General features: G+C 64.4%; 58 protein-coding genes (1 of these 58 running past the window's edge). 33 read left to right on the top strand and 25 right to left on the bottom strand.

The features are described 5' to 3' along the window. Positions 1–1,115, bottom strand: the 5' portion of a protein-coding gene (locus PCLY_RS00545; RefSeq protein WP_061237288.1) for an aminotransferase-like domain-containing protein. The gene continues 340 nt to the left of window position 1, outside the view; only the first 1,115 of its 1,455 coding nucleotides appear in the window; it begins with the start codon at positions 1,113–1,115; its stop codon lies off the left edge, out of view. A gap of 182 nt (positions 1,116–1,297) precedes the next feature. Here PCLY_RS00545 and PCLY_RS00550 point away from each other — a divergent pair, with 182 nt between their 5' ends. Continuing rightward, the gene (locus PCLY_RS00550) at positions 1,298–1,522 is read left to right on the top strand and encodes a DUF1127 domain-containing protein (RefSeq protein WP_061237290.1); all 225 of its coding nucleotides are present in this window, start codon (positions 1,298–1,300) and stop codon (positions 1,520–1,522) included. Positions 1,523–1,586: 64 nt separating this feature from the next. Here PCLY_RS00550 and PCLY_RS00555 read toward each other — a convergent pair whose 3' ends face one another. Beyond that, a complete protein-coding gene (locus PCLY_RS00555) occupies positions 1,587–2,900 on the bottom strand; it encodes an NAD(P)/FAD-dependent oxidoreductase (protein WP_061237292.1) in 1,314 nt (437 codons plus the stop codon). A gap of 250 nt (positions 2,901–3,150) precedes the next feature. Here PCLY_RS00555 and PCLY_RS00560 point away from each other — a divergent pair, with 250 nt between their 5' ends. Further along, complete coding sequence (locus tag PCLY_RS00560; RefSeq protein ID WP_061237294.1) at positions 3,151–3,504, top strand: YkgJ family cysteine cluster protein; 354 nt, start codon at positions 3,151–3,153, stop codon at positions 3,502–3,504. Between the two features lie 16 nt (positions 3,505–3,520). On the opposite strand, the gene dadR is transcribed toward PCLY_RS00560, so the two are convergent. Then, positions 3,521–4,009, bottom strand: coding sequence for a transcriptional regulator DadR (dadR, locus tag PCLY_RS00565; protein WP_013713454.1), 489 nt, complete (start codon positions 4,007–4,009; stop codon positions 3,521–3,523). Positions 4,010–4,165: 156 nt separating this feature from the next. Here dadR and dadA point away from each other — a divergent pair, with 156 nt between their 5' ends. The 7 genes from dadA (at position 4,166) to PCLY_RS00600 (ending at position 11,251) form a co-directional block, all read left to right on the top strand. Further along, on the top strand, positions 4,166–5,464 hold the full coding sequence (gene dadA / locus PCLY_RS00570) for a D-amino acid dehydrogenase (RefSeq protein ID WP_061237296.1): 1,299 nt from the start codon (positions 4,166–4,168) through the stop codon (positions 5,462–5,464). 39 nt (positions 5,465–5,503) lie between these two features. Continuing rightward, positions 5,504–5,851 (top strand): RidA family protein, encoded by a 348-nt coding sequence (locus PCLY_RS00575; RefSeq protein ID WP_013713456.1) that lies wholly within the window; start codon positions 5,504–5,506, stop codon positions 5,849–5,851. 171 nt (positions 5,852–6,022) lie between these two features. Further along, positions 6,023–7,096 carry an alanine racemase gene (gene alr, locus PCLY_RS00580; protein ID WP_061237298.1) on the top strand — a complete coding sequence of 358 codons (1,074 nt, stop codon included), beginning with the start codon at positions 6,023–6,025 and terminating at the stop codon, positions 7,094–7,096. 103 nt (positions 7,097–7,199) lie between these two features. Beyond that, positions 7,200–7,748 (top strand): cupin domain-containing protein, encoded by a 549-nt coding sequence (locus tag PCLY_RS00585; protein ID WP_061237300.1) that lies wholly within the window; start codon positions 7,200–7,202, stop codon positions 7,746–7,748. A gap of 144 nt (positions 7,749–7,892) precedes the next feature. Further along, positions 7,893–8,432 (top strand): sterol desaturase family protein, encoded by a 540-nt coding sequence (locus PCLY_RS00590; RefSeq protein WP_061237302.1) that lies wholly within the window; start codon positions 7,893–7,895, stop codon positions 8,430–8,432. Positions 8,433–8,569: 137 nt separating this feature from the next. Next, a complete protein-coding gene (locus PCLY_RS00595; RefSeq protein ID WP_061237303.1) occupies positions 8,570–8,992 on the top strand; it encodes a c-type cytochrome in 423 nt (140 codons plus the stop codon). A gap of 126 nt (positions 8,993–9,118) precedes the next feature. After that, positions 9,119–11,251 carry an acetyl-CoA hydrolase/transferase C-terminal domain-containing protein gene (locus PCLY_RS00600; RefSeq protein WP_061237305.1) on the top strand — a complete coding sequence of 711 codons (2,133 nt, stop codon included), beginning with the start codon at positions 9,119–9,121 and terminating at the stop codon, positions 11,249–11,251. A gap of 13 nt (positions 11,252–11,264) precedes the next feature. Here PCLY_RS00600 and PCLY_RS00605 read toward each other — a convergent pair whose 3' ends face one another. The 3 genes from PCLY_RS00605 to rep form a co-directional block, all read right to left on the bottom strand. Continuing rightward, positions 11,265–11,837, bottom strand: coding sequence for a xanthine phosphoribosyltransferase (locus tag PCLY_RS00605; protein ID WP_061237307.1), 573 nt, complete (start codon positions 11,835–11,837; stop codon positions 11,265–11,267). 144 nt (positions 11,838–11,981) lie between these two features. Further along, positions 11,982–12,464, bottom strand: a complete 483-nt coding sequence (locus tag PCLY_RS00610) for a UPF0158 family protein (protein ID WP_061237309.1) — start codon at positions 12,462–12,464, stop codon at positions 11,982–11,984. Positions 12,465–12,590: 126 nt separating this feature from the next. After that, entirely contained in the window at positions 12,591–14,600 is a 2,010-nt protein-coding gene (rep, locus tag PCLY_RS00615) for a DNA helicase Rep (RefSeq protein ID WP_061237310.1), read from the bottom strand. Between the two features lie 270 nt (positions 14,601–14,870). On the opposite strand from rep, the gene PCLY_RS00620 reads away from it, so the two are divergent. Further along, positions 14,871–16,550: a putative bifunctional diguanylate cyclase/phosphodiesterase gene (locus tag PCLY_RS00620; protein WP_156458538.1), complete on the top strand. Its 1,680-nt coding sequence runs from the start codon at positions 14,871–14,873 to the stop codon at positions 16,548–16,550. A gap of 20 nt (positions 16,551–16,570) precedes the next feature. On the opposite strand, the gene PCLY_RS00625 is transcribed toward PCLY_RS00620, so the two are convergent. After that, the gene (locus PCLY_RS00625; RefSeq protein ID WP_061237312.1) at positions 16,571–17,956 is read right to left on the bottom strand and encodes a NorM family multidrug efflux MATE transporter; all 1,386 of its coding nucleotides are present in this window, start codon (positions 17,954–17,956) and stop codon (positions 16,571–16,573) included. Between the two features lie 139 nt (positions 17,957–18,095). On the opposite strand from PCLY_RS00625, the gene PCLY_RS00630 reads away from it, so the two are divergent. Both PCLY_RS00630 and PCLY_RS00635 read left to right on the top strand, forming a co-directional pair. After that, entirely contained in the window at positions 18,096–19,010 is a 915-nt protein-coding gene (locus tag PCLY_RS00630; protein ID WP_061237313.1) for a LysR substrate-binding domain-containing protein, read from the top strand. A gap of 162 nt (positions 19,011–19,172) precedes the next feature. After that, positions 19,173–21,149, top strand: a complete 1,977-nt coding sequence (locus PCLY_RS00635; RefSeq protein WP_061237314.1) for a methyl-accepting chemotaxis protein — start codon at positions 19,173–19,175, stop codon at positions 21,147–21,149. 1 nt (position 21,150) lies between these two features. Here the strand turns inward: PCLY_RS00635 and PCLY_RS00640 are convergent, their stop codons facing one another. Together PCLY_RS00640 and PCLY_RS00645 are read right to left on the bottom strand one after the other, a co-directional pair. Then, the gene (locus tag PCLY_RS00640; RefSeq protein ID WP_061237315.1) at positions 21,151–22,644 is read right to left on the bottom strand and encodes a YifB family Mg chelatase-like AAA ATPase; all 1,494 of its coding nucleotides are present in this window, start codon (positions 22,642–22,644) and stop codon (positions 21,151–21,153) included. Between the two features lie 102 nt (positions 22,645–22,746). Beyond that, positions 22,747–23,007: an accessory factor UbiK family protein gene (locus tag PCLY_RS00645; protein WP_037052746.1), complete on the bottom strand. Its 261-nt coding sequence runs from the start codon at positions 23,005–23,007 to the stop codon at positions 22,747–22,749. A gap of 409 nt (positions 23,008–23,416) precedes the next feature. Here PCLY_RS00645 and glnK point away from each other — a divergent pair, with 409 nt between their 5' ends. The 4 genes from glnK to sutA all read left to right on the top strand — a co-directional run bounded on the left by glnK (position 23,417) and on the right by sutA (position 26,263). Beyond that, positions 23,417–23,755: a P-II family nitrogen regulator gene (gene glnK / locus PCLY_RS00650; protein WP_003096476.1), complete on the top strand. Its 339-nt coding sequence runs from the start codon at positions 23,417–23,419 to the stop codon at positions 23,753–23,755. 332 nt (positions 23,756–24,087) lie between these two features. Further along, entirely contained in the window at positions 24,088–25,338 is a 1,251-nt protein-coding gene (locus tag PCLY_RS00655; RefSeq protein ID WP_061237316.1) for an ammonium transporter, read from the top strand. Between the two features lie 98 nt (positions 25,339–25,436). Beyond that, complete coding sequence (locus tag PCLY_RS00660) at positions 25,437–25,862, top strand: secondary thiamine-phosphate synthase enzyme YjbQ (protein WP_061237317.1); 426 nt, start codon at positions 25,437–25,439, stop codon at positions 25,860–25,862. 77 nt (positions 25,863–25,939) lie between these two features. Then, the gene (gene sutA, locus PCLY_RS00665) at positions 25,940–26,263 is read left to right on the top strand and encodes a transcriptional regulator SutA (RefSeq protein WP_061237318.1); all 324 of its coding nucleotides are present in this window, start codon (positions 25,940–25,942) and stop codon (positions 26,261–26,263) included. 190 nt (positions 26,264–26,453) lie between these two features. On the opposite strand, the gene PCLY_RS00670 is transcribed toward sutA, so the two are convergent. From PCLY_RS00670 to lptM, 6 genes are read right to left on the bottom strand one after another with little or no spacing between them, the layout of a single operon-like run. Next, the gene (locus PCLY_RS00670; protein ID WP_061237319.1) at positions 26,454–27,155 is read right to left on the bottom strand and encodes an HAD family hydrolase; all 702 of its coding nucleotides are present in this window, start codon (positions 27,153–27,155) and stop codon (positions 26,454–26,456) included. After that, complete coding sequence (xerC, locus tag PCLY_RS00675; RefSeq protein ID WP_061237320.1) at positions 27,152–28,054, bottom strand: tyrosine recombinase XerC; 903 nt, start codon at positions 28,052–28,054, stop codon at positions 27,152–27,154. Before xerC ends, PCLY_RS00670 begins: the two co-directional genes overlap by 4 nt. A gap of 57 nt (positions 28,055–28,111) precedes the next feature. After that, complete coding sequence (locus PCLY_RS00680; protein ID WP_061237321.1) at positions 28,112–28,810, bottom strand: DUF484 family protein; 699 nt, start codon at positions 28,808–28,810, stop codon at positions 28,112–28,114. Beyond that, positions 28,807–29,637 (bottom strand): diaminopimelate epimerase, encoded by an 831-nt coding sequence (gene dapF, locus PCLY_RS00685; RefSeq protein WP_061237322.1) that lies wholly within the window; start codon positions 29,635–29,637, stop codon positions 28,807–28,809. Before dapF ends, PCLY_RS00680 begins: the two co-directional genes overlap by 4 nt. 10 nt (positions 29,638–29,647) lie before the next feature. After that, entirely contained in the window at positions 29,648–30,895 is a 1,248-nt protein-coding gene (gene lysA, locus PCLY_RS00690) for a diaminopimelate decarboxylase (RefSeq protein WP_061237323.1), read from the bottom strand. Between the two features lie 13 nt (positions 30,896–30,908). Then, the gene (gene lptM, locus PCLY_RS00695) at positions 30,909–31,034 is read right to left on the bottom strand and encodes an LPS translocon maturation chaperone LptM (RefSeq protein WP_017361215.1); all 126 of its coding nucleotides are present in this window, start codon (positions 31,032–31,034) and stop codon (positions 30,909–30,911) included. 170 nt (positions 31,035–31,204) lie between these two features. On the opposite strand from lptM, the gene PCLY_RS00700 reads away from it, so the two are divergent. The 5 genes from PCLY_RS00700 to PCLY_RS00720 all read left to right on the top strand — a co-directional run bounded on the left by PCLY_RS00700 (position 31,205) and on the right by PCLY_RS00720 (position 34,215). Further along, positions 31,205–32,242, top strand: a complete 1,038-nt coding sequence (locus tag PCLY_RS00700) for an AraC family transcriptional regulator (RefSeq protein ID WP_061237324.1) — start codon at positions 31,205–31,207, stop codon at positions 32,240–32,242. 70 nt (positions 32,243–32,312) lie between these two features. Beyond that, complete coding sequence (gene cyaY, locus PCLY_RS00705; RefSeq protein ID WP_061237325.1) at positions 32,313–32,645, top strand: iron donor protein CyaY; 333 nt, start codon at positions 32,313–32,315, stop codon at positions 32,643–32,645. Then, complete coding sequence (locus tag PCLY_RS00710) at positions 32,635–32,832, top strand: DUF1289 domain-containing protein (RefSeq protein ID WP_061237326.1); 198 nt, start codon at positions 32,635–32,637, stop codon at positions 32,830–32,832. Before cyaY ends, PCLY_RS00710 begins: the two co-directional genes overlap by 11 nt. Positions 32,833–32,949: 117 nt before the next feature. Continuing rightward, the gene (rnk, locus tag PCLY_RS00715) at positions 32,950–33,357 is read left to right on the top strand and encodes a nucleoside diphosphate kinase regulator (protein ID WP_061237327.1); all 408 of its coding nucleotides are present in this window, start codon (positions 32,950–32,952) and stop codon (positions 33,355–33,357) included. Positions 33,358–33,414: 57 nt separating this feature from the next. Next, a complete protein-coding gene (locus PCLY_RS00720) occupies positions 33,415–34,215 on the top strand; it encodes a lipase family protein (RefSeq protein ID WP_061237328.1) in 801 nt (266 codons plus the stop codon). Here PCLY_RS00720 and PCLY_RS00725 read toward each other — a convergent pair. The 8 genes from PCLY_RS00725 to argH all read right to left on the bottom strand — a co-directional run bounded on the left by PCLY_RS00725 (position 34,212) and on the right by argH (position 41,647). Continuing rightward, positions 34,212–37,070 (bottom strand): class I adenylate cyclase, encoded by a 2,859-nt coding sequence (locus PCLY_RS00725; RefSeq protein ID WP_061237329.1) that lies wholly within the window; start codon positions 37,068–37,070, stop codon positions 34,212–34,214. The two genes, PCLY_RS00720 and PCLY_RS00725, sit on opposite strands and share 4 nt — an antisense overlap. 118 nt (positions 37,071–37,188) lie before the next feature. Next, the gene (locus PCLY_RS00730) at positions 37,189–37,443 is read right to left on the bottom strand and encodes a TIGR02647 family protein (RefSeq protein WP_061237330.1); all 255 of its coding nucleotides are present in this window, start codon (positions 37,441–37,443) and stop codon (positions 37,189–37,191) included. Continuing rightward, positions 37,440–38,258: a substrate-binding periplasmic protein gene (locus PCLY_RS00735; protein WP_061237331.1), complete on the bottom strand. Its 819-nt coding sequence runs from the start codon at positions 38,256–38,258 to the stop codon at positions 37,440–37,442. The genes PCLY_RS00730 and PCLY_RS00735 overlap by 4 nt, the downstream gene beginning before the upstream one ends. An 86-nt stretch (positions 38,259–38,344) precedes the next feature. Next, on the bottom strand, positions 38,345–38,620 hold the full coding sequence (locus tag PCLY_RS00740; protein WP_061237332.1) for a hypothetical protein: 276 nt from the start codon (positions 38,618–38,620) through the stop codon (positions 38,345–38,347). A gap of 27 nt (positions 38,621–38,647) precedes the next feature. After that, complete coding sequence (locus tag PCLY_RS00745) at positions 38,648–39,400, bottom strand: endo alpha-1,4 polygalactosaminidase (protein ID WP_231740081.1); 753 nt, start codon at positions 39,398–39,400, stop codon at positions 38,648–38,650. 67 nt (positions 39,401–39,467) lie between these two features. After that, positions 39,468–39,953: a GNAT family N-acetyltransferase gene (locus PCLY_RS00750; protein WP_061237333.1), complete on the bottom strand. Its 486-nt coding sequence runs from the start codon at positions 39,951–39,953 to the stop codon at positions 39,468–39,470. A 19-nt stretch (positions 39,954–39,972) separates the two neighbouring features. Next, positions 39,973–40,215 carry a hypothetical protein gene (locus PCLY_RS00755; RefSeq protein ID WP_061237334.1) on the bottom strand — a complete coding sequence of 81 codons (243 nt, stop codon included), beginning with the start codon at positions 40,213–40,215 and terminating at the stop codon, positions 39,973–39,975. Between the two features lie 37 nt (positions 40,216–40,252). Further along, complete coding sequence (argH, locus tag PCLY_RS00760; RefSeq protein WP_061237335.1) at positions 40,253–41,647, bottom strand: argininosuccinate lyase; 1,395 nt, start codon at positions 41,645–41,647, stop codon at positions 40,253–40,255. Between the two features lie 385 nt (positions 41,648–42,032). On the opposite strand from argH, the gene PCLY_RS00765 reads away from it, so the two are divergent. From PCLY_RS00765 to PCLY_RS00800, 8 genes are all read left to right on the top strand, one after another. Then, entirely contained in the window at positions 42,033–43,115 is a 1,083-nt protein-coding gene (locus tag PCLY_RS00765) for a sensor histidine kinase (protein WP_061237336.1), read from the top strand. Then, complete coding sequence (locus PCLY_RS00770) at positions 43,112–43,858, top strand: LytR/AlgR family response regulator transcription factor (protein ID WP_013713492.1); 747 nt, start codon at positions 43,112–43,114, stop codon at positions 43,856–43,858. The genes PCLY_RS00765 and PCLY_RS00770 overlap by 4 nt, the downstream gene beginning before the upstream one ends. A 133-nt stretch (positions 43,859–43,991) precedes the next feature. Further along, positions 43,992–44,930: a hydroxymethylbilane synthase gene (gene hemC / locus PCLY_RS00775; protein WP_061237337.1), complete on the top strand. Its 939-nt coding sequence runs from the start codon at positions 43,992–43,994 to the stop codon at positions 44,928–44,930. Beyond that, the gene (locus PCLY_RS00780) at positions 44,927–45,697 is read left to right on the top strand and encodes a uroporphyrinogen-III synthase (RefSeq protein ID WP_061237338.1); all 771 of its coding nucleotides are present in this window, start codon (positions 44,927–44,929) and stop codon (positions 45,695–45,697) included. Before hemC ends, PCLY_RS00780 begins: the two co-directional genes overlap by 4 nt. A 12-nt stretch (positions 45,698–45,709) precedes the next feature. Further along, the gene (locus PCLY_RS00785) at positions 45,710–46,849 is read left to right on the top strand and encodes a uroporphyrinogen-III C-methyltransferase (RefSeq protein ID WP_061237339.1); all 1,140 of its coding nucleotides are present in this window, start codon (positions 45,710–45,712) and stop codon (positions 46,847–46,849) included. After that, on the top strand, positions 46,846–48,093 hold the full coding sequence (locus PCLY_RS00790) for a heme biosynthesis HemY N-terminal domain-containing protein (protein WP_061237340.1): 1,248 nt from the start codon (positions 46,846–46,848) through the stop codon (positions 48,091–48,093). The genes PCLY_RS00785 and PCLY_RS00790 overlap by 4 nt, the downstream gene beginning before the upstream one ends. Positions 48,094–48,244: 151 nt before the next feature. Beyond that, positions 48,245–48,736, top strand: a complete 492-nt coding sequence (locus PCLY_RS00795; RefSeq protein WP_061237341.1) for a disulfide bond formation protein B — start codon at positions 48,245–48,247, stop codon at positions 48,734–48,736. A 310-nt stretch (positions 48,737–49,046) separates the two neighbouring features. Continuing rightward, on the top strand, positions 49,047–49,520 hold the full coding sequence (locus tag PCLY_RS00800) for an Rsd/AlgQ family anti-sigma factor (protein ID WP_061237342.1): 474 nt from the start codon (positions 49,047–49,049) through the stop codon (positions 49,518–49,520). A 58-nt stretch (positions 49,521–49,578) separates the two neighbouring features. Here PCLY_RS00800 and PCLY_RS00805 read toward each other — a convergent pair whose 3' ends face one another. Then, a complete protein-coding gene (locus PCLY_RS00805) occupies positions 49,579–50,226 on the bottom strand; it encodes an FKBP-type peptidyl-prolyl cis-trans isomerase (protein ID WP_061237343.1) in 648 nt (215 codons plus the stop codon). Between the two features lie 136 nt (positions 50,227–50,362). Between PCLY_RS00805 and PCLY_RS00810 the strand changes: the two genes are divergently transcribed. Next, the gene (locus PCLY_RS00810; RefSeq protein ID WP_061237344.1) at positions 50,363–51,307 is read left to right on the top strand and encodes an AlgP family protein; all 945 of its coding nucleotides are present in this window, start codon (positions 50,363–50,365) and stop codon (positions 51,305–51,307) included. Here the strand turns inward: PCLY_RS00810 and PCLY_RS00815 are convergent. Continuing rightward, positions 51,304–51,747, bottom strand: a complete 444-nt coding sequence (locus PCLY_RS00815) for a TIGR02444 family protein (RefSeq protein WP_061237345.1) — start codon at positions 51,745–51,747, stop codon at positions 51,304–51,306. The two genes, PCLY_RS00810 and PCLY_RS00815, sit on opposite strands and share 4 nt — an antisense overlap. 38 nt (positions 51,748–51,785) lie before the next feature. Here PCLY_RS00815 and PCLY_RS00820 point away from each other — a divergent pair, with 38 nt between their 5' ends. The 3 genes from PCLY_RS00820 to PCLY_RS00830 all read left to right on the top strand — a co-directional run bounded on the left by PCLY_RS00820 (position 51,786) and on the right by PCLY_RS00830 (position 54,945). Continuing rightward, the gene (locus PCLY_RS00820) at positions 51,786–53,699 is read left to right on the top strand and encodes an ATP-binding cassette domain-containing protein (protein ID WP_061237346.1); all 1,914 of its coding nucleotides are present in this window, start codon (positions 51,786–51,788) and stop codon (positions 53,697–53,699) included. After that, positions 53,699–54,238, top strand: a complete 540-nt coding sequence (locus tag PCLY_RS00825) for a mechanosensitive ion channel family protein (RefSeq protein WP_061237347.1) — start codon at positions 53,699–53,701, stop codon at positions 54,236–54,238. The genes PCLY_RS00820 and PCLY_RS00825 overlap by 1 nt, the downstream gene beginning before the upstream one ends. A gap of 74 nt (positions 54,239–54,312) precedes the next feature. Then, on the top strand, positions 54,313–54,945 hold the full coding sequence (locus PCLY_RS00830) for a LysE family transporter (RefSeq protein WP_061237348.1): 633 nt from the start codon (positions 54,313–54,315) through the stop codon (positions 54,943–54,945). Positions 54,946–54,983: the final 38 nt, after the last annotated feature.

The raw sequence follows: 54,983 nt of genomic DNA on the forward strand, positions 1-54,983 counted from the left end.
TACTGCGCGCGCATTCGCCGCAGGTGCGGTTCGTAGTGCCCGTCCTTGAGGTACTCGGCGATGGCCAGCTGCGGCAGTTGCGCGGTGCTGCCGGTGCCCAGGTACTTCATGTGCACCACCTGCTCCAGATAACGCCCGGGGGCGATCCAGCCGACCCGCAGGCCCGGCGCCAGAGTCTTGGAGAACGAGCTGCAGAACAGCACGCGGCCGTCCTCATCGAAGGACTTGATGCTGCGCGGGCGCGGGTAACTGTAGGCGAGGTCGGCGTAGACATCGTCCTCGATGATGGCCACGTCGAAGCGCTGCGCCAGAGCCACCAGTGCGCGCTTGTTGGCGTCGGGCATGATGTAGCCGAGCGGATTGTTGCAGTTCGGGGTGAGCTGGATGGCCTTGATCGGCCACTGTTCCAGGGCCATTTCCAGGGCGTCGAGGTTGATCCCGGTGAGTGGATCGGTGGGCAGTTCCAGGGCCTTCATGCCGAAGCCCTTGAGCGCCTGCATCACGCCATGGAAGCTCGGCGAGTCGACCGCGACGATATCGCCGGGCTGGCAAATGGCACGTACCGCGGCCGACAGCGCCTCGTGACAGCCGGTGGTGATCACCAGGTCCTCGGCGGCCAGCCGGCAGCCAGAGTCGAGCATCAGCCGGGCGATCTGCTCGCGCAGGCGGATATCGCCACGAATACCGCCGTAGGTGAGCACGTCCGGATCCTGCCGGCGCGCCTGACGCGACAGGTTGCGCAGCAGCGGTTTCAGCGTTGGGCCGCCTATGTCCGGGCGACCGCGACCCAGCTGCAGTATGTCGTGCTGCGGTGAGCTGCTGATCAGCTCCAGCACGTGGTCCCACTGCGATACCTCGACCGGCCGCTGCGCTGCCCGGCTGATCTGCGGCAGTGCGGGCATCTGTCGCCCCAGCGGTACGAAGTAGCCGGACTTCGGCCGTGGCGAGGCCAGGCCCATGTCCTCCAGATGGCGGTAGGCCTGCTGCACCGTGCTGAGGCTGACGCCATGCTCCTGGCTGAGGCTGCGTACCGACGGTAGGCGGTCGCCAGGGCGGTACAGCCCCTGCTCGATGCGGGTGCCGAGCAGCTCGGCCAGGTTCAGATAGAGCGTCATGACAGTCGTCCGGTTGGCGTGGGGTATGTGAGCTTGGACCAGTACAGATCAGTGCGAAAATTCCCATTCAGGGAAAAAAAGCGAAATCTGTATGGGGTTAATAAGAGTTTTTTGGATCTGTCATGGCTTTTCTGCTGACGGCATTCTGATCTCCCATGACAGAAGGCTAGGGGAGCGCAAAGATGACTGGGTTCAGCAAGACAGATTTTGCCGCAGCGGGTGAGCTTGTACGGGGCGCGACAGGGCAGGGCGAAGCTCGCTACTTCGGGCGCGACTGGCCGGCCTTCTGGCGGCGCCTGAACACCCGCCGTGTGCTGCTCAAGCTCAACGACCAGCAACTGCGCGACATCGGCCTCAGCCGCGCGCAGGCCGAGCGCGAGGCGAACCTGCCGTTCTGGAAGTTGTAGCCCGGAAGCAAGCCGGGTTGCGTCGCTGCATCGCCTGCGTAGGAGCGGCTTCAGCCGCGAATCCCTACAGCAGCTCTTTCAGCCGGTGCCAGGCCATGCCCAGCGCCAGCAGTGGCGAGCGCAGGTGCTTGCCGCCAGGGAAGGTCATGTGCGGCACCTGAGCGAACAGCTCGAAACCGCTGCTTTCCTGGCCGGCGATGGCCTCGGCGAGCAGCTTGCCGGCCAGGTGCGTGGCGTTGACGCCGTGGCCGGCATACGCCTGGGCGTGGAACACGTTGGGCTGCTCCTTGAGTCGGCCGATCTGCGGCAGGCGGTTGGCGCCGATGCCGATCATGCCGCCCCACTGGTAGTCGATGCGCACGTCGGCCAGCTGCGGGAAGACCTTGAGCATCTTCGGTCTCATGTAGCCGGCGATATCGGCCGGATCACGCCCGGAATAGTGGCAGGCGCCGCCGAACAGCAGGCGCCGGTCGGCGGAGAGGCGGTAGTAGTCCACCGTCACGCGCTGGTCGCACAGCGCCATGTTCTGCGGGATCAGTTGGCGCGCCTGCGCTTCGGAGAGCTGTTCGGTAGCGATGACGTAGCTGCCGGCCGGGAGCACCTTGCCGCTGAGGGTCGGGTTGAGGCCACTGATATAGGCGTTGCAGGCCAGCACCAGGTACTTGGCGCGCACCTGGCCATTGGCGGTGTGCACGCGCACCTCGCTGCCGTAGTCGATGCGGGTCACCGCTGACTCTTCGAACAGCTGTACGCCCAGCGACTGGGCGGCGGCGGCTTCACCGAGCGCCAGGTTGAGTGGGTGCAGGTGGCCCGAGCCCATGTCGATCATGGCGCCGTGATAGTTGTCTGAGCCGACCACCTCATGAATGCGCTCCTTCGGCAGCATGCGCAGCTCGTGACGATAGCCGAGGCTCTCCAGCTCGGCCTTGTCTTCGGCGAAGCCCTCCAGATGCGCCGGCTTGTTGGCCAGGTCGCAGTAGCCCCAGGTCAGGTCGCAGTCGATCTGAAAGCGCTCGACGCGCTCGCGCACGATCTCCACTGCCTCCAGGCCCATCAGCTTGAACTGGCGCACGCCGTCCTTGCCCACCACCGATTCGAACTGCTCGACATCATGGCCGACGCCGCGAATCAGTTGCCCACCGTTGCGGCCGCTGGCGCCCCAGCCGATCTGGCGTGCTTCCAGCAGCGCCACCGACAGGCCTTTCTGGGCCAGCTCGATGGCCGTGTTCAGGCCGCTGAAACCGCCACCGACGATGCACACGTCCACCTGCAGCTCACCACCCAGGGGTGGGTAGGCCTGCTGGCGGTTGACGCTGGCGGCGTAGTAGGAGGCGGCATGCTGCGGGCTGTGGACGGGCTGTTGAACGCGGGCGTTCATGTGCGAAATCCTGATTTCGTTGTGTGGAAAATTCAACGCAGGATAAGCGCGTGATCCGTCCGACGCCAAGAGACAAGGAGAAAAAAGCCTGCTGCGACTGCTTGTGCATGTGGCCTGCCGGCGCTGAAACACCTCCCACATGCAGCGCCACGGCATTGTGGGAGGAGCTTTAGCCGCGACCAGACAGATCGCATTGCATTCGGGCCTGCGTGGCGCAGTAAACTGCCGCCTTCGCCTCAGGACGACACCGATGAGTTGCACCGACCGCAAGATCGACTACCTGCGCCGGCAGATTCCGCGCTTCGACTGCATACCTGGCTGTCACGACTGCTGCGGGCCGGTTACGGCGTCGTCCGAGGAGCTGGCGCGCCTGCCGGTCAAGAGCGATGCCGAACATGATGCGGCGCTCGCCGAGTACAACTGCGTACACCTGGGGCCCAATGGCTGCGAGGTCTATGACCAGCGTCCGCTGATCTGCCGCCTGTTCGGCACTACGCCAAAGCTGCCCTGCCCGCATGGCCGTGGACCTGAGCAGCCCATCGAGCCGGCAGTGGAGCGTCAGGTGCACCGCCTGATCGCCAGCACGCGCCAGCGGCTGGTGTAAACGCCCCGCCTAGCGCTCACTCCGGCACCGGCAGCGCCAGGCTCTCCTTCACCTCTTCCATGACGATATAGCTCTTCGATTCGCGCACGTGCGGCAGCTTGAGCAGGATGTCGCCGAGCAGCTTGCGGTAGCTGGCCATCTCGTTGATGCGCGCCTTCACCAGGTAGTCGAAGTCGCCGGACACGAGGTGGCATTCCAGCACGTGCGGCAGCTTGAGCACGGCGCGGCGGAATTCCTCGAAGGTGTCGCCGGACTTGTAGTCCAGGCTGATTTCGACGAACACCAGCAGGTTGGCCTTGAGGTGCTGCGGGTTGAGGCGGGCGTGGTAGCCCATGATGATGCCCTCGCGCTCCAGGCGGCGTACGCGCTCGGTGCAAGGCGTGGTCGACAGCCCTACGCGCTCGCCCAGCTCGGTGAAGCTGATGCGCCCGTCCTCCTGCAGGATGCGGAGGATGTTGCGGTCGATCTTGTCCAGTTCACGACGGCTTTGATGCTGGGTTCTCATGGTGAATCCGCCTCTGTAAAACGGCTTTTTGCCAAGAATTCTCGCCAAATATAGCCGTGTATATGGTGAAAAGCACTGCACGGCTCTTCCTATACTGCGCCCATCGACAACAATGGCCTGTAACGCACGTGCCTTGGGCGCGGCGGGGAGAAAAACATGCGTGTTCTGGTTCTCGGCAGCGGTGTAATTGGTACCGCCAGTGCTTACTACCTCGCCCGTCAGGGTTTCGAGGTGGTGGTGGTCGACCGTCAGAACGGCCCGGCGTTGGAAACCAGCTTCGCCAACGCCGGCCAGGTGTCTCCCGGCTATGCCTCGCCCTGGGCCGCTCCGGGCGTGCCGCTGAAGGCCATCAAGTGGTTGCTGCAGAAACACGCCCCGCTGGCGATCAAGGCCACCGGTGACGTCGACCAGTACCTGTGGATGGCGCAGATGCTGCGCAACTGCACCGCCAGCCGCTATGCGATCAACAAAGAGCGCATGGTGCGCCTGTCCGAGTACAGCCGCGACTGCCTCGACGAGCTGCGTGCCGAGACCGGCATCGCCTATGAAGGCCGCCAGCTCGGCACCACCCAGTTGTTCCGCACCCAGGCCCAGGTCGATGCCGCCGCCAAGGACATCGCCGTGCTGGAAGCCTCCGGCGTGCCGTTCGAGCTGCTCGACCGCGACGGCATCGCCCGCGTCGAACCGGCCCTGGCTGGCGTCAAACACAAGCTGGCCGGCGCCCTGCGTCTGCCCAACGACCAGACTGGCGACTGCCAGATGTTCACCACCAAGCTGGCGGACATGGCCAAGGCGCTGGGCGTCGAATTCCGTTTCGGCCAGAACATCCAACGTCTGGACGCCGTGGGCGACCGTATCAATGGCGTGTGGATCGATGGCAAGCTGGAAACCGCCGACCGCTACGTGCTGGCTCTCGGCAGCTACAGCCCGCAACTGCTCAAGCCGCTGGGCGTGCGCGCTCCGGTCTATCCGCTCAAGGGCTATTCGCTGACCGTGCCGATCGTCAACGCCGAGATGGCGCCGAACTCCACCATTCTCGACGAGACCTACAAGGTTGCCATCACCCGTTTCGATGGCCGCATCCGTGTCGGTGGCATGGCCGAGATCGCCGGTTTCGACCTGTCGCTCAACCCGCGTCGTCGCGAGACCCTGGAGATGATCACCGCCGACCTCTACCCGGAGGGCGGCGACCTGCAGCGCGCCGATTTCTGGACCGGTCTGCGTCCGGCCACGCCCGATGGCACGCCGATCGTCGGCGCCACCGCGTACCGCAACCTGTTCCTCAATACCGGTCACGGCACCCTGGGCTGGACCATGGCCTGCGGCTCCGGTCGCCTGCTTGCCGACCTGATGGCCAACAAGCGCCCGCAGATCAGCGCCGACGGCCTGGATATCTCGCGTTATTCGCGCACGGCGCGTGAAGTGCAGGGCGCACCGCAGCCGCTGCGCACCTGATAGCCTTCGCGCTTTCGCAATCCAAGGAGCTTTACCCTTATGTCGATCCAGCGCCTGCATGTGGCCAAACGCTACAGCGAAGTGGTGATCCACAACGGCACCATCTACCTCGCCGGCCAACTGGCCGATGACTTCGACGGCGACATTCGCGAGCAGACCCGCCAGACCCTGGCCAACATCGACAAGATGCTGGCCGAAGGTGGCAGCGACAAGAGCAAGATCCTCTCGCTGACCATCTTCCTCAAGGACATGGCCGACTATGACGGCCTCAACGCCGAGTACGACGCCTGGGTTGCCGACGGTCATGCGCCGGCCCGTGCCTGCGTCGAGGCGAAGATGTACAAGCCCGAAGTGCTGGTGGAAATGTGTGTGGTGGCTGCCGTCTGAGGCGGCCATCGCCTCTATTTGTGTTGGCTTTTCACCCGGCTCCCCCGCCGGGTTTTTTTTGAGTGACGACGTACCTGCATGTAGCCCGGATGCAATCCGCGAGCCTCTGCCGGAATGGCCCCGGATTACATCCGGGCTACCCAAAAATGAACGATTGAGAAATAGCGAACCATGCGTCCTGCCCGTGCCCTGATTGACCTCGATGCCCTGCGTCATAACTACCGCCTGGCCCGCGAAATGAGCGGCGCTCGCGCCCTCGCCGTGGTCAAGGCCGATGCCTACGGGCATGGCGCGGTGCGCTGTGCGCAGGCACTCGAAGCCGAGGCCGACGGTTTTGCCGTGGCCTGCATCGAAGAGGCGCTGGCGTTGCGCGAGGCGGGGATTCGCGCACCGATCCTGCTGCTCGAAGGTTTCTTCGAGGCCGACGAGCTGACGCTGATCGACCAGCATGACCTGTGGTGCGTGATTCATGCGCAGTGGCAGATCGAAGCCGTCGAGCAGGCCCGGCTGAGCAAGCCGCTGACCCTCTGGCTCAAGCTCGACAGCGGCATGCATCGCGTCGGCCTGCATCCGGCCGACTACCAGGGCGCCTATCGGCGCCTGCTGGCCAGCGGCAAGGTCAGCAAGATCGTGTTGATGAGCCACTTCGCCCGTGCCGACGAGCCCGAATGTGAACGGACGGCCGAGCAACTGGCGCTGTTCCAGCAGGCGCGCGAAGGTCTGAGCGCCGAGGTCAGCTTGCGCAATTCGCCGGCCGTGCTCGGCTGGCCGCAGGTGCCAAGCGACTGGGTGCGCCCTGGCATCATGTTGTACGGTGCCACGCCGTTCGAGCAGGCTCAGGAGCAGGCCGCGCGTCTGCAGCCGGTAATGACTCTGGAATCGAAGGTCATCAGCGTGCGTGAACTGCCGGCCGGTGAGCCGGTGGGCTACGGGGCGCGTTTCGTGTCCGAGCGGCCGACCCGTGTCGGTGTGGTTGCCATGGGCTATGCCGACGGTTATCCGCGCCACGCGCCGACCGGCACCCCGGTGCTGGTCGACGGCCAGTTGACCCGTCTGATCGGCCGGGTATCGATGGACATGCTCACCGTCGATCTGACCGATCTGCCGCACGCCGGCCTCGGCAGCCATGTCGAATTGTGGGGCAAGCGGGTGCTGGCCAGCGAAGTGGCCATGGCGGCCGGCAGCATTCCCTATCAGATTTTCTGCAACCTGCGGCGAGTGCCGCTGCTCTATTTCGGGGGCTGAGCTTGCCGTGTAGGTGAAGGGTGAACGCAAGTGTTGTAAATTCCGAACGCTATGCCATGATACGGACACTTTTCCGTCTCATGTCCCAAGGGGGATTCCAGCATTGGACGTCGGCGTTCGACTGCAATCGATTCGTAAGCTCAAAGGTCTATCCCAGCGTGAACTCGCCAAACGTGCGGGGGTCACCAACAGCACCATTTCCATGATCGAGAAAAACAGCGTGAGCCCCTCGATCAGTTCGCTGAAAAAGGTGCTCGGCGGTATTCCCATGTCGCTGGTGGAATTCTTCTCGCTCGACATGGAGCAGGAAAACCAGATTCAGGTGGTCTATCGGGCCTCCGAGCTGACCGATATCTGCAGTGGCGCCATCACCATGAAGCTGATCGGCAAAGCTCACCCGAGCCGCGCCATCTCCTTCCTCGATGAGACCTACCCGGCGGGTAGCGACACCGGCGACGAAATGTATGCCCACGAGGGCGAGGAAGCCGGCATGCTGGTCGAAGGCAAGCTGGAGCTGACCGTCGGCAACGAGGTGTTCGTCCTCGAACCGGGCGACAGCTACTATTTCGAAAGCAGCAAGCCGCATCGCTTCCGCAACCCGTTCGATGTGCCGGCGCGGCTGATCAGCGCCACCACTCCGGCGAACTTTTAAGCACTGCAAGCCCCTTCCCTGGCGGTGGGGGCTTTCGCCGATTCGCCAACTCGTCGAGCGTCAGCCTGCTGTCAGGGCGCTAGACTGGCGCGCTTTCTCAATGGATTAGCCCGGTTTCGTCCGGCATGGCAAGGAGCCTGCAGCATGGCAGCCAGCAACAAGTGGTTGATGTCGTCGTTCGCCTATTACCTGGATTTCTTCACCGTCCCGCTGCTGTTCGTGGGTGCTTTGCTGTTGGGGCCGGTGTTGCTCTGGCAGATCGCGGCCGGGGTGCTGATCTGGAGTTTCGTCGAATATGCCATGCATCGTTTTCTGTTCCACGCGCTGTACCGGCGTGAGCATTGGACGCATCACCTCGACGTCCTGGCCCTGATCGGCATATCCAGCTGGAAGACCACGGCGACCTTCATCGTGCTGCTCGTCCTGTTCCAGGTACTGAACCTGACTTCCCTGATCGCGGGGGTCATGCTTGGCTATCTGGCCTACATCTCGCTGCATTACGTCATGCATCGCCCCCAGCACCCTCTCTACCGGCTCATGCCCGGTTTGGTGAGCAACCATGATCTGCACCATCAGCGCGGTGTGGAAAAGAATTTCGGCGTTTCCTCTCCGCTCTGGGATCATGTTTTCGGGACCTACGTGCGGGTGCGAAACGACGCGCTCACGGAAGGCGTGAAGAGCTGAGCGGGCTACGCTGTTATCGTTGGCGCAAATAACCCTGCGACAATCTGGGTTGTTTCGGCCAGGCCCGCTTGCCGTTATACTGTCGCCCGCTCGCGAACCGTGGCCGCGGGCGTGACTAGCCACGAAGAGGGTGTACCGTGAATCTGATGAAGAAAATGCTGGCAGTACCGGCTGCCGTATTGGCCCTGTGGGCAGTGACTGCTCAGGCCACGACCGATGAAGCCATCGCCGAGCGCCTCAAGCCGGTCGGTGAAGTGTGCATCATGGGCGAAGAGTGCAAGGGCGTGGAAACCGTCGCTGCAGCCGCCAGTGGTGGTGCACGTAGCGCTGATGACATCATCGCCAAGCACTGCAACGCCTGTCATGGCTCTGGCGTGCTGGGCGCACCGAAGATCGGTGACACCGCTGCCTGGAAAGATCGTGCCGACCACCAGGGCGGCCTCGACGGCATCCTGGCCAAGGCCATCTCCGGCATCAACGCCATGCCGCCGAAAGGCACCTGCGCGGATTGCTCGGAAGACGAACTGCGTGAAGCGATCAAGAAGATGTCCGGTCTGTAAGACTCGCCTCTTCCCTGAAAAAACCGCCCTCCGGGCGGTTTTTTCGTTTTCGCCAGAGGCATGCAACCATGCCGGCGGCTATACAGTCCAAGCAGCATTCGCCATGGATGCCGCGAGGAGCGCCAGATGCCGCACGCCTGTACCCTCGAACAAGCCGTCGACCGCGTATTGAGCGAAATCGACGGGCCGATTCATCTGGGCCTGCCACTGGGCCTGGGCAAGCCCAATCGATGGGTCAACGCGCTCTATGCCCGAGTGCGGGAAACGCCCGAGCGCCAGATGACCATCTACACCGCGCTGTGCCTGGCACGTCCACGCGCCGACCAGGACTTGCAGCAGCGCTTTCTCGAGCCTTTCGTCGAGCGGGTCTACGCGGATTACCCCGAGCTGGATTTTCTCGCTGATCTGCACGCAGACAAGCTGCCGGCTAACGTGCGCGTCGAACAGTTCTTCTTTCAGCCGGGTAGCCTGCTCGAGTGCGAGCCGGCGCAGCAGGACTACATCAGCAGCAACTACAGCCACGTCGCGCGTGACCTCAATGCCAAGGGGCTGAATCTGGTCGCCCAGCTGGTCGCCGTCGACGCTGCGCAACCCGAACATTTCAGCCTGAGCTGCAACCCCGACGTCACCCTCGACCTGCTGCCGCTGCTGGAGCGCCGTCGTGCAGCCGGTGAAACCGTGCTCAGCGTCGCCCAGGTGCACAGCGACCTGCCGTACATGGCTGGAGACGCCAGTGTGCCGCGCGACACCTTCGATATTCATATCGTCGAGGACGAGAGCAGCAGGCTGTTCTCCACGCCGAACCTGCCGGTGACCCTGCAGGATCACTGCATCGGCCTGCTCGCCAGCAGCCTGGTGCGTGACGGCGGCACCCTGCAGATCGGCATCGGCGCGATGGGCGATGCATTGGCCTCGGCCCTGCTGGCCAGGCAGGACGACAATGGTCGCTACCGTGCACTTGTGCAGGCGCTGTGTGCGGAGGAGTGGTCTGGGGAAATTGCCGCCAATGGCGGCCTGGCGCCCCTTGAACGGGGGCTGTATGGCTGCAGCGAAATGTTCGTCAACGGCCTGCTGGTGCTGGCCGAGGCCGGCCTGGTGCGCCGCCGGGTCTACCCGGATCTGCTTCTGCAGCGCCTGGCCTTTAGCGGGGCGCTGGATGAGCAGGGCCGGCCACATAGCGTGCAGGCCCTGCTGGATGCCGGGCTGGCCGCGCAGCTGCAGCCGAGTAACCTGGCCTGGCTGTGCGACAGCGGTCTGCTACGCGGCGATCTGCGACTGCAGGCGGGTGAGTTGCACCTGCCCGACGGTAGCCGAGTCGCGGCTGATCTGCGCGATCCGCGAACGCAGGCGCGCCTGAGCGACCATCTGGGCGCTGCCGAGGGTGGCGTGGTGCTGCACGGTGGCTTCTTTCTTGGCCCGCAAAGCTTCTACCAGCGCCTGCGTGAACTGGACGAGGCCCAGCGTCAGCGCTTCGCCATGACCGGCATTCGCTACATCAACGAGCTGTACGGTCAGGAAGAACTCAAGCGCCTGCAGCGCCGCGATGCGCGCTTTATCAACACAGTGTTCACCATGACCCTGCTCGGTGCAGGTGTGGCTGACCAGTTGGAAGACGGCCGCGTGCTCAGTGGCGTCGGCGGGCAATACAACTTCGTCGCTCAGGCCCATGCGCTGGAGGATGCGCGCTCGATCCTGCTGCTGCGCAGCTGGCGCGAGTCGGCTGGCGAGGTGAACTCGAACATCGTCTGGGAGTATGGCCATGTCACCATCCCTCGGCACCTGCGTGACATCGTGGTTACCGAGTACGGCATTGCCGATCTGCGCGGCAAGACCGACGCCCAGGTGATCGAGGCGCTGCTCAAGATCAGCGATTCACGTTTCCAGGGCGAGCTGATCGAGCAGGCGCAGCAGGCCGGCAAGCTGCCCATGGACTTTCGACTCGACGAGCGCTTCGGCAACAACTTGCCCGAGCGGCTGCAAGCGCTGCGCGCGGAGCATTCATCGCTGTTCGGCGAATACCCGCTGGGCAGCGATTTCAGTGCGGTGGAGCAGGACCTGCTGCGGGCGTTGAGCTGGCTCAAGAGCAAGCTGCGCCTGAGCGAGGTGCTGGAGCTGGGCAAGGCCGCGCTCGATGCGCCGGAGCCGGCAGCCTATCCCGAACACTTGCGGCGCATGAGTCTGGAAGCGCCGGACGGTGCGCGTGAGGCCCTGTACCAGCGCCTGCTGCTGGCTGGTCTGCAGGCCAGCACCTCGTCCTAGGGCGCGGCAGCGCTCAATCGAGGAAGCGTACCTGACCGTTCTCCAGCGCCGCGACACGGGCCAGTGACTCGACGCGGTAGCCTTCGCTCTGCAGCAGGTTGCGGCCGTCCTGAAAGGACTTCTCGATGACGATGCCGATACCGGCGATTTCGGCGCCGGCCTGCTGGATCAGGTCGATCAGCGCTTTGGCGGCATGGCCGTTGGCGAGGAAGTCGTCGATCACCAGTACACGGTCCGCTGCGCTCAGGTGGCGGGCAGAGATGGCGATGGTGCTTTCGGTCTGCTTGGTGAAGGAGAAAACCTTGGAGATCAGCAGGTCGTCCTTGAGCGTCAGCGACTGGAACTTGCGCGCGAAGATCACCGGGATGCCCAGTTCGAGGCCGGCCATCACCGCCGGGGCAATGCCCGAGGCCTCGATGGTGACGATCTTGGTGATGCCCTGGCCGGCGAAACGCTGGGCGAACTCGTGGCCGATCTCCTGCATCAGGCGGGGATCGATCTGGTGGTTGAGAAAGGCATCCACCTTGAGTACATGCTCGGACAGCACGATGCCTTCGCTGCGTATCTTTTGTTTCAACGACTCCACGGCCGATCCTCTGGGTTGAGCAGAAAAGCTGCCGATTTTCGCTCAAAATGCCCTGCATTGTGTAGTGATACCTGAGGCGGGCCGACGATTGCAGCTGTCTGACCGGTCAGACAGGTTGTCTGGTCTGGCCACGCCGGCATGTGTCTAAGCGCTCTTGGTCAGGCGCCGCAGGATGTCTTTGGGAATGCCCCGTGTGTCGAGCGGCAGCTTGTCCGGCGCCGGCTCCAGGCCCAGTTCGTACAGCCAGTTGAGCGTGTATTCGCGCAGCTGCTTGAGCGCATAGGCCTGCCACTGTTCACGAATTGCCGGCAAGGACTCGATCTCGTAGTCGAACGCACGCAGCGGCCTGCGCCCGGTCAGCGCGGCGCTGAGCAGCGGGTGCGCATGCACATCGTCGAGGGTGAACAGGAAAGACTCACGCAAGGCCACGCGCTGGGGAACATCGAGATTGGGGATCTGGATATAGCGCTCAGGCTCCAGCTCGACCAACTGGTGCTCCTCGCTGTGCGGGTCGTCCGCCGACAGGGTCAGGACACTGCCGCTTTCCAGATCCAGCCAGTTCTCTTGTGGCTCGCGGCTGTTGATCAACTGAGTCAGGGCGTCGAGGTCGAGCGTGAATGTGCGCATGGTTTCAGTCCCTGTGTCCGAACGATATCTTCTTCTGACTGGCAAATATGACGAGGGTGCCGGAGGCATTGAAGGGGTGGGCCGGGCGGCGATCCGCTCAGCCCACAGGGCAGCAAACCCCAGGCTTCAGCGCTTGAGCATTGCGCGCATATTGGCCAGCGCGTCGTTGCCACGGGCGGCCTTGGCCTCCACGGGCGCCTCTTCAAGGCCTTCCCAGACCAGATCTTCGGGCGGCAATTCGTCGAGGAAGCGGCTCGGTGAGCAGTCGATGATTTCACCATACTGCTTGCGCTTGGCGGCGAAGGTCAGCGCCAGGTTGCGCTTGGCGCGGGTGATGCCGACGTAGGCCAGGCGGCGCTCCTCCTCGATGGTGTCGGCCTCGATGCTGGAGCGGTGGGGGAGAATCTCCTCCTCGAAGCCGATGATGTACACCGACGGAAACTCCAGGCCCTTTGAGGCGTGCATGGTCATCATCTGCACGCCTTCGGCGCCTTCCTCCTCTTCCTGCTGGCGCTCGAGCATGTCGCGCAGCACCAGCTTGCCGATGGCGTCCTCGATGGTCATGTCGCCGTCTTCGTCGCGCTCCAGGGTGCCTTTCAGGGCCTCGACGAGGAACCAGACGTTGCCCATGCGCGCCTCGGCGACCTTGTCACTGGAGGCGTTCTGGCGCAGCCAGTTTTCGTAGTCGATGTCCATGACCATGCTGCGAATGGCGGCGATCGGGTCGTTCTGCGCGCATTCCTGGCGCACGCGATCCATCCACTTGGTGAAGCGTTGCAGGCGCTCGGTGAAGCGCGCGTCGAGGTGCTCGCCGAGACCGATCTCGCCGGCGGCGGCGTACATGCTGATCTTGCGCTCGTTGGCGTAGTTGCCGAGCTTTTCCAGGGTGGTCGAGCCGATCTCGCGGCGCGGCACGTTGATCACGCGCAGGAAGGCGTTGTCGTCATCCGGGTTGACCAGCAGGCGGAAGTAGCTCATCAGGTCCTTCACCTCCTGGCGGGCGAAGAAGCTGGTGCCGCCGGACAGGCGATAGGGAATCTGGTGGTGCTGCAACTTCAGCTCCATCAGCTTGGCCTGGTAGTTGCCGCGATAGAGGATGGCGAACTCGCTGTAGGGGCGCTGGGTACGCAGATGTTCGGTGAGGATCTCCAACGCCACCCGTTCGCACTCGGCGTCTTCGTTGCGGGTGCGGATCACGCGGATCTCGTCGCCCATGCCCATCTCGCTCCACAGCTGTTTCTCGAACACGTGCGGGTTGTTGGCGATGAGGATGTTGGCGCACTTGAGGATGCGGCTGGTGGAGCGGTAGTTCTGCTCCAGCATCACCACCTTCAGCGACGGGTAATCCTCTTTCAGCAGCATCAGGTTTTCCGGACGCGCGCCGCGCCAGGCGTAGATCGACTGGTCATCATCGCCGACCACGGTGAACTGGTTGCGCATGCCCACCAGCATCTTCACCAGCAGGTACTGGCTGGCGTTGGTGTCCTGGTATTCGTCGACCAGCAGGTAGCGGATGCGGTTCTGCCACTTCTCCAGAATGTCGGCGTGCTCCTGGAAGAGTTTGACCGGCAGCAGGATCAGGTCGTTGAAGTCCACCGCGTTGTACGCCTTGAGCGTGCGCTGGTAGTGCAGGTAGACGATGGCGGCGGTCTGCTCCTTGGGCCCGCGTGCGTTGGCCAACGCTTCGTCCGGCAGGATCAGGTCGTTCTTCCAGCTGTCGATGAGGTTCTTCACCTCGTCGGCGCCATCATCGCCGGCGTATTCCTTCTGCATGATGTCGGTGAGCAGCGCCTTGATATCGCCGTCGTCGAAGATCGAGAAGCCTGGCTTGTAGCCCAGGCGCGCGTATTCCTTGCGGATGATGTTCATGCCCAGGTTGTGGAAGGTCGACACGGTCAGGCCGCGCGCCTCGCTGCCCTTGAGCAGGGTGCCGACACGCTCCTTCATCTCGCGCGCAGCCTTGTTGGTGAAGGTCATGGCGACGATGTGCTGGGCACGGATGCCGCAGTTCTGCACCAGATGGGCGATCTTGCGCGTGATCACGCTGGTCTTGCCGGAGCCTGCACCGGCGAGCACCAGAAGCGGGCCGCCGACATAGTTCACGGCCTCTTGTTGCCGGGGGTTCAGTCGGGACATGGGATTGTTCGCAGAAAAAGGGCCGCGCATTTTAACAGGCCTGATGCGTTCTGCCGCGACCGTCCGGAACTGTGGCCTGGCGCACGGAATTGGATGTTGCTGTGCCAGAGCGTGGGGAACGATGCAGTACTCTGGTACCACTTGCCGGTTTGACGGCTATACCTCAGGATGTGCATCACTTTTCACCCGGATGTGATTGATTAGACGCCGATTACGGCGCGTTTAGGCGAGGCAGATCGCCATCATTCTTGTGGTAATTGGGGGGATTGCTTGTCCACGCTCGTCGAACCCATGCGGTTGGTCCTGCTGGCAGACTCGTCAGACTGGGCCGAATTGCTGCGCGAGCAGCTGGGCGCCCTAGAGAGCTCCTTCCCGCTGATTACCGCTCCGTCCTGGGAGGCGGCCAGCAGCCTGTTCGACGACCACGCCAGTGGCCTGCTGCTGGCGACGCCGGATCGGCTTCCCCCCAGTAATCAGTGCCCGTTGCCGATGGTGCTGCTGCTCGAGGACGAACCCGTCGAAGAGCCGGTCGGGGTCAGTGACTGGCTGGTACGCAGTAGCCTCAATCCCGATGTACTGCGCCGCTGCCTGCGTTATGCACGTGAGCAGGGCAACCTCAGGCATACCCTGCAGCGCCTGGCCGAACAGGATCCATTGACCGGCATCGCCAACCGTCAGGGCTTCCAGACCCTGCTCGCTGCGCGCCTGGGCGAATGCAACGGCCGCGGCCTGGTGCTGGGGCATCTCGACCTGGACAACTTCCGTCACGCCAACGACGCGCTGGGCTACCAGGCGGGTGATCGCCTGATCCTGCAGGTGGTGGCGCGTCTGAAGAACCTGCTGCAGCCCTGCGACCAGATCGCGCGGCTGGGCAGCGACGAATTCGCCCTGCTGCTGGATGTACGGCGCGATCCGCAGCGCGTCGAACGCCTGGCCGAACGCGTTACCGAGGAACTGGGCGAGCCCTACTGGGTGGACGGCGAGAGCCTGCTGATCGGCTGCAGCCTGGGCCTGGCACATGCCCGTGCAGGCGAGGGCGCCGACCCGCTGCTGTGGCACGCGCATACCGCCATGCAGCAGGCCAAGCGGCAGCAGGGGTGCGTATTTCATGTCTACGACGAGCGGCTCAACCGCAGCGCGCGCAATCAGGCCGATCTGGAAGGCGAGTTGCGCAGGGCGTTACGCCGTGACGAGCTGGAACTGCATTACCAGCCGCGCCTGTGCCTGAAGAGCGGACGCATCGTCGGCCTGGAGGCGCTGGTGCGCTGGCAGCACAGCGAGCGCGGGCTGCTGGCGCCCAACGAGTTCGTACCCTTGGCCGAGGAAACCGGGCTGATCGTGCCGCTCGGTTACTGGGTCATCTCCCGTGCCCTGCGCGATATGCAGTGGCTGAGCGGGCGTGGCCTGCCGCCGCTGCACATGGCGGTCAATCTGTCGTTCCGCCAGTTTCAGGACAGCCAGTTGCTGTCGACCCTCAGCCGTCTGATCGAAGAGCGTGGGGTCGATGCGCAGCGGCTGGAGTTCGAATTGACCGAAACCGCAGTCATGCGCCGCAGCGATCAGGTACAGCAGACCATGCTGGCGCTCGGGCGGCTCGGCGTACGCTTCTCGCTGGACGACTTCGGCACCGGGTTTTCCTCGTTCGTCCACCTCAACAGCCTGCCGATCACCCTGCTCAAGATCGACAGGAGCTTCGTCGGCGGCATGGGTGAGCGCGCCGAGAATCGCCAGTTGGTGCGGGCAATGATCAACCTGGCGCACAACCTCAACCTCGAGGTGGTGGCCGAGGGGGTGGAGAATATCGAGCAACTCGACATGCTGCGTCAGTTCGGCTGCGATCAGGTGCAGGGCTACCTGATCAGCAAGGCCGTTCCGCTGGCCGAGTTGGCGCGCTTTCTGGTGTTCGGCATGCGTCAGCCGTTGCTGAGCGGCGCGCCGCCCTCGGCCTGACGCAACTCCAGGCCGGTGGGTCAGGACAGGCAGGCTTCGCCTGTCAGCGCGCCCGGCCGTTGCAGGCGTGCCGTCTTCCACTGGAAGCCCAGCACCAGGCCGGTGGCCGTGACCGCCAGCCCGGCTGCCAGTCCCCACCACACGCCATGTGCGCCCCAGCCGAGCGCGAAGGCGAACAGCCAGGCCAACGGTGCACCGATGCACCAGTAGCCGGTCAGGCCGATCAGTAGCGTGGTGCGGCCGTCGTTGAGCCCGCGGATCGCGCCCATGGCGATGCTCTGCAGGCCATCGAACAGCTCGAACCAGGCGGCGATCGCCAGCAGGCTCACTGCCAGGGTGACGATTTCGGCGAAGGCCGGGTCGTGACGGTCGAGGAACAGGCCGATGATCCATTCCGGCACTAGCCAGAACAGCAGGGCGAACAGCAGCATCAGCACAGCGCCCACGGCCATGCCCAGGTGTCCGGCCAGCCGTGACAGGTGCAGGCGGTCGGCGCCGTAGTGCAGGCCGACGCGGAAGGTCACGGCATAGGACAAGCCCTGCGGCACAATGAACGCCAGCGCCACCGTCTGCATGGCGATCTGATGCGCTGCCAGTTGCACGCTGCCCAGTGCGCCCATGCACAGGGTGGCGAAGGTGAACAGCCCTTGCTCGGCGGCGTAGGTACCGCCGATGGGCAGACCCAGGCGCAGCAGGGCGCGCATCTCCGCCCGCTGAGGGCGGCCCATGCCGCGCCGCAGCCTGTAGCGCTGGTAGGTTGGCGAGAGCAGGATGTACAGCGCCAATGCCAGTGCCATGGCACTGCTCACCAGCGCGGTGGTCATGCCGATACCGCTCAGGCCCAGGCTGGGCAGGCCGAACCAGCCCTTGATCAAGGTGTAGTTGATGACGAAGTTGGCGACGGTGCCGGCGATGCTGATGGCCATGACCGGGCCAGGATGGCCAATGGCGCTGGTGAAGCCGCGCAACGCCATGAAGCACAGGTAGCCGGGCAGGGCCAGCGACAGCGGACGCAGGAACGCCATGGCCTGGCTGGCTGCGTCGGGCTCCTGGCCCAGATGTGGCAGCAATGGGCCCAGGCCGTTGAGACACAGGGCGCTGACGACACCCAGCAGCAGGGCCAGCCACAAACCGTTCTGGATCAGGCGGGTGACGCCGTTGGCGTCGCCCGCTCCGTGGCGAATGGCGACCAGGCTGCCCACTGCGGCGATCACCCCGGTGCAGAAGATCGAGAAGATGAAATAGCAGGTCGCCCCGAGTGCACCACCGGCCAGCTGCTGCGGGCCAAGCATGGCCATCATCAGCGTGTCGGTGAAAATCATCAGCGCGTGGGCCAATTGGGCGGAGATCAACGGGCCGGCCAGGCGCAGCAGCGCACTCAGCTCGTGGCCAAGGGAATTTTTCATGATGAGTAAAGCTTCGGCAGGGTAAGCATCCCCAGACTGTCGGGGGATGAGCAATGACCGCTATTCTCTGGCTTGATCCGGATGCCCACAAAAGGAAAAAAACCATGCCAGGCATGATTAAAACTCATGGATTGATGCCGTGACCCGTCGTCTGCCGCCGCTCTATGCCCTGCGCGCCTTCGAGGCCGCTGCACGTCATGCCTCGTTCACCCGTGCCGCCGAAGAGCTGGCGATCACCCAGAGTGCGGTGAGCCGGCACATCCGTACGCTGGAGACGTACTTCGCCTGCCGCCTGTTCGAGCGTCGTGGTCGCAGCCTGCAACTGACCGATCCTGCTCGCGCCCTGTTGCCAGGGCTGAGCGATGGTTTCGATGCGCTGGAGCGTGCCAGCGCCGCCTTGCGCCTGGATGACGAGGTACTGCGCCTCAAGGCCCCCTCGACCCTGACCGTGCGCTGGCTGCTGGCGCGCCTGTCGCACTTTCGCCTGGCCAATCCGGACAGCGAGGTGCAGCTCACCAGCGCCTGGATGGACGTGGACAAGGTCGACTTCCGCCACGAACCCTTCGACTGCGCCGTGCTGCTATCCGATGGCCAGTTCCCGGATGAGTGGGAGAGCGTGCTGCTGTTCGAGGAGTGGCTGATCCCGGTGTGCGCTGCGCTCGATGCCGGCCCCTGGTCGCTGGCGCGGCTGCAGGCGGCGGAGCAACTGCATCCGACGCCGGATCGCCGTGACTGGCGACGCTGGCTGCAGGCCACCGGCTTGGCTGAACAGGTGCCTCTGAAGACCGGCCAGTTGTTCGACATGCTGGAGCTGGGCATCGTCGCAGCGGGGCGAGGTTATGGCGTATCGATCGGCGATCTGTTGATGGTCGCGGAGGACGTCAGCAGCGGGCGCCTCGGGCTGCCCTGGCCCACGGCCGTCTACAGTGGTGAAAGCTATTATCTGGTGTGGCCGCGCGGGCACAGGGCCCAGGCGCGCCTGCAACGCCTGCGCGACTACCTGTTGGCGGAGGTGGCAGCCATGCAACTGCCATCAGTGGAGAGAGTGCTTTAGCTGCCGATACAGGTTTCTGATAACAAAGGATGGCCATTCGGCATCTGCCGATTGACCAAGCATAATAGTCGGGTATCCTCCTGCGCCCTCCATGAGGTCGTACGATGACCTTGCCTTGTCCATTTGTCGCCTGCCGCCTCGCGCCAGGCCAGAGAGGCCTACATGACCCCTCCTCGTTCTCGCATTGCTTTGCAGCTGGCCGTAGCCCTGGCGTTGATGTTGGTCGTGCTGATCAGCCTCAGCACGGTATTTGCGCTGCGCTCGCTGAACAACGCCAACCTGGTGACCCGTGCCGAGCATCTGGGCAGTGAGGCACGCCTGTTGGCCGATCAACTGGAAACCTTCCACGGTAGTCTGCGCGACAGCACCCAGCGCCTGGCCGGATTGTTCGAGCAACGATTCAGTGGCGGCATGCAGGTGCGCAATGACGAGCGTGTTGCCGTTGGCAGCCTGCAGACCCCGGCGCTCTATCTGGGGGCGACCCGGCTCAACAACGATTTCAGCGAAGTCGACGATTTCACCCGCATGACCGCAGGCGTCGCCACGGTGTTCGTGCGCGACGGCGAGGAGTTCGTGCGCATCACCACCTCGCTGACCAAGCAGGACGGTGCCCGTGCCCTGGGCACCGTGCTCGACCATCAGCATCCGGCCTATCAGAAACTGCTGGCGGGCCAGGGTTATGTCGGCCGCGCGGTCTTGTTCGACCGCTTCTACATGACCCAGTACACCCCGGTGCGCGATGGCGCCGGGCGGGTCATCGCCGTGCTGTTCGTCGGCTTCGACTACACCGACGCGCAGAACCTGCAGATGCGCAACCTGACCGATTTCCGCATCGGCAGTACCGGCTCGCTGGCGCTGCTCGACGAGCAGGGCAAGTGGCTGGTAGCGCCGGCCGGTGCCGCCGCCATGAGCAGCCTGCCTGAATCGCTCACCGAACTGATCGCCAACCCTGGCGAGGGCGGTTTCTGGAGCGATGGTCGCGACGAGTTCTACAGCGTCGCCATGCCCTTTGCCGGTGGCCCATGGGCGGTGCTGGCGAGCATGCCGCGCGAGGAAATTCAGGCTGTCACCTGGCGTGTCGGCACCCAGCTGGCCATCGGCAGCGCGCTGACCCTGCTGCTGGCGGTGATCGCCGTGGTCTGGCTGCTGCGGCGCAAGCTGCGGCCGCTGGGTGATCTGGTGCAACAGGCCCAGGCCCTCGGGGCCGGCGAGCTCGGCGCGCGCATGGCGCAGTCCGGCAACGATGAAATCGGCGAGCTGGCGCGCAGCTTCAACCACATGGGCGAGGCCCTGGCGAACATGGTGGCGGGTATTCGCAGCGCCGCGCAGGATGTCAGTGCGCGCTCGCAGGCGATGTCCACCTTGTCGCGTGATGCCTACCAGGGTATCGATCAGCAGTCGGGCGAGATCAGCAGCATGGCTGGCGCGGTAGAAGAGTTCAGCGCGACCTCGCAGAACATCGCCGACAACATGCGCAGCACCGAGCGCCTGGCCAACGCCAACGCCCAGCAGACCCGCATCGGCCGCACCTCGATGGATCAGGCCTCCGAAGCGCTGGTGCAGATCGCCGAGGCGCTGGAGCAGACCTCCACGGCCATCAACGGTCTTGGCCAGCGTTCCCAGGAGATCGGCGGCATCGTCAGCGTGATCACGGCGATTGCCGATCAGACCAACCTGCTGGCGCTCAATGCTGCCATCGAGGCGGCACGCGCCGGCGAGCAGGGGCGCGGTTTTGCCGTGGTCGCCGATGAGGTGCGCAGCCTGGCCGGGCGTACCCGCGAGGCGACCAACGAGATTTCCACCATGATCGGCAGCATCCAGAGCGAGACCAGCAGTGCCATCGCCACCATGGAGCAAGGCCGGCAACTGATGCAGGACGGTCTCGAGCGCAACGCCAAGGTCGCTTCAGCGCTGGCGCAGATCAGCGAGCAGAGCGACGCGGCTGGCGAGCAGTTCGCCGCCATCACCACCGCCACCAGTGAGCAGAGCAGCACCGCTACGGTGCTCAGCAGCAATCTGCAGAGCATCGCCCAGGCCAACGGCGAGCAGCGCGAAGTGGTGGCCAACCTGGCCGACACCGCGCGCGAGCTGGATCGCCTGGCCGCGCAGTTGCGTCAGGAGGTCGAGCGCTTCCGCTGAGTCAGCCTGCGGCAGGGCGATACTGCAGCGCTTCAGCCAGGTGTGCGCGGCTGATCTGCTGTTCGTCCGCCAGGTCGGCCAGGGTGCGCGCGACCTTGAGGATGCGATGGGCGGCGCGCAGGGAGAGTCCCAGGCGTTCGCAGGCACTCTCCAGCCACTGGCGGTCCACATCGCTCAGTGCGCAATGCTGACGCAAGCCGGGCAGGTCGAGAAAGGCGTTGGCCACGCCCTGGCGCTGCAACTGGCGTTGGCGTGCGCGCGCAACCATGGCTGCCGCCAGGGCCGTGCTTTCGCCAGCCTGTGGTGGGGCATTGAGGGCCGTGGTTTCGCGTGCGACCGTCAGGTGCAGGTCGATGCGGTCCAGCAGCGGGCCTGACAGTTTGGCGCGGTAACGCTGGATCTGCTCCGGCGTGCAGCGACAGCGGTTGCTCGGGTCGCCGAGATAACCGCATGGGCAGGGGTTCATGGCGGCGACCAGCTGGAAACACGCGGGAAATCGTACCTTGTCGCGTGCCCGGGCGATGACGATATGACCGCTCTCCAGTGGCTCGCGCAGCACCTCCAGGACCTTCCTGTCGAACTCCGGCAACTCATCGAGAAACAGCACCCCCATATGCGCCAGGGTGATTTCGCCTGGTTGTGGGCGACTGCCGCCACCCACCAGTGCCGGCCCGGACGCGCTGTGGTGCGGGGTGCGAAAGGGTCTCTGTGGCCAGTGCTGCAACGGCGTGTGGCTGGCCACCGAATGGATCGCCGCGACCTGCAGGGCTTCGCCTTCCTCCAGCGGCGGCAGCAGGCCGGGCAGGCGGCTAGCCAGCAGTGTCTTGCCGGTGCCGGGCGGGCCGCTGAGCAACAGGTTGTGCGAGCCGGCGGCGGCAACCAACAAAGCACGCTTGGCAGCCAGCTGGCCCTGCACTTCGGCCAGGTCCGGGTAGGGCAGGCTCTGCCTGAGCAGGCCCTGGGCAGCATAAGGTTCGAGAGGCGCACTGCCATTGAGGTGCGCAGCGATCTGCAACAGGTGCTCCACGGCAATCACCTTCAGCCCCGACGCCAGGCTCGCCTCTTCGGCATTGGCTTGTGGCACCAGCAGGGTGCGCCCGGCCGCGCGCGCGGCCAGTGCCGCTGGCAGAACGCCCTGCACCGGGCGCACGGCGCCCGACAGGGCCAACTCGCCCAGGCACTCGTATTCGTCCAGGGCCTGGGCAGGCACCTGACCGCTGGCGGCGAGAATGCCGAGGGCGATAGCGAGGTCGAAGCGGCCACCGTCCTTGGGCAGATCGGCAGGGGCCAGATTCAAGGTGATGCGCTTGCTGGGAAATTCGAAGGCGGCATTGAGGATGGCGCTGCGTACGCGATCCTTGCTTTCCTTGACTGCGGTTTCCGGCAGGCCCACCAAGGTCAGGGAGGGCAGGCCGTTGGCCAGGTGTGCCTCGACGGTAACCACCGGCGCTTCGACACCGACCTGGGCGCGGCTGTGGACGATGGCCAGGGACATGATCACTCCTTGATCAGGCCCGCCTGGGCGGTCATTGAAAACGCTCTGCATTGGGGCAAGGCGTTAAACCGCCTTTGCCTGCGCTCTCAATGTTCCGATGGTTCAGTCGGCGGGCGGGTTCAGTTTGGCTTCCAGTTCGGCGACCTTGGCTTCCAGCGCCTCGAGGCGGGCGCGGGTGCGGGCCAGTACCACCATCTGGCTGTCGAATTCTTCACGGCTGACCAGCTCGAGCTTGCTGAATCCACTCTGCAGAAGGGCTTTGAACTGCGCTTCCAGCTCAGCGCGCGGCAGCGGGCTGTCGCCACTGAAAAGACGTGAGGCATGGCTACTGAGGGTATCGAGCAGGGCTTTCGGCGGCAGCATGATCAGGTTCCGTAAACAGACGGTCGGCAGTGTAGCACGCAGCCGCCGGCAGGTCGGTCGAGGGTGGGTTGCACACTTTTTGAGCATTCGATGATGCGTGGATGCACCAAATTCGTGCGTTGCATTTGGCTTGAATGGCTGGTCACTTTAGCTCGAAGTGTGTGAAGGCCTTGTGGATCGGGCTTTTGCGCGAGATGGCAAGCTTTCTGCTTATACCCCTGCGACGCATGCATCGACGCAGTTTCGGTGCGGCAGGCGAAGCGGGGAGTGTTTCGTTGGAAGCGGTTGGTGGGTATCGACCACGCCAGGCTGGAGCGGTCGGTGCATTACAAAAGCCAGACACTGCGCTTAGACTTGAGCCGGGTTCGCAATTCCTGGGGCAAGTCCACCTTACACGGGAGAGAGTTTCATGAAGCTAGTCACTGCCATCATCAAGCCGTTCAAGCTGGACGACGTGCGCGAGTCGCTGTCGGAGATCGGCGTGCAGGGCATTACTGTCACCGAGGTCAAAGGCTTCGGCCGCCAGAAAGGCCATACCGAGCTGTATCGCGGTGCCGAGTACGTGGTCGACTTCCTGCCCAAAGTGAAGATCGACGTGGCCATCGCTGACGATCAACTGGATCGCGTTATCGAGGCGATCACCAAGGCTGCCAACACCGGCAAGATCGGTGACGGCAAAATTTTCGTAGTCAACCTGGAACAGGCGATTCGTATCCGTACCGGCGAAACCGATACCGACGCGATCTAAACAGCCTCCGAACCCCACGCCCCAGGAGTAAACCCATGACTCTGCGAACTTTCGCAGGGCTAGGAGCCCTTTTGTCCTCGAATTCTGGCCTAGCGCTGTTTTCGGGGGCGAATGCCGGAGCTGGCGATGCCTCGCCGCTCTGCTGTGCCAGACCCTCTTCAGGTCTCGTGCTCGGCCTAGTGATGGGAATACCTGGTCGCCTCACGGCGCAGGGTTCCGGTGATCCAGAGCGAGCGTAGCAACGACCTGTAAAGCATGCGGAACGCGTCCGGCGCCAACCTGGACGTTTTAACCGAACAGCGCACAACAAAAGCGCCGGCAAGAGGTGAAAAATGGATAACACAGCATTGACTGCATTGCAGTACGGCTTCGATACCTTCTACTTTCTGATCTGTGGTGCCCTGGTGATGTGGATGGCAGCTGGCTTTGCCATGCTCGAGTCCGGCCTGGTGCGCGCCAAGAACACCACTGAGATCCTGACCAAGAACATCGCGCTCTACGCGGTGGCCAGCGTCATGTATCTGGTGATCGGCTACCACATCATGTACTCCAGCCCGGAAGGCGGCATCTTCCCGAGCCTGGGTTTCCTGATCGGTGATGAAAACAGCGTCGAGTCGGTACTTGCCGGTGGCGACGATGCGCCCTACTACTCGGCTCGTTCGGACTTCTTCTTCCAGGTAGTGTTCGCCGCGACCTGCATGTCGATCGTCTCCGGTGCCGTTGCCGAGCGTATGAAGCTGTGGGCCTTCCTGGCCTTCGCCGTGGTCATGACCGGCTTCATCTACCCGGTACAGGGCTTCTGGAAATGGGGTTCGGGCTTCCTCAACGAAGCCGGCTTCCTCGACTTCGCCGGTTCCGGCGTGGTGCACATGGCCGGCGCTGCTGCCGCTCTGGCCGGTGTGCTGCTGTTGGGCGCTCGTAAGGGCAAGTACGGTGCCAATGGCCAGGTCAACGCCATTCCGGGCTGCAACCTGCCGCTGGCGACCCTCGGTACCTTCATCCTGTGGATGGGCTGGTTCGGCTTCAACGGTGGCTCGCAGTTGAAGATGAGCACCATCGAAGACGCCAACGCCGTGGCTCAGGTGTTCACCAACACCAACATGGCCGCTGCTGGTGGCCTGATCGCCGCGCTGATCGTCGCCCGCATCCTGTTCGGCAAGGCCGACCTGACCATGGCGCTCAACGGTGCCCTGGCTGGCCTGGTGGCCATCACTGCCGAGCCGCTGACCCCGAGCGCCCTGCAGGCGACCCTGATCGGTGGCGTCGGTGGCGTGCTGGTGGTGTTCTCCATCCTCGGCCTGGACAAGCTCAAGCTCGACGATCCGGTCGGTGCCATCTCCGTACACGGTGTGGTCGGCATCTGGGGCCTGCTGGCCGTCTGCCTGACCAACAGCGATGCTTCGCTGGGCGCTCAGTTGCTGGGTATCGGCAGCATCTTCGCCTGGGTATTCGTCGCCAGCCTGATCGTCTGGAGCATCATCAAGGCGGTGATCGGTCTGCGCGTCAGCGAAGAAGAAGAATACGAGGGTGTGGATATCGCCGAGTGCGGTATGGAGGCCTACCCGGAATTCACCAACAAGTGATCCTCCGGTAAATCGCAAAGGGCGCCTTCGGGCGCCCTTTGTTTTTTCTGGCAGCGCGCTAGAATGCGCGCGCTGGAGCCATCGAGAGTGAGAACGGCATGTGGCAGCAACGCATCATCAGCCTGCGTCCGCGTGAGCGCGGTTTTCATCTGGTGACCGAGGAGGTGCTGGCTGCATTGCCGGAACTGGCGCAGGTGCGTGTCGGTCTGTTGCATCTGTGGCTGCAGCACACCTCGGCGTCGCTGACGGTGAACGAGAACGCAGATCCCGCGGTACGCCGCGATTTCGAGCGTTTCTTCAACCGTCTGGTGCCGCAGGGTGAGGCGGGCTACGAACACGATTACGAAGGGCCGGATGATTTGCCGGCACACTTCAAGGGCAGCCTGCTGGGCTTTCAGCTTCAGCTGCCGATACAGCATGGGCAGCTGGCACTCGGGACCTGGCAGGGCATCTATCTCGGTGAGCATCGCGATCATGGCGGTGCTCGGCGAGTGGTGGCGACCCTGCATGGCGAGGCTATTTGATTTTTTTCCAGTGGTGCGGTGCACATCGCGCGACTGGGCTATAACTAACCTGCTTTTCGCAAGTCATGAGGTTGAACATGAGCGACGAAGACCTGGAACAAGACGATCTGGATGGGGCTGACGAGGACGAGGGAGAGGAGCTGGCTGCTGCCGATGACGGTGACAGTGGCGACGACGAAAGCGATGGCGAGGCCGTAGCCAGCGGCAAGAAGAGCAAGGCCAAAGCCGTTGAAGTCGACGAGATGCCCAGCGTCGAAGCCAAGCAGAAGGAGCGTGATGCTCTGGCCAAGGCCATGGAGGAGTTTCTCTCCCGTGGCGGCAAGGTGCAGGAGGTGGAGCCCAATGTGGTCGCCGACCCACCCAAGAAGCCCGACAGCAAATACGGCAGCCGCCCTATCTAAGGACGGCTCGCTGCAAGGAACCCGCCCCTGCGGCGGGTTTTTTGTGCCTGCCATCCCGGTTGCCAACCTTCGGGCTGTCTCTGTGCGACGTCAGGAATTGCTCCCTCAGTGATGCGGTGTCGCGTAGGGTGCGCCGTGCGCACCGGTCTTGTCGTGTATCAGGTGGTGCGCATGGCGCACCCTGCGGGCGCTAACGCGTCCAGCTACCCAGCAGCGCGGGCAACTCGGCCAGGCTGCCGATCTGCGCGTCTGGTGTCGTTTCGCCCTCCCAGGCTCGCCCTTGCGGGTTGAACCAGATGGCGCGCATGCCGGCCGCCTGGGCGCCGGCAATGTCGTCACTGGGGTGATCGCCGATATGCACGGCACGCGCGGCCGCCACGCCCCCGGCGCGGCTGAGCGCTTCACGGAAGGGCTTGGGGTCGGGTTTGCCGATGCCCAGCTCTTCTGCGCACAGGGCGAAGCGGAAATACTCAGACAGGCCCAGGCGGCGCACATCGGCGTTGCCGTTGGTGATCACGCCAAGCATGAAGCGCTCGGCCAGTGCCTCCAGCGTCGGGTGCACCTCGGCGAACAGGGCGACCTGATGGCGGGCGCTGAGAAATACCTGGAATCCGGCTTCGGCCAGCGCCTGTGCCTCGCTGTGCGGGTAGCCGGCGTCTTCCAGGGCATGAAACAGAATGCGTCGACGCAGCTCGCTGAGGCGATGCTTGAGCATCGGCTCGGCGTCGAGCAGGCGGCTGCGCACGGCCCACAGGTGCTCGATCGGTACCGCACCCAGGCGCGGCGCATGCAAGGCCAGCCAGTTGCGTAGCGCCGCTTCGGCGTCCTGTATCACCGGCGTGACGTCCCACAGCGTGTCGTCGAGGTCGAAGGTGATCAGTTCAATGCTCATTCGGAACCGCCTTTGCGTTTGGCCCTGGGGTGGGCCTGGTCATAGACATTGGCCAGGTGCTGGAAGTCCAGGTGGGTGTAGATCTGCGTGGTGGCGATGTCGGCATGGCCGAGCAGCTCCTGCACCGCGCGTAGATCCTGCGAGGATTCCAGCATGTGGCTGGCGAAACTGTGGCGCAGCATGTGCGGATGCAGGTGCTGACCCAGCTCGCGCACGCCCGCCTGGCGCACGCGTAGCTGTACCGCACGCGGCCCGAGGCGTCGGCCTTGCTGGCTGATGAATACGGCGCCGTCGGCGGGGTTGGCCAGTTTGCGCAGTGGCAGCCAGCGTTCCAGCGCTTCGCGCGCCTGGCTGCCGACCGGCAGCTCGCGCACCTTGTTGCCCTTGCCGCGCACGCGTACCAGGCCGGCAGGCAGGTCCAGACCCTCGAGGTCCAGCCCAACCAGCTCGGAAAGGCGCAGGCCTGAGGAGTAGAACAGCTCGAGCATGGCCTGGTCGCGGCGGGCGATGAAGTCGTCCTCCACCGCGCCGTCGAGCAGTTGCGCACTGCGGTCGGCGTCCAGGGTGCGCGGCAGGCGTCGTTCGCGCTTCGGCGGGCTGAGGCCGGTGGCCGGGTCGTGGCGGCACAGGCCTTCACGCAGCAGGTATTGATAGAGGCCACGGGTGGCCGAGAGCAGGCGTGCCAGGCTGCGGCTGGACAGGCCCTGCTGATGCAGGCGGGCGACCAGGCGGCGCAGGTTGCGTGTATCCAGCGCGGCCCAGTCGCTCAGGCCTTCGGCCTCGCAGAATGCCAGCAGCTTGCCCAGATCGCGGCGATAGCCGTCGAGGGTATGCACCGACACCTGGCGCTCGCGGCGCAGGTGTTCGAGGTAGGCATCGAGATGGGTTTCAAGTTTCACGTGCCGGATTCCGAGCAGGTCGAGGGTGGATGAGCTTGGTCATCCACCCTGCACGACCTAGCGTACCGAACGCAGCGGTGTGGCGAAGCTGGGCAGAACACGCGCCAGGACTTCGGCGATGTAGCCGAGGAACAGCGTACCCAGCGAGCTCTTGTAGTGCTGCGGATCGACACTGCCGATGGCGAGAATGCCATGCAGGCCCTGATGATTGAGGCTGACCACGGCGGCAGAACCGACCTGCGCGGCGTCTTCCTTGCCGAACAGGAATTCCAGCTCGTGCGGGCGTAGCACGCCGCAGATGGTCTTACCGCCACTGAGCAGACCGCCGACCTGTTGATGGGCTTCGGCGGAGCTGACCGAGCGCCCGACCGGCAGCTTGTTATCGCTGAACAGGATCAGGCCGACGAAAGGCACCTGGAACTCGTGGCGCAGGCTGTCTTCGACAATGCCAACCACTTCTTCCAGGCTGCCGGCATCAAGCAGGTCGAGTACCAGGCGCCGGGTCTTGTCGAACAGGCGGTCGTTGTCGCGCGCCACGTCCATCAGTTGGCCGAGGCGATGGCGCATCTCGATGTTGCGCTCGCGCAGCAGCTTGACCTGGCGCTCGACCAGCGACACGGTATCGCCGCGCTGATGTGGAATGCGCAGCTCGGGAATCAGTTCATCGTGGTCGATGAAGAATTCCGGATGCAGGCGCAGATAGGCGGCGACCGTCTCCGAGTCGAGCGGCTTGGGCGAATCCTGCTGGTCGGTCATAGGCGAACCTGTCCTTCGTATACGCGGGCAGCGGGGCCGGTCATCATAACCGGCTGACCTTCGCCTGCCCATTCGATGGACAGTTTGCCGCCCGGCAGCTCCAGTTGCACGGGCGAATCCATCCAGCCCTGACGAATCGCTGCCACGGCTGCGGCGCAGGCGCCGGTGCCGCAGGCCTGGGTTTCACCGGCACCACGCTCCCACACGCGCAGACGCGCCTGCTTGCGGTTCTGCACCTGCAGGAAGCCGACGTTGACCCGCTGCGGGAAGCGCGGATGGTGTTCCAGCTTCGGCCCGAGCGTATGCACCGGGGCGTTGTCGACGCTGTCGACGCGCAGCACGGCGTGGGGGTTGCCCATTGACAGCGCAGCCAGCTCGACGCCCTGGCCGTCGACCTCGACGCGATAGTTCAACGCCGCCTGTTCGGCCTGGAACGGCACCTGTTCCGGCTGCAGGCGCGGTGCGCCCATGTTGACGCAGACCTGCCCGTCGTTCTGCACGCGCAGCTCGATGATGCCGCTCTTGGTCTCGACGCGAATGACCTTCTTGGTGGTCAGACGCTTGTCCAGCACGAAGCGCGCGAAGCAACGCGCGCCGTTGCCGCACTGCTCCACTTCCGAACCGTCGGAGTTGAAGATGCGGTAACGGAAGTCGACGTCCGGGTGGCTCGGCGGCTCGACGATCAGCAACTGATCGAAGCCGACGCCGGTGTGGCGGTCGCCCCACTGCTTGGCGTGCTTGGGCTGCACGTGGGCGTGCTGACTGATCAGGTCGAGAACCATGAAGTCATTGCCCAGGCCGTGCATCTTGGTAAAGCGCAATAGCATGACGTCGCCCTCAGGCCGGCAGCAGGCTTTCGCCAGCGTAGAGCTCTTGGACGGTCTCGCGACGACGCACTTCATACGCCTGCTCGCCATCGACCAGCACCTCGGCGGCGCGGCCGCGGGTGTTGTAGTTGGAGCTCATGACGAAGCCGTAGGCGCCGGCCGAACGCACGGCCAGCAGGTCGCCTTCTTCCAGCACCAGTTGACGATCCTTGGCGAGGAAGTCGCCGGTCTCGCAGATCGGTCCGACCAAGTCGTAGTTACGCGCTTCGCCTTGACGTGGCTGCACCGGCGACACGTCCATCCAGGCCTGGTAGAGGGCAGGACGGATCAGATCGTTCATCGCCGCATCGATGACGGCGAAATCCTTGTGCTCGGTGTGCTTGAGGTATTCGACCTGGGTCAGCAGCACGCCGGCATTGGCGACGATGAAACGGCCTGGCTCGAACACCAGCGACAGGTCGCGACCGGCCAGGCGCTTGCGCACGGCGGCGATGTAGTCGCCGGCCAGCGGTGGCTGTTCGTCGCGGTATTGCACGCCGAGGCCGCCACCGAGGTCCAGGTGCTTGATGATGATGCCGCGCGCGGCCAGCTTGTCGACCAGCAGCAGCAGGCGATCCAGCGCATCGAGGAAGGGCTCGAGGGTGGTCAGCTGCGAACCGATATGGCAGTCGACGCCGATCACTTCCAGGTTCGGCAGTTCGGCAGCGCGGGCGTAAACCGCCTCGGCCTGCTCGATGTCGATGCCGAACTTGTTTTCCTTGAGACCGGTGGAAATGTACGGGTGAGTGCCGGCGTCCACGTCCGGGTTGACGCGCAGCGAGACCGGCGCCTTGACGCCCAGTTCGGCGGCGACCTTCTGCAGGCGCTCCAGCTCGACGCTGGACTCGACGTTGAAGCAGTGCACGCCGACTTCCAGCGCGCGGCGCATGTCGTCGCGGCTCTTGCCGACGCCGGAGAAGACGATGCGCTGCGGCTCGCCGCCAGCGGCCAGGACGCGCTCCAGCTCACCGCTGGAAACGATGTCGAAACCGGCGCCGAGGCGTGCCAGAACGTTCAGTACGCCGATGTTGGAGTTGGCTTTGACCGCGAAGCAGACCAGATGAGGCATGCCGGCCAGGGCATCGGCATAGGCGCGGTACTGGCCCTCGATGTGGGCGCGGGAATAAACGTAGGTGGGCGTGCCGAAGCGCTGAGCCAGCGCAGACAAGGCAACGCCTTCCGCGAACAGCTCGCCGTCGCGGTAGTTGAAGGCTTCCATGGGGCAGCTCCTGTCAGAGTTCGAAACGGTCTCGGCTGTTGCCGGCGTTGTCATCGCCCGGCAGGTACAGCGGGCCTTTCTGACCGCAGCCGGCCAGCAGGCAAACGGCGGCGAGGAGCGCGAGGGTCAGTCGCTTCATGGGACGGTCCTTGAAAATAAGCGTGAATTGCGCCGGAGTATACCGACCCCCTGCCACCTTGCCTATGCGCCAGGCGCCCGCCTGGCGGGGCGCTGGCTCGATCTGCGTCTGCGCATCGGAGGCATTCGTGCTGGCTTGGGTTAGCATGCGGCGAGTAACGAGGAGCCTCGATGGACAATCCCGCGATTCTGGCCGGTTCGGTCTCGGTGGCCTACCTGCAAGGTCTGATCGAACACCTGCAGCGCCAGGGGCTCGCCCCCGAGGCGTTGCTCGCCCACGCCCAGCTCGGCCCTGAAGTGCTGAGCCAGCGCGACCAGCGTGTCGCGGCGAGTGCTTACCTGACGCTGCTGGGCGAAGGCGTGCGCCTGACGGGTGATCAGTGTCTCGGGCTGCACCTGGGGGAGTCGGTACGGCCGGGTTACTACGGCGTGCTCGGTTACCTGATCATGAGTTGCGCGACCCTGGCCGATGCGCTGCATCGCCAGGCGCGCTATGCCTCGCTGGTCGGCAATCTGGGGCTGGTGGTGCTCGACGATGAGCCCGCGCGGCCTGGCTGCGAAGCGCTGGTCGCCCACAGCTGGCAGCCATTGCTGGCGCAGCAGCAGCGGCAACTGAGCGAGGAAACCCTGGCCGGCTGGGTCAGCTTCGGGCGTTGGATCAGCGGCCTGGACATTGCGCCGACCGAGGTGCGTTTCCAGCATTCGGCGCCGGCCGACACCTCGGAGCACGCGCGTATCTTTCGGTGTCCGGTGCTGTTCGATCAGTCCGACAATGCCCTGATCTTTCCCAAACGTCTGTTGGCGGTGCCGCTGAACCAGGCCGATGCACAGGTGCGCGGCATGCTCGATGCCTATGCTGATCGCCTGCTGGCCGAACTCAACCGGGGCAACAGCGTGCTCGATCGCGCGCGCCTGGAACTGGCCCGTCAGTTGCCGGAGCAAGGACCGGACCTGGAGGCCATCGCTGTGGCCCTGGCGCTGAGCCCGCGAACCTTGCAGCGACGTTTGCGTGAGGCAGGGCTGTCGTTCAGCCAACTGGTCGACGAGACGCGTCAGCAGCTGGTGCTGCATTACCTGCGCGACCCGGCGCTGGAGCTGGCGGAAATCGCCTTTTTGGTTGGTTTCAGCGAGCCGGGTTCACTGGCGCGCGCATTTCGTCGCTGGACGGGAGCGAGTCCGGGCGAGTACCGTCGCCACCTTTGCGCCTAGGCCAGTTATTCTGGCCTGGCGTTCAACGCCAATTTTTTCTGCAGTTGCTGCAACTTGTGAGGACACCCCGATGAGCCTGAGCGAAGCCCGCTTTCACGACCTGGTCGATGCCACCCAGCAGGCGGTGGAGGACATCTTCGACGACAGCGGTCTGGACGTCGATCTGGAAAACAGCGCCGGTGTGCTCACGGTGCGCTTCGACAATGGCAGCCAGCTGATCTTCAGCCGTCAGGAGCCGATTCGTCAGCTGTGGCTGGCGGCGCGCTCCGGTGGTTTCCACTTCGATTACGACGAGGCCGATGGTCGCTGGATCTGTGATACCAGTGACGAGCAACTGGGTGAGATGCTGGTGCGTATCACCCTCGAGCAGTGCGGCACCGAGCTGGAGTTCGATGAGCTCTGAGCCGGACGAGGCGCTGCTGGCCTCGCCATGCCGGCGCCAGTGCTGTCTGGACGAGCACGACCAGTGCCTCGGCTGTGGGCGTACCCTGCAGGAGATTCTCGACTGGGGTAAGGCCGACAATGCGCAGCGCCGCGTGATCTGCCAGGCGGCGCAGCAGCGTTTGCAACACCGCCAGCAGGGCCGTTGACCGGGCGGTCTTGTTTATTTGTCCGGCTGTGTTAGGGTCGACAAGACATTCAGCTGAACCCCGCCTTCGGGCGGGGTTTTGCTTTTTATGGCTCAAGCGAGGAGATCGCCCGGCATCATGAACAGCACACCTACCATCACCATTACCCGCCTCGATCTGCAGCGCCTGGAGCGCCTGCTCGACAGCCTGGACGAGTTCGGCCCTGGCGCCGAGGCGCTGCAGGCCGAGCTGGATCGTGCCGAAGTGGTGGGGCACGACGAGGTGCCGGCAGGGGTGGTGACCATGAATTCGCGGGTACACTGCCGCGAGGAAAGCAGCGGCAAGGACTATCACCTGACCCTGGTCTACCCGCAGGATGCCGGTGGTGAAGGCAAGGTCAGCATTCTCGCGCCAGTCGGCAGCGCCTTGCTCGGCCTGTCCGTCGGCCAGCACATCGACTGGTCTGCGCCGGGCGGAAAGCAGCTCAAGTTGACCCTGCTGGAAGTCGAGTACCAGCCGGAAGCCGCAGGCGAATACGACCGCTGACGCCTTTCCCAGGCTGGGCTAGAGTGAGGCTTTCGCCAATGGCAAGGAGGCCCCGCCATGTCCAGTCTGCCGCTGTATTTCCCGCCGTCCTACCAACTGCCGCGCGCCTTGCTCTGCGCCGAGCTGCTGATGGCTGCCTACGACCAGTACGAACAATGGCTGGCGCAGCAGCGCCCGCGCGTGCCCGGGCACTTTCATTGGCAACAGCCTGAGCTGGAGGGCTGGCAGCTCTCCGCGCCAATCTGGAGTGTGCTCAGCGAGTGGTATGTGCTCAACGAGTCCGAGCCCTTTGGCTTCGCCGCCCGTGACCCGCAGGGCGATTGCTACCTGGTGTTTCGCGGCACCGAGTCGGTGCAGGACTGGCTCGATGACCTCGACCTGGACCAGCGCGACTACCCCTGGCAGGCCGAAGCCGGTCTGGTGCATGACGGCTTTCTGAAACTCTACACATCGTTGCGTGACCAGGCCCTGCTGGCACTGGACGACCTGCAGCCGCAGGCTCGGCTCTGGGTCTGTGGTCACAGTCTGGGCAGCGCCCTGAGCACGCTGGCGGTGCCCGATCTGTTGCAGCGCTGGCCTGCGCTGGCGCTGCAGCATTACAACTTTGCCAGCCCGCGTCTGGCTTCCCCGGCGTTCGCCAACTACTACAACGAACTGGCCGTGCCGACATACCGGCTGGTCAACGACAGCGACCTGGTGCCCGAGGTACCGCCGGCGGACAGTGATCGCTGGTTCTATCAGCACCTGGGCTTGCCAGTGACCTTCACTGCCAGCTACGGCGGTGTCGCCGCCAACCACAGCATGGGCGACTGCTACCTCTATGCGCTGAACAATCCGCAGGCGCCGATGAAGGGCTAGACCTGCTGCAGCGCTGCATTGAGCGCATCTTCCAGTTCGCTCTTGTAGCGCAGGTAGTGCACGGTCTGCGCCTGTTGGCCGGCCAGCACGGCAGACAGGTCGAGGTCGGTGATATAGCAGGGGTAGCGTTCACCGCCGGCTCGCTGGGCGAGGATGTGCTGAGCCACGGCCCGATACAGTTCGCGGCCGTACTCCAGTTCGGAGAATTCGCGATGGTTGCAGTACAGCGTGACGTGGCGCTGGCGACCGTCACCGGGTTCGACAATGGCCTGCACGTCATAGAACGGGTGGCTGACCTGCGCCTCGGGCGGCGGCCGGCGCTCGAGGCGCTGGGCGCGCAAGGGGGCATCTGGCAGCAGCTGGTAGTAGAGGATTTCCAGTGGCGGCTCGTTGTCCTGACCATCGAGCGGCAGTATCGCGTTGCGCCTGTACAGCAACGATTGCAGGAAGCGCTGGATGGGTGTCAGCAGGCTCTGCTCGTCACGAAACGGCAGGCGCCGACGCCAGAGCGCGTTGTGTTCATCGAGCAGGGTCAGTTCGGCCTCGCCACTGGTTTCGTGCAGGCGATAGAACAGCTGAATGCACTGCGGCCGGCCCATGGGCAGGATCAGCGCCAGGTCGTCGCCATCGAGCGCATGGCGATCCAAATGCAGCGGGCTGTAGAGGCCCTGCTCGGCGCCAAGGTGCGCGAGCAGCGCCGGCATATCCCCGAGAACCGCGTGGCTGACCTGGCCGGGTGTCAGCTGCAGCACGTGGTAATGCTGGCGCACCTGCACCAGATAGCGTGACTGGCGCCCTTCGGCATAGGTGGCGAGCAGGTCTCGCAGCAGTTCGTCGACGCGCTCGGCAATCGGTTGCGCGCGGTTGCGGCAGTAGCAGCGCACCTGCACCTTGGGCTGCGGGCCGCCGGCAGGCAGGCTGTTGAGCAGATCGCGCAGGCAGTCGAGCAGGGCGTCGTGGCCGTCATAGCGGCTGACCTGCAACTCGTTCCAGCTGTTGAGCACGACCTGATCCAGGGTCAGCACCAGGTTTTCACGTACACCGGAATAGCCCAGTGCATCGGTGCGCCCGGAGGTCATGTGCACGTTCATCTGGCTGTGCTGCTTGAGCGGGTCGACCCCGACATTGACCAGCAGCAGCACCTGGCTGGGAATGCTGGCGCGCAGCAGGGCGGCCTCTGCGACGCTGGGCTGCGGCAAGGGGAAGCCTTGCTGCAGGCTGGCGATCAGGTTCAGCAGTTCGAAGTCGGTGAGGTCACTGCTGCCCGGGTGCAGCGACAGGCGCGTGCTGCTGTCGATCACGCCGTTGCGGTGGCACCAGGCGAGCAGCTCGATCAGTTCGCGCGAACGTTTGAGCGGGGCGAAATCGCTCCATTCCTGCGCGCCCAGGCTGCCATTGAACAGGGCCCACTGGTATTCGCTGGGCGCCTCGGGGCTGGGGTGCTGGACCAGGGTCAGGGTGTCTTCGGCCAGATCCGGGGCAATGCCGGGGTTGATGAACTCCACCTTGCCCGCCTTGCGTTCGAAGGCGGCGTACAGGCGGCGGCCCAGCACGTTGAGGTCACGGTTGTTCAGCGAACTGCCGGCCTCGGCGCTGCGGGCGAATTGGGAAAGAAAGCGATAGCTGTAGGTCAGCTCGTTGACCAGCACGCGGCGCTCGGCCGCGACCTGGCGCACCTTCCACTGGCTGCGGCTGTCGAGCACGTTGAGTTGCCGGGCCTGCCAGCCCCAGTCCGCCGTCAGACGCTCCAGCAGCAGGCGCTGCCAGCTCTTGCTGCGACCGCGTGTCGGCGGACGGCTGATCTTCTTGTTGACCTTGAGGTACAGGCAGCGGCGGATCAACTCGAGTCGTTCGTGGTCACCCCGTGCGCTCAGGTATTCCTCCAGGCGGCGGTAGACGACGATGTAGGGGTCGAGCTCGTCCAGATCCAGTCGGCCCTCGAACACCGCCTGCTTGAAACGCAGCGCCAGGCACTCGACCTTGGGATGTTCGCTGGCGTAGACCTCGGTGAGCAGCAGCTTGAGCGCGGATTTGTAGGGTGACTCGATGCCCTTGTACAGCTGCCACATGCCGGCGCCGATGAACTCTTCCGGTGGGATGCGCGCCAGGTTGCCGAGGTCGAGTACGTCCTCGGCGCGCACGAAGCGCTTGCTCAGCAGGGTGCGGCAGTAGTCGTGGTAGCGCGCCTCCTCGTATACCGGTACCAGCCACCAGATCGGCGTGCGGCCGCCAAGCCAGATGGCGGTGCGGTAGAACTCGTCGAGCAACAGATAGTGCTGGGTGGTGCCGCAGTCGTCCGAGGTCAGCTGCGCCTCGCGTGCGCCTTTAGTGAAGCGCTGCGGGTCGACCAGAAAGACATGCACCTCGGCGCCCTGGGTGGCGGCCCAGCTTTCCAGCTGGTCGCACTTCTTGCGCAGGTCTCGCAGTTCCTGCGCGGTGAAATTGGGCGAGTGGCACAGCCACAGGTCCATATCGCTCTGTTCGGCCTGCGCCACGGTGCCCAGGCTGCCCATCAGGAACAGGCCATGCAGGGGCGCGGCGCCCTGACCACGGCGTGGCTTGTAGACGAAGGAGCGGGTCAGGCGCTGGACTTCGGCGAGGCTGGCATCGTCCGGCTCGAAGCCGCTGAGGCCGGCCGGGGTGCTGGCCGAGACGTAGCCGGGCAACAGCGGGTGGTTGACATGCAGCAGCAGCGGCAACAGCTTGAGGACCAGCTGCTGGCGCGTGGACAGCGCCTCCATGGCCCGCTGCAGGCGACCCTGATTGATCTGCAGGAAACGGGCACGCAGCTGCGCCAGCACCTTGCGGTCGATGCCGTCATCGATATCGGGGCGTATTTCCAGGGTGCGCGTCATGCTCGAACTCAACTGCGAATGCTGCAAGCCTATCAGCGGCGTGCTCGCCAGTGCAGTGCCTTGACGCTATATCGCCCGCCGCGCCTATCCCTTAAGGACGGCCGGCGGGCGACTGAGATTAAGCGGGGGTGGGCTGGCGAGCCGAGAGGATGGTCAGCAGCGCTTGCGCGTGCTCGGCCGCATCGATGCCCAGGCTGGTCAGATAACCGCCATCAGCCTGGCTCACCAGGCCTTTTTCGTGGAGGCGAGTAATGGCGCCCTGTGCCTTGAATGAAGCGTTGTTATGCACCTTCAGCCCTTCCTGATGATTGTCCAGGTTGTACAGGGCGAGGATTTCCAGCTCGTCGATCAGGTCAGCGGTGAATGACTTCATGGTGACTCCATCTTGTTGTTGTGGCGCTCTTGCAGTGTAGAGCCATGCACAGGGCTCTGCCCATCGGTGAGTTGCCAGTTGGCGAGAATTCTTTGGTACGTGCCGTTTTGCCGGATCTGCCGCATGCCCGCGTCGAAGTCGCGCAGCAGGGCCTCGGCCTGTGGGTGGTGGCGGGAGAAGGTCAGGTAGAGCTGCGGGCGATGCACCCTGGCCACGGCTTTGAACTGGCCGGCCAGCTTGGGATTGTCGCGCAGCAGCGCCTCGGTGGTACCGCGAAAGGCGATGACGTAGTCCACGCGGTCACGCTGCAGCATGAGAAAGCCATTGATATCGCGCCGCACCGGGATGCGCTGGATATCTGCATAGCCGTCGAAGTATTCGCCATAGGTGTAACCGATGGTGACCGCCACGCGTTTGCCGCGAATGCTGTCCAGGTCATCGATCGCGTCCGCGCCTGTGCGCCCCCAGAGCAGGATGTCGTCGCTGAACAGGACCTCCTGCGGTAGCAGAAACGCTGCGCGGATCTTCGTATCGGGCGTGGTATTGAAGCAGCCCGCCAGAGTGCCAGAGCGCGTTAGCTCCATACAGCGTGAGTAGGGGTAGGGCGCCAGCTCTACGGATGCGCCGCTGGCGCTGAAGGCGGCGCGGACGATATCGGCCGACATGCCCTCGATGCGGCCATTTCGCCAGGCCGTGTAGGGGTACCAGGCGTCCTCGGCACCGATACGCGGCGTGTCCGCTTGCGCACTGCCAACTGCGCACAGCCAGAGTGCGCAGACCAGCACAGCGATGAGTCTAGGCAGCGTACAGGCCATCGAAGGCGGTACCTTCTGGGTCGGGGTTGGCTGTGACAGTAGCAATCTGCCTGCCAATACGACCAGTGGCCTGGGTCAATCCACCTTCAGTTTTCTTCCGGCAGCTCCGGCAGGGCACGCAGGGCCTGTTCATACCAGGCGCCGTCGAAGGGGCGATCATCACGCAGCATGGCGTCGACTTCATGGGCGAGTACCAGGGCCATGAGCTCGAGAATCTCCTCGCGCTCGTAGCCCACCAGCGTCAGCTTGTTGTACACCGCCTGGGCGGCAGCGGGTTCACCGCTCTGCAATTGGTTCTCGATGGCCTGGACCAGAGTGGCCTCGGCGAAGGCCTCGTCTTCGTGTTCGCTGTTGTCGCTCATGGTGCCTCTCGGTGTGGGTTGGCAGATTCAGTCGCAGGGGATGCCGACGGTCTTGAGGCTGCGCTTGAAGTACTGCAGGCGGAAGCCTGAAGCCGCGGCCTGCTTGCAAAGTTTGTCGCTGAAGGTGCGATATTCGGCGATGAAGATGGCTTTGCCCTGGCTGCGCATGTGGTCGTAGCCGTCGCATTCCTTGTAGCGGTAGCAGCTTTCGTTGATGGCGAAGTCGAAATGCTCGCCGAGCGCAGGGAGCAGTTCCACGGCATTCTTCAGTCCGACATTCAGGTTGCGGCTGCGCGCCTGTTCGGCCAGCCAGCGATTGAAGTCGATCTGCTGCTCCGGGGTCAGGTCGAGGCCGTTGTCGTTGCTGTAGCCATCCACGTTGTCCGGGTCGACGCCGTCGCAGCCCTTGGCGACGGCCAGGTCCAGGCGTTTGGCGAGCAACTGGCGTACGTCGTCGCGGCGATAGTCCAGCCAGCGTTCGCCCGGCCAGTCCGCCAGCTCCTTGCCCAAGGCTTCCTGCGGATAGCTGGCGGCATCGCTGCGCCAGTCTTCCCAGGTGCCGGCGCTGAAATAGCAGATCACGATGCGGCCGCCGCCCTTGAGCGCGGTGATGGTTTGCGTCGGTGTGTCGTACAGGTCGATGTCGTAGACCTGTCGATTGGGCGTCTGCAACTTGCCGTCGAGCTGCATGTGCCAGGAGGCATTGGCAGGAATGGGGATAGGGCTCGCCGGGGCTAGTGCAGGGGCGAGGATGCTGATCAGGGCGATAAGGGTACGCATGATGTTCTGCACTCCGTGGCGGAAACTGTAATCACCATAGGCCAGGGGTAGGCCCACAGCCAGCGGGTTACTGTGAACTGGCCGCGAAATCCAGCAACGCCTGACCGGTCAGGCGATAGGTGGTCCATTCGCTCTGCGGACGGGCGCCGAAGGATTCGTAGAACTCGATGGCCGGGGTGTTCCAGTCCAGCACCGACCATTCGAAACGACCGCAGCCGCGCGCCACGGCCAGTTGCGCAAGGTGGCGCAGCAGGGCCTTGCCGGCGCCCAGGCCACGGGCCTCGGGGCTGACGTAGAGGTCCTCGAGGTACAGACCGTGCTTGCCCAGCCAGGTGGAGTAGTTGAAGAAGTACACCGCATAGCCGATGGCCTGGCCATCGCGCTCGCAGATCAGGCCATGAGCGCTGCTGTCCTCGGCGAACAGGCTGTCACGGATGCCGGCGGCATCGGTCTTCACCTCGTGCTCGGCCTTCTCATAGATGGCCAGCTCGGTGATCAAGCGCAGGATCAGCTCGGCGTCGTCAGGGGTGGCGGGGCGGATGGTGAGGGGCATGTGATCGCTCATCGAGGTGTCAGCTATATGTGATGGTCAGCCAGGCGAGCGGCAAGCCCACCAGGCAGAAGAAACCGAATGCAGCGACCCAGGCCGCGCGCGAACCCAGCGGATCGTCCACGCGCAATGGCAGGTTCGGGTAGCGCCCCAGCGTCAGCAGGCGCAGGGCCAGCCAGCCGGTGATGTACAGGACGTAGCCGACGACCACCTCGAGTACGATTTCGGCGAGTAGCGCCAAGCCACGCAATAACAATTCGGCCATGGGAATTCCTTTTCCCTGATGATTCCTCTGGCGTCGCTCAGCGAGCGGCCAGCAGTTCGCGGCCTCGTACCACTGCAGCGCGCACCTGATTCGGTGCGGTACCGCCGATATGGTCGCGAGCGTTGACCGAGCCTTCCAGGGTCAGTACGGCGAACACGTCCTGCTCGATCTGATCGCTGAACTGGCGCAGCTCGTCCAGGCTCATCTCGGCCAGGTCCTTGCCGCTGTCGACGCCGTATTTCACCGCGTGGCCGACGATCTCGTGGCAGTCGCGGAACGGCAGGCCCTTGCGCACCAGGTAGTCGGCCAGGTCGGTGGCGGTGGAGAAGCCACGCAGGGCCGCCTCGCGCATGATCTCGCGCTTGGGCTTGATCGCCGGGACCATGTCGGCGAAGGCGCGCAGGCTGTCGCGCAGGGTGTCGGCGGCGTCGAACAGCGGCTCCTTGTCTTCCTGGTTGTCCTTGTTGTACGCCAGCGGCTGGCCCTTCATCAGGGTCAGCAGGCCGGTCAGGGCGCCGAATACGCGGCCGGTCTTGCCGCGTACCAGCTCGGGTACGTCGGGGTTCTTCTTCTGCGGCATGATCGAGCTGCCGGTGCAGAAACGATCCGGCAGGTCGATGAACTGGAACTGCGCGGATGTCCACAGCACCAGCTCTTCGGAGAAGCGCGACAGGTGCATCATCGCCAGCGAGGCGGCGGCGCAGAATTCGATGGCGAAGTCGCGATCCGACACGCCGTCCAGCGAGTTGCCGCCCACGGCATCGAAGCCCAGCAGTTCGGCGGTGATTTCACGGGCGATCGGGTAGGTGGTGCCGGCCAGTGCGGCCGAGCCCAGCGGCATGCGGTTGGTGCGCTTGCGGCAGTCGACCAGGCGCTCGTGATCGCGCGACAGCATCTCGAACCAGGCCAGCAGATGGTGGCCGAAGGTCACCGGCTGCGCGGTCTGCAGGTGGGTGAAGCCGGGCATGATGGTGTCCGCCTCGGCTTCGGCCAGGCCGAGCAGGCCCTGCTGCAGGCGGGTGATCTCGGCGAGGATCAGGTCGATTTCGTCACGCAGCCACAGGCGGATGTCGGTGGCCACCTGGTCGTTGCGCGAGCGGCCGGTGTGCAGTTTCTTGCCGGTGACGCCGATGCGGTCGGTCAGGCGCGCCTCGATGTTCATGTGCACGTCTTCCAGATCGACGCGCCAGTCGAACTGACCGGCTTCGATCTCGGCCTGAATCTGTTTCAGACCGTCGATGATCGCGTCACGCTCGGCGTCGGTGAGCACGCCGACCTTGGCCAGCATGCTGGCGTGGGCGATGGAGCCCATGATGTCGTGACGATAGAGGCGCTTGTCGAATTCGACCGAGGCGGTGAAACGGGCGACGAAGGCGTCGACGGGCTCGCTGAAGCGGCCGCCCCAGGATTGGTTGGTTTTTTCGCTGCTCATGATTTGGGCTCGGGATCGGGCAGGCCACTTTCTCGAACCGTGTGAAAACTGCTGCGCTCGGCCATGCGGCGTTAAAACAGGCGCGGAATGCTCATTTACCACTTGGAGAGTCGAGCGCGACTCCGAGCTTTCTTCGCCTGTTTTTGCCTGGCCTTCGCTCGCGACGTTTTCACACGGCCTGTTCGGCGGCCGGCATGGCGGACAAAGTGCGTCGATAATAACAGGGTCGGCAGGCGTTTCGCCGCGCCGCGTTCGCCGTCGGGCAGGGCGCGGTGGTGTCGGCTACTTCACAAATCTATCGTGAAGGTGGCATTTCGGTGCTTTATTTTGTCCGGCCGGAGCTGTCTGGCTTGCCGGCCAGCAGGGCGACACGGAAACTGCGTCGATGCACACACAATCCTTTGCCAAGAACAAACCCAAGGCCACCGTCGACGACTTCTTCGTCCCTGAACTGTGCCAGCCTGAAGCCCTGCTGAGCATGGTGCTGATGGCCGAGCTGCTGGTATTGGTGCTGGTCCTCGCCGAGCCCATGACGCCGGGTTTCGACTGGGTGCGCCTGGCCCTGACCTCGTTGTTCGTGCAGTGGATCGTGCTGCTGTCGGCTGCCGTGCTCTGTCGCCTGCGACCTGTGCTGGCGCGTTTGCGCCCGGCGTTGGCCGGCTGTCTATGCTCTGCGCTGGTGGTACTGCTGACCCTGAGTTGTACGGCCGTGGCCGACTATTACGACCTCGGTGGGCCGCTGCCGCGCAGTGGTGAGGTGAATCTTTATCTGCGTCATGCGCTGATCAGCCTGATCATGTCCGCACTGCTGCTACGCTATTTCTATCTGCAGAGCCAATGGCGTCGGCAGGAGCAGGCCGAGCTGCGAGCGCGCATCGAATCGTTGCAGGCGCGGATTCGGCCGCATTTCCTGTTCAACAGCCTCAACAGCATCGCCAGTCTGGTCACGCTCGATCCGTACAAGGCTGAGCAGGCGGTGTTGGATCTGTCCGATCTGTTTCGCGCCAGCCTGGCCAAACCTGGCACGTTGGTGCCGTGGAAGGAGGAACTGGAACTGGCGAAACGATATCTGTCGATCGAGCACTATCGGCTCGGCGAGCGACTACAGTTGCAGTGGGAGGTCGAAGGTGTGCCGGAGGATCTACCGATTCCCCAGCTGACCTTGCAGCCTCTGTTGGAGAATGCGCTGATCTATGGCATCGCGCCACGTATCGAAGGTGGCCTGGTGCGGGTCGAAGCGGATTACCAGGATGGTGTGTTCAGCTTGTGTGTCAGCAATCCGTATGAAGAGCGGGGCGAGCAGCACCCGTCGCGGGGAACGCACCAAGCGCTGAGTAATATCGATGCGCGCCTGGCGGCACTTTTTGGGCCGCGCGCGAGTCTCAGCGTGGAGCGCCGTGACGGCCGTCATTACAGCTGTCTACGCTATCCTTGTGCGAGACTCACGCAGGAAGCCAGAGCAATATGAATGTCCTGATCGTCGATGACGAACCCCTCGCCCGCGAGCGCCTGAGCCGCATGGTCGGTGAGCTCGAGGGTTACCGGGTCCTGGAGCCCGCCGCCAGCAATGGCGAGGAAGCTCTGACCCTGATCGATAGCCTCAAGCCGGACGTGGTCCTGCTTGATATCCGCATGCCCGGGCTTGATGGCCTGCAGGTCGCTGCCAAACTGTGCGAGCGTGAAGCGCCGCCAGCGGTGATCTTTTGCACGGCCCACGACGAGTTCGCCCTGGAAGCTTTCCAGGTCAGTGCGGTGGGCTACCTGGTCAAACCGGTGCGCCCCGAAAGCCTCAGTGAGGCGCTGAAGAAGGCCGAGCGACCCAACCGTGTACAGCTGGCGGCACTGACCCGGCCTGCGGCTGAAACCGGCGGCGGCCCACGCACCCATATCAGTGCGCGTACCCGCAAGGGGATCGAGCTGATTCCGCTGGATCATGTGGTCTATTTCATTGCCGACCACAAGTACGTCACCCTGCGCCACGAGGGCGGTGAAGTCCTGTTGGACGAGCCGCTCAAGGCGCTGGAAGACGAATTCGGTGACCGCTTCGTGCGCATCCATCGCAATGCGCTGGTCGCGCGTGAGCGCATCGAGCGCCTGCAGCGCACGCCGCTCGGGCATTTTCAACTGTTCCTCAAGGGGCTGGAAGGCGATTCGCTGGTGGTCAGTCGGCGTCACGTGGCCGGTGTGCGCAAGTTGATGCAGTCACTCTGACGCCCTGTCCTGCGCGCCAGGGCGTCATCCTCTTCGCAGTGACCGACACACCTGCGGCCTATGGCCGCCTCGTTCCGCCGGCGCCGGGCGAGCCTGTTATGATTCGCGGCAATCCGTTTTCTGGAATTGCCCCATGTCCCGCGAAATCCGCATCGCCACCCGTAAGAGCGCCCTGGCCCTGTGGCAGGCCGAATATGTCAAAGCCCGCCTGGAACAGGCCCACCCTGGTCTGAAGGTCAGCCTGGTGCCCATGGTCAGCCGCGGCGACAAGCTGCTCGACGCGCCGCTGGCGAAGATTGGCGGCAAGGGTTTGTTCGTCAAGGAGCTGGAAACCGCACTGCTGGAAAACGAGGCCGACATTGCCGTGCACTCGATGAAGGACGTGCCGATGGACTTTCCCGAAGGGCTCGGTCTGTACTGCATCTGTGAGCGTGAAGACCCGCGCGACGCTTTCGTCTCCAACACCTTCGACAGCCTCGATGCGCTGCCCGCTGGCAGTGTGGTCGGGACTTCCAGCCTGCGCCGTCAGGCCCAGTTGCTGGCGCGCCGGCCGGACCTGAAGATCCAGTTCCTGCGGGGCAACGTGAATACCCGTCTGGCCAAGCTCGATGCTGGCGAGTACGACGCCATCATCCTCGCCGCTGCCGGCCTGATTCGTCTGGGCTTCGAGGATCGCATCCGCAGCTCGATCAGCGCCGAAGACAGCCTGCCGGCTGGCGGCCAGGGCGCGGTGGGCATCGAGTGCCGCAGCGCCGACAGCGACGTACACGCCTTGCTGGCGCCGTTGCATCATGGTGAGACCGCGTTGCGCGTCACTGCCGAACGCGCGCTGAACAAGCATCTCAACGGCGGCTGCCAGGTGCCCATCGCCTGTTACGCGCTGCTGGAGAATGACCAGCTGTGGCTGCGCGGCCTGGTCGGCCAGCCCGACGGAGGCCTGCTGCTGCGTGCCGAAGAGCGCGCTGCCAGCAGTGATGCCGAAGCCCTGGGTGTGCGTGTCGCCGAGGCGCTGCTGGCGCAGGGGGCTGACGCCATTCTCAAGGCCGTCTACGGTGAGGCCGGTCACTCTTGAGCAACTGGCGCCTGCTGCTGACCCGTCCTGCCGAGGATTGTGCGGTGCTGGCGCAGACCCTGGGTGTCCGGGGCGTCGTCAGTCACTGCATGCCTTTGCTGGCCATCGAGGCGCTGGATGAAACGCCCGAACAGCGTAGCGCCTTCGCCGAGCTGCAGCGCTACTGTGCGGTGATCGTGGTGAGCAAGCCGGCGGCTCGGATTGGCCTGCGGCTCTTGAAGCAATCTGCGGCGCCGACAGCCGATCTACCCTGGTTCAGCGTGGGGGCCGCCACCGCCGCCGTGCTCGGCGAGCACGGCCTGCGTGTATATTTCCCTGATTCGGGCGATGACAGTGAAGCGCTGCTCGCCCTGCCCGCGCTACATCGCGCCATTGCAGCGGCATCCGCACCGCGCGTTCTGATCCTGCGTGGCGAGGGTGGCCGAGAATTCCTTGCAGAACGCTTGCGCGGCCAAGGTGTGACGGTCGACTATCTGCCACTGTATCGCCGCATACTGCCGCAATATGCGGCGGGCGAGCTGAACCGGCGGGTGCTAGCGGAACGCCTGAATGGCCTGGTTGTCAGCAGTGGACAGGGTTTCGAACATCTGCTGCAGCTTGCCGGCGATGACTGGCCGGCGTTGGCTCGGCTACCCTTGTTCGTACCCAGCCCGCGCGTCGCCGAGCAGGCGCGTAATGCGGGTGCGGAGATCGTTGTGGACTGTCGTGGCGCCAGTGCCGCGGCCTTGCAGGCAGCCTTGGAGCAGTTTCCGGCTGCCGCCCTCTAAAAGGACGGATACGTGAGCGAAGCATCCACCCCGAACACGCCAGAAGAAAAACCGGCCAGCGAAGCCGTGAAACCCACCCCTACACCGCCACCGGTGAAGGCATCGCGCAGTGGTGCTGGTGCTGGTAGCGGCCTTGCCGCATTCGCGCTGCTGGTTGGCCTGGCCGGCGCCGGGGCAGGCGGTTGGAGCCTCTGGCAACTGCATGCGATGCAGAGCCGCGATCAGCAGCAGGCCGACGATCTGCAACGCACCCGCGACGACAGCGCCAAGCAGGTGACGGACTTGTCCCGGCAGGTCGATAGCCGTCTCGCCGAGTTGCCCAGTGCCAGCGAACTGGACGAGCGTCGTCGCCTGCTGGCCAACCTGCAGAGCGATCAGCAGCGCCTGAGCCAGCGACTGGAGTCGGTGCTCGATGGCAGCCGCCAGGACTGGCGCCTGGACGAGGCCCAGCACCTGCTGCGTCTTGCGATTCTGCGCCTGTCCGCCCTGCAGGATGTGGCCAGCGCCGAGGCGCTGGTATCTGCGGCTGACGACATCCTTCGCGATCAGGATGATCCAGCCGCCTTCGCCGCCCGCGAGCAGCTGAGCCGCAGCCTGGAAGCGCTGCGCACCACGGCGCGGCCGGATCGCGTCGGTCTGTTCCTGCAGTTGGGCGCCCTGCGTGAGCAGGCCGCGACGCTCAACCCCCTGGCACCGACCCTCGAGGGGCAGGGCGACGTACTCTCCGAACTGGCGGCCGAAGGCGATGGCAATGTCTGGTGGCGCGAGTGGCTGAAGAAGCTTTCCGACTACTTCCGCATAGAGTTCGACGCAGATCGCAATGTGCGTCCGCTGCTGTCCGGGCAAAGCCTGTCGCAGGTTCGTCTGAGCCTGTCGCTGGCGCTGGAACAGGCACAGTGGGCTGCGCTGCATGGCCAGACCGGCGTCTACCAGCAGTCGTTGAAGCAGGCCGAGGAAATCCTCGACGCCCACTTCAATCTGGACAACCCCGACAGCCGTGCCCTGCGCCAGCGCTTCGCTGAGCTGGCCGACGCCAGTGTCGAGGTCAAGGTGCCGGATCTGAGCGAGTCGCTCGATGCGCTGCAGGCCTACCTGCAACGCAAGCACGCGCAACGTCGGCAGGGGGCCGCTGCGGCCGGGGAGGCGCAATGAAACGCCTGATCTGGCTCCTGCTGTTTCTGGCCGTCGCCGCCGGACTGTATCTGCTCAGCCTGGCCATCGAGGCTGACCGCGGTTATGTACTGTTCGCCTACAAGGGTTTCCGTTACCAGTCCGGCCTGTGGGCGTTCCTTGGTCTGCTGGTGGTCGTCGTGGTGCTGTACTACCTGATCAAGTGGACGCTGCGTCTGTTGCTCAGCTCGACGCGCCTGGCCAATCCCTGGTCGCGTCTGCATCGCAATCGTCGCGCTCGCCTGGCCTCCGAGCAGGGCATGCAGGATCTGGCCGAAGGCCGCTGGGCGCGTGCGCAGCGCCAACTGACCCGGGCTGCCGAAGCCGATGACCGGCCGTTGATGTATTACCTGGGTGCCGCGCGGGCCGCCGGCAAACTTGGCCAGCACGAGCAGAGCGACGCGCTGCTTGAGCGCGCATTGAACAAGCAGCCCCAGGCCGAACTGGCGATTGCCCTGACCCACGCCGAGCTGCAACGCAATCGTGGCGACAGCGAGGCGGCGCTGGAAACCCTGCAGGCCATGCGCGAGCGCCACCCGGGGCACCACCTGGTGCTGCGTCAGCTCCAGCGACTGTACCTGCAGCGGCACGACTGGTCGGCGCTACTCGGGCTGCTGCCTGAGCTGCGCAAGGAGAAGGCGCTGCCAGCCGCTGAACTCGACGAGCTGGAGCGCGAGACCTGGCGCGGTCGCCTGGCGGACGCCGGACAGGCAGGCCAGGGCAACGCGGAAACCGCTCTGCAGCCGCTGACACAGGCCTGGCAGCAGCTGTCCGCGCCGCTGCGCCAGGAGCCGGAACTGATCGCCACCTATGTCGAGCAGTTGCGTCGTCTCGGTGCGCAGGAAGAAGCCGAAGAGGTTCTGCGCAGTGCGCTCAAGCGGGGCTACGACAGCCGTCTGGCACGCTTCTACGGCGTGCTGCGGGGGGCCGATCCGGCCCGTCAGCTGCAAATCGCCGAGCTTTGGCTCAAGGAGCACCCGCAGGACCCGGCCCTGCTGCTCACTCTCGGTCGCCTCTGCCTGCAGAACCAGCTGTGGGGCAAGGCGCGTGACTACTTCGAGACCAGTCTGAAGCTCGAACGCCACCCGGAAACCTGTGCCGAGCTGGCGCGCCTGCTGGCGCAGCTGGGCGAGCTCGAGCGTAGCAATCAACTGCTGCTGGAAAGCCTCGGGCTGCTGCATCAGGGCCTGCCGCCGTTGCCGCAGCCGCAGGCTGTGAGCGCCTGAACGATTGCGGCAGATTGCCGCGGTCGGCCCCGCGTGCGGACAGGGGGGCGTTCCCGCATGATGAACTGTCAGCTTTGAGCACGAGGGCGCCTTGAAAGGCGCCCTCGCTTTCCTCTACCGTACTGCCCTCGATTTCCTTCCCGGAGCCACCATGCACTTGGCCAGTCCGCGTCCCCTGTTTTTCCTGGCATTCATCGGCTGCGTACTGCTGATGGCGGCTGCGCTTTACCTGGAACACGTCGTAGGGCTTGAGCCCTGTCCGATGTGCGTGCTGCAACGTATCTGTGTGGTTCTCTTCGGCGTGGTCTGCCTGATTGCCGCGATTCACGGCCCGGGCCGCGTGGGCCGCCGCGTCTACGCCGTGCTGGCGCTGCTGTTCGCGGGAGCCGGTGCCGCTACCGCTGGCCGCCAGATCTGGTTGCAGAGCGTACCGGCCGATCAACTCGAAGCCTGCCTGCCGAGCCTGGAGTTCATGATGGAAGCCCTGCCGATGCAGGACATCGTGCGCCTGGTCTTCCAGGGCAGTGCTGATTGCGCCGAGGTGAAGTGGACACTGTTCGGCATGAGCATCCCCGAGTGGAGCCTGTTGGGCTTCATCGGCATGCTCGGGTTTTGCCTGTTCCAGCTTCTGCGCCGCGATTGAGAATGCGAATTGCACGAGGCTGCGCCGGTCGTGGCTTCGGGATCAAACGCTCGTATGAAGTTTTCTCGCGACCATGCCTTGATGGTGGGTGCCCACGAGCATAATCTGGCTCGCAAGCACCATCGGAAAACGCCATTTTTTTGGTTGTTTCTTCGGGTTTGGGTGTCGACTGACAAAAAGTCGTCGGGAAAGGTTGCCAATGTCGCGCTGCGACGGCCCAAAGGATGGCTACCAAGGAAGGCAGGCCATGAAAAACGTCTCGGGAACGGGCGTATAACAGGCAACAGCGATAAGGGAAGCGAGGTTCATCATGCTTGATAGTTGTCGGAACGCACAGGAACGTTGGGGCGGGGTTCACCAACTGATCGATCGCTGGCTGGGTGAGCGCCGCGAGTTGGTGCTGGCCTACACCACCCTTACCCAGTCACCACAGGCGCCTGCCATCAATTGCGAGTCCCTGCAGGGGTTTTGCGAGTTGCTGGTCGACTATGTGTCGGCGGGGCATTTCGAGGTCTACGAGCAGCTGACCAATGAAGCCAAGGCCTTCAATGATCAGCGTGGTCTGGAGCTGGCCAAACAGATCTATCCGCGCATCGAAGCCATCACCGCGGTGGCACTGGCCTTCAACGACCACTGCGACAACGGCGATTGCCGTGACAGCACCTCGCTGGTGGCAGAGCTCAATCAGCTGGGGCAGCTGCTGCACGAGCGCTTTGAGCTGGAAGACTGCCTGATCGAGGTGTTGCACAACTCCCATCAGGAACAGGCCGCCGAGGCGCTCTGAACGCTTGATGCAAATGGCCCGGACAAGTCCGGGCCATTTTTCATGGGCAGGCCTGAGCTCAGTCGGTCACGTCGAGCAGGCGCAGGTCGAATACCAGTGGTGCGTGGGGTGGTATCAGATCACCTGCACCTTCTTCCCCGTAAGCCAGATTCGATGGAATCACCAGGCGCCAATGAGCGCCTTTCGGCATTTGCAGCAGCGCACTGCGCCAGCCGGCGATCAGGCTGTCCAGGCGAAACCACTGCGGCGTGCTGCTTTCATCGAAGACGCTACCGTCGGCCAGTTCGCCGCGGTAACTCACCTGCACGCGGCTGCGGGCTGTAGGCGTGGGGCCGCTGCCTGGACTCAGCTCCGTCACCAGCACGCCATTGTCCAGCGCACGTACATGCGGGCGCCGACCTTGCTCGGCGAGAAAGCGCTGCTCGGCCTCTATGGCCTTGGTGTGGCGTTGCGGCGAGGCTTCGATGCGGGCTTCGTGTTCGTCGAGCAGCTGTTCGACACGATTGGCTTCGAGCCGCAGGGGCTTGCCTTCGTAGGCTTGGCGCAAACCTTCGAGCAGCTCGTTCAGGGGCAGGTCGGGCACCTCTTCGTGCAGGCGCTCGCCAAGGCGCACACCGAGGCTGTAGGCCAGGTCCTGCTGATGCTGGTCGGCCTGCACGCCCAGGCTGCAACAGATAGCGAAGGCGGCTATTACGGCGCGGCTCATGACGATGTCTCCCGATCAAGATGCTGGCGATTATGCCAGGCGAACAGCGCCTTTGCTGCTGTGGCCAAAAGGCCTATGGCGGGGCCTCGCGGCTGCGACTAGTATGGGCGCATCCACATCCGCCTGGAGGCGCGCCATGTCGGCCAAGAAGAAGTCCATTACTACCCCGCTGCACCTGTTGCACCAACTGTCTGCCAGCCTGCTCGAGCACCTGGAAAATGCCTGCTCGCAAGCGCTGATCGACGCCGAAAAACTGCTCGCCAAGCTGGAGAAACAGCGTGGCAAGGCGCAGGAAAAACTGCACAAGGCCCGCAGCAAGCTGCAGGACGCCGCCGTTGCCGGCAAAGCCAAGGCGCAAGCCAAGGCCAAGGATGCAGTTGCCGAGCTGGAAGAGCTGCTCGATGCGCTCAAGGCCCGTCAGAGCGAAACCCGCTCCTATATCGCCCAGCTCAAGCGCGATGCTCAGGAAAGCCTGAAACTGGCCCAGGGCGTTGGCAAAGTGAAGGAAGCCGCTGGCAAGGCGCTGGATACGCGCGAAGCCAAAGCTGCCGCGCCAGCTGCCAAACCAGCCAGCAAGCCGGCTGCTGCTAAGAAGCCTGCTGCTGCAAAAGCGCCGGTGACGAAAGCGCCAGTCAAACCAGCTGCCGCCAAGCCGGCGAGCAAGCCCGCAGCCAAACCCGCAGCCAGTAAGCCAGTGGCCAAACCGGCAGCCAAACCGGTAGCGGCCAAGCCAGCTGCGCCTAAAGCAGCCGCCAAGCCCGCTGCCGCCAAGCCTGCTGCGAAACCCGCTGCTAAGCCAGCTGCGGCGAAAGCGCCGGCCAAGCCCGCCGCTGCCAGTAAGCCCGCCGCGAAGCCTGCTGCAGCCAAACCTGCGGCCAAGCCGGCCGCCAAGGCTGCGCCGGCCAAGCCAGCGGGCAAGCCAGCGGTCGCGAAGAAGCCTGCCGCTGCGAAGGCTCCGGTGAAAAAGGCTCCCGCCAAGCCTGCGGCGACCAAGCCAGCTGCCGCCCCGGCTGCTCCGGCTCCGGCCGCTCCAGCAGCCCCTGCGGCACCTGCTGCGAGCAGCACCCAGGGCGCTTCCTAAGGCGAACTGACGGCGCCGCGCAGCACCTGCAGCGCGGTGCCGTTCCCTCCGCCCAGGCGGCTTAGCCAGTCGTCATCGACTGACTCACCTGGCCAGCCACCGGCCAGCGCCTGCAATCGTTCGAGCAATACCCGCTCGGCCTGCAGTTCCAGTTTCTTGATCTGTTCGCGCAAGGCGGTCAGCTCCGCATCCTGATTGGCGGTACTGCGCCATTTGCGACGCGTCTGACGCAAGGGTGAAATCACCTCGCGTTGCCAGGGACCAGCCAGTTCCTGCATGGCATGCAAGCGTTCATCCAGGCAGCGCACACCGCGTTGCTGCAGCCAGGCGCCGGTCAGCAACAGGCAGACGTCGTTACCTGAATCCTGCAGTTCCAGGCAGGCCTGTTCCACGCCGTTTCTGGCGTAGAGCTCTAGAGCGAAATTCCACAGATCCTGCACGCGGCCTCCGGGGCGATTTGGTAGACTCCGCCGCCATTATGATCCGACTCCAGAACCTCACTCTACAGCGTGGTCCGCAACGCCTGCTCGAAGGCGCCGAGCTGACCCTGCACGCCGGTCACAAGGCCGGCCTGATCGGTGCCAACGGCGCCGGCAAATCCAGTCTGTTCGCCCTGTTGCGTGGGGAGCTGACGCCAGACGCCGGCGATTGCCTGCTGCCGGGCGACTGGCGCATCGCGCACATGCGCCAGGAGGTCGATGACCTCGAACGCCTGGCGGTGGACTACGTGCTTGACGGCGACCACCACCTGCGCCGCGTGCAGGCCGAGCTGGCCGCTGCCGAGCAGGCGCATGACGGTGCGGCCATCGCCCGTCTGCACAGCGAGCTGGACAGCGCCGACGGTTATACCGCCGACGCCCGCGCCCGCAAGCTGCTGGCAGGTCTGGGCTTCGAGAACGCGCAGATGGATCGTCGTGTCGGCGACTTCTCCGGCGGCTGGCGCATGCGTCTGAACCTGGCTCAGGCACTGATGTGTCCGTCCGACCTGCTGCTGCTCGATGAGCCGACCAACCACCTGGATCTGGATGCCATTCTCTGGCTCGAAGGCTGGTTGCAAAGCTACCCCGGCACCTTGTTGCTGATTTCCCACGACCGCGATTTCCTCGATGCCGTGGTCGATCACGTCGCCCATGTCGAGCAGCGCAAGCTGAACCTGTATCGCGGTGGTTACACCGCCTTCGAGCGTACCCGCGCCGAGCGCCTGGCTCAGCAGCAGCAGGCCTACGAGAAGCAGCAGGCACAGCGTGCGCACATGGAAAAGTACATTGCCCGCTTCAAGGCCCAGGCCACCAAGGCGCGCCAGGCGCAGAGCCGGATCAAGGCCCTGGAGCGCATGGAGGAGCTGAGCGCGGCGCATGTCGACTCGCCGTTTGATTTCGTCTTCCGCGAGGCCGACAAGATCTCCACGCCGCTGCTCAGCCTCAGCGAAGGGCGCCTCGGCTATGGCGACAAGACTGTGCTGCAGCAGGTCAAGCTGAGCCTGGTGCCCGGCGCGCGCATTGGTCTGCTCGGCCCCAACGGCGCGGGCAAGTCGACGCTGATCAAGAACCTCTCGGCTGAACTGCAGCCGCTGGGCGGCAGCCTGACCCGTGGTGAGAATCTGGTGATCGGCTACTTTGCCCAGCACCAGCTCGACGCGCTGGACGACAAGGCCAGCCCGCTGCTGCACCTGCAGCGCCTGGCGCCGAGCGAGCGCGAGCAGACCCTGCGCGATTTCCTCGGTGGCTTCGATTTTCGCGGTGCACGCTGCGACGAGCCGGTGGTGAATTTCTCCGGCGGCGAGAAGGCACGCCTGGCTCTGGCGCTGATTGCCTGGGGCAAACCCAACCTGCTGCTGCTCGACGAACCGACCAACCACCTCGACCTGGAAATGCGCCTGGCCCTGACCATGGCCCTGCAGGAGTTCGCCGGTGCCGTGGTGGTGGTCTCGCACGACCGCCATCTGCTCAAGAGCACCACCGACGAGTTCCTGCTGGTTGCCGAGGGCCGTGTTGTGCCCTTCGACGGCGATCTCGACGACTATGCGCGCTGGCTGGTCGATTACCGCCAGCGCCAGGCGCCACCGAGCACGCCGGTCGAAGGCGCGGCAGACAAGACCGACAAGCGCGCTCAGCGTCAGGCTGCTGCTGCGCTGCGTCAGCAACTGGCGCCGCACAAGAAGCAGGCCGACAAGCTCGAACAGGAGTTGGGCAAGGTCCAGGAAAAACTCGCCGGCGTGGAAACCCAGCTGGGCGACAGCGGCCTGTACGAGTCCGCTCGCAAGGATGAGTTGCGCCAGCGCCTGGCCGAACAGGCGCAGCTCAAGGCCCGCGAGGCTGAGCTGGAAGAAGCCTGGCTGCTGGCACTGGAAACCCTGGAGGCGTTGCAGCAGCAACTGGAGGAAGCCGAGTAATGGAACAGCTTGAGCTGCTGGCAGCCTGGCGCGACCCGCTGGTTCGCGCGGGGCAGGTGCTGCTGATCATCCTGCTGGCCTGGATCGCCCAGCGCATTCTCACCCGCGCCATCAGCCGTCTTGGCGCCCGCTACAGCCTGCTCCCGGCGGAGGTGCTGCAGCCGCTGCGCGGCCTGGTGCGCTGGCTGATCATGGGCAGCGCGCTGCTCATGGTGCTGGAGCGCCTGGGTGTATCGGCAACCGTGCTTTGGACCGCGCTGACCGGCTTCACCGCCGTTGCAGCGGTGGCTTTCTTCGCCATTTGGAGCGTGCTGTCGAACATGTTCTGCGCGCTCCTGATCTTCACCATGGGGCCGTTTCGCCTGGGTGACACGGTCGAGGTCATCGAGAGTGCGGACAAGCCGGGGGTCAAGGGCAGGGTGATTTCCATCAATCTGTTCTACACCACGCTGCAGGATCTCAGCGAGGATGCGGTCGGCGCCGTGCTTCAGGTGCCCAACAGTCTGTTCTTCCAGAAGTCGGTGCGCCGCTGGCGTTGAGTCACTGGTCGAGGCGCTTATGCAGTAGTACGCTGTAGCGCTATTCCCGATTTCAGCTTATCGAGGTACGCATCATGGCTCTGGAAACCTGGCTCGCTTTCTTCGTCGCCTGCTGGGTCATCAGCCTGTCGCCGGGTGCCGGTGCCGTAGCCTCGATGTCGGCTGGTATGCAATACGGCTTCCGGCGCGGTTACTGGAACGCGCTTGGCCTGCAGCTCGGCCTGGCGCTGCAGATCGCCATCGTCGCAGCGGGTGTGGGCGCCATCCTTGCCACTTCTGCCCTGGCGTTCAGCCTGATCAAGTGGTTCGGCGTGGCTTATCTGGCCTTCCTTGCCTACAAGCAATGGGTTGCCCTGCCCGGCGATCTGGATACCGGGACCGCCGAACGCCCCATCGGTCGGCCGCTGACCCTGGTGTTGCGCGGCTTTCTGGTCAATTTCAGCAACCCCAAGGCCATGGTCTTCATGCTCGCGGTGTTGCCGCAGTTCATCAATCCGCATGCACCGCTGGTGGCGCAGTACCTGGTGATGGGCGTGACCATGATCATCGTCGATCTGATCGTCATGGCCGGTTACACCGGTCTTGCCTCGCGCGTCCTGCGCCTGTTGCGTACGCCCCGTCAGCAGCGCGTGATGAATCGCAGTTTCGCTGCGCTGTTCGCCGCCGCTGCCGGTCTGCTGGCGACGGTCAAGCGCGCGGCCGTCTGAGCCTCGTTCGCACCGGTCAGCAACTGATCGGTGCCGCT

Origin of the sequence: Ectopseudomonas composti, from assembly GCF_001567565.1 — a bacterium.
GTDB lineage: Bacteria > Pseudomonadota > Gammaproteobacteria > Pseudomonadales > Pseudomonadaceae > Aquipseudomonas > Aquipseudomonas composti_A.

Bases quoted from the DNA above. Each gene is read 5' to 3' on its own strand.
- PCLY_RS00550 (WP_061237290.1), top strand. From the start codon at position 1,298: ATGACTGGGTTCAGCAAGACAGATTTTGCCGCAGCGGGTGAGCTTGTA.
- PCLY_RS00555 (WP_061237292.1), bottom strand. From the start codon at position 2,900: ATGAACGCCCGCGTTCAACAGCCCGTCCACAGCCCGCAGCATGCCGCC.
- PCLY_RS00560 (WP_061237294.1), top strand. From the start codon at position 3,151: ATGAGTTGCACCGACCGCAAGATCGACTACCTGCGCCGGCAGATTCCG.
- dadR (WP_013713454.1), bottom strand. From the start codon at position 4,009: ATGAGAACCCAGCATCAAAGCCGTCGTGAACTGGACAAGATCGACCGC.
- dadA (WP_061237296.1), top strand. From the start codon at position 4,166: ATGCGTGTTCTGGTTCTCGGCAGCGGTGTAATTGGTACCGCCAGTGCT.
- PCLY_RS00575 (WP_013713456.1), top strand. From the start codon at position 5,504: ATGTCGATCCAGCGCCTGCATGTGGCCAAACGCTACAGCGAAGTGGTG.
- alr (WP_061237298.1), top strand. From the start codon at position 6,023: ATGCGTCCTGCCCGTGCCCTGATTGACCTCGATGCCCTGCGTCATAAC.
- PCLY_RS00590 (WP_061237302.1), top strand. From the start codon at position 7,893: ATGGCAGCCAGCAACAAGTGGTTGATGTCGTCGTTCGCCTATTACCTG.
- PCLY_RS00600 (WP_061237305.1), top strand. From the start codon at position 9,119: ATGCCGCACGCCTGTACCCTCGAACAAGCCGTCGACCGCGTATTGAGC.
- PCLY_RS00610 (WP_061237309.1), bottom strand. From the start codon at position 12,464: ATGCGCACATTCACGCTCGACCTCGACGCCCTGACTCAGTTGATCAAC.
- rep (WP_061237310.1), bottom strand. From the start codon at position 14,600: ATGTCCCGACTGAACCCCCGGCAACAAGAGGCCGTGAACTATGTCGGC.
- PCLY_RS00625 (WP_061237312.1), bottom strand. From the start codon at position 17,956: ATGAAAAATTCCCTTGGCCACGAGCTGAGTGCGCTGCTGCGCCTGGCC.
- PCLY_RS00635 (WP_061237314.1), top strand. From the start codon at position 19,173: ATGACCCCTCCTCGTTCTCGCATTGCTTTGCAGCTGGCCGTAGCCCTG.
- PCLY_RS00640 (WP_061237315.1), bottom strand. From the start codon at position 22,644: ATGTCCCTGGCCATCGTCCACAGCCGCGCCCAGGTCGGTGTCGAAGCG.
- PCLY_RS00645 (WP_037052746.1), bottom strand. From the start codon at position 23,007: ATGCTGCCGCCGAAAGCCCTGCTCGATACCCTCAGTAGCCATGCCTCA.
- glnK (WP_003096476.1), top strand. From the start codon at position 23,417: ATGAAGCTAGTCACTGCCATCATCAAGCCGTTCAAGCTGGACGACGTG.
- PCLY_RS00655 (WP_061237316.1), top strand. From the start codon at position 24,088: ATGGATAACACAGCATTGACTGCATTGCAGTACGGCTTCGATACCTTC.
- PCLY_RS00660 (WP_061237317.1), top strand. From the start codon at position 25,437: ATGTGGCAGCAACGCATCATCAGCCTGCGTCCGCGTGAGCGCGGTTTT.
- sutA (WP_061237318.1), top strand. From the start codon at position 25,940: ATGAGCGACGAAGACCTGGAACAAGACGATCTGGATGGGGCTGACGAG.
- PCLY_RS00670 (WP_061237319.1), bottom strand. From the start codon at position 27,155: ATGAGCATTGAACTGATCACCTTCGACCTCGACGACACGCTGTGGGAC.
- PCLY_RS00680 (WP_061237321.1), bottom strand. From the start codon at position 28,810: ATGACCGACCAGCAGGATTCGCCCAAGCCGCTCGACTCGGAGACGGTC.
- dapF (WP_061237322.1), bottom strand. From the start codon at position 29,637: ATGCTATTGCGCTTTACCAAGATGCACGGCCTGGGCAATGACTTCATG.
- lysA (WP_061237323.1), bottom strand. From the start codon at position 30,895: ATGGAAGCCTTCAACTACCGCGACGGCGAGCTGTTCGCGGAAGGCGTT.
- lptM (WP_017361215.1), bottom strand. From the start codon at position 31,034: ATGAAGCGACTGACCCTCGCGCTCCTCGCCGCCGTTTGCCTGCTGGCC.
- PCLY_RS00700 (WP_061237324.1), top strand. From the start codon at position 31,205: ATGGACAATCCCGCGATTCTGGCCGGTTCGGTCTCGGTGGCCTACCTG.
- cyaY (WP_061237325.1), top strand. From the start codon at position 32,313: ATGAGCCTGAGCGAAGCCCGCTTTCACGACCTGGTCGATGCCACCCAG.
- PCLY_RS00710 (WP_061237326.1), top strand. From the start codon at position 32,635: ATGAGCTCTGAGCCGGACGAGGCGCTGCTGGCCTCGCCATGCCGGCGC.
- rnk (WP_061237327.1), top strand. From the start codon at position 32,950: ATGAACAGCACACCTACCATCACCATTACCCGCCTCGATCTGCAGCGC.
- PCLY_RS00720 (WP_061237328.1), top strand. From the start codon at position 33,415: ATGTCCAGTCTGCCGCTGTATTTCCCGCCGTCCTACCAACTGCCGCGC.
- PCLY_RS00725 (WP_061237329.1), bottom strand. From the start codon at position 37,070: ATGACGCGCACCCTGGAAATACGCCCCGATATCGATGACGGCATCGAC.
- PCLY_RS00730 (WP_061237330.1), bottom strand. From the start codon at position 37,443: ATGAAGTCATTCACCGCTGACCTGATCGACGAGCTGGAAATCCTCGCC.
- PCLY_RS00735 (WP_061237331.1), bottom strand. From the start codon at position 38,258: ATGGCCTGTACGCTGCCTAGACTCATCGCTGTGCTGGTCTGCGCACTC.
- PCLY_RS00740 (WP_061237332.1), bottom strand. From the start codon at position 38,620: ATGAGCGACAACAGCGAACACGAAGACGAGGCCTTCGCCGAGGCCACT.
- PCLY_RS00745 (WP_231740081.1), bottom strand. From the start codon at position 39,400: ATGCGTACCCTTATCGCCCTGATCAGCATCCTCGCCCCTGCACTAGCC.
- PCLY_RS00750 (WP_061237333.1), bottom strand. From the start codon at position 39,953: ATGCCCCTCACCATCCGCCCCGCCACCCCTGACGACGCCGAGCTGATC.
- PCLY_RS00755 (WP_061237334.1), bottom strand. From the start codon at position 40,215: ATGGCCGAATTGTTATTGCGTGGCTTGGCGCTACTCGCCGAAATCGTA.
- argH (WP_061237335.1), bottom strand. From the start codon at position 41,647: ATGAGCAGCGAAAAAACCAACCAATCCTGGGGCGGCCGCTTCAGCGAG.
- PCLY_RS00765 (WP_061237336.1), top strand. From the start codon at position 42,033: ATGCACACACAATCCTTTGCCAAGAACAAACCCAAGGCCACCGTCGAC.
- PCLY_RS00770 (WP_013713492.1), top strand. From the start codon at position 43,112: ATGAATGTCCTGATCGTCGATGACGAACCCCTCGCCCGCGAGCGCCTG.
- hemC (WP_061237337.1), top strand. From the start codon at position 43,992: ATGTCCCGCGAAATCCGCATCGCCACCCGTAAGAGCGCCCTGGCCCTG.
- PCLY_RS00790 (WP_061237340.1), top strand. From the start codon at position 46,846: ATGAAACGCCTGATCTGGCTCCTGCTGTTTCTGGCCGTCGCCGCCGGA.
- PCLY_RS00795 (WP_061237341.1), top strand. From the start codon at position 48,245: ATGCACTTGGCCAGTCCGCGTCCCCTGTTTTTCCTGGCATTCATCGGC.
- PCLY_RS00800 (WP_061237342.1), top strand. From the start codon at position 49,047: ATGCTTGATAGTTGTCGGAACGCACAGGAACGTTGGGGCGGGGTTCAC.
- PCLY_RS00805 (WP_061237343.1), bottom strand. From the start codon at position 50,226: ATGAGCCGCGCCGTAATAGCCGCCTTCGCTATCTGTTGCAGCCTGGGC.
- PCLY_RS00810 (WP_061237344.1), top strand. From the start codon at position 50,363: ATGTCGGCCAAGAAGAAGTCCATTACTACCCCGCTGCACCTGTTGCAC.
- PCLY_RS00820 (WP_061237346.1), top strand. From the start codon at position 51,786: ATGATCCGACTCCAGAACCTCACTCTACAGCGTGGTCCGCAACGCCTG.
- PCLY_RS00825 (WP_061237347.1), top strand. From the start codon at position 53,699: ATGGAACAGCTTGAGCTGCTGGCAGCCTGGCGCGACCCGCTGGTTCGC.
- PCLY_RS00830 (WP_061237348.1), top strand. From the start codon at position 54,313: ATGGCTCTGGAAACCTGGCTCGCTTTCTTCGTCGCCTGCTGGGTCATC.